Annotated in this window: 50 protein-coding genes (1 of these 50 cut by a window edge); 24 read left to right on the top strand and 26 right to left on the bottom strand. The window is 42.7% G+C overall.

Annotated features, from left to right (window positions below; genetic code table 11):
• Nucleotides 1-216: 216 nt before the first annotated feature.
• Nucleotides 217-450 (top strand): hypothetical protein, encoded by a 234-nt coding sequence (locus E2R65_RS15805; protein ID WP_134337445.1) that lies wholly within the window; start codon nucleotides 217-219, stop codon nucleotides 448-450.
• A 148-nt stretch (nucleotides 451-598) separates the two neighbouring features.
• Here the strand turns inward: E2R65_RS15805 and E2R65_RS15800 are convergent, their stop codons facing one another.
• From E2R65_RS15800 to E2R65_RS15785, 4 genes are read right to left on the bottom strand one after another with little or no spacing between them, the layout of a single operon-like run.
• Nucleotides 599-2,179: a hypothetical protein gene (locus E2R65_RS15800; protein WP_134337444.1), complete on the bottom strand. Its 1,581-nt coding sequence runs from the start codon at nucleotides 2,177-2,179 to the stop codon at nucleotides 599-601.
• Nucleotides 2,180-4,027 (bottom strand): glycosyltransferase family 2 protein, encoded by a 1,848-nt coding sequence (locus tag E2R65_RS15795; RefSeq protein WP_134337443.1) that lies wholly within the window; start codon nucleotides 4,025-4,027, stop codon nucleotides 2,180-2,182.
• Between the two features lie 51 nt (nucleotides 4,028-4,078).
• The gene (locus E2R65_RS15790) at nucleotides 4,079-6,172 is read right to left on the bottom strand and encodes a cellulose biosynthesis cyclic di-GMP-binding regulatory protein BcsB (RefSeq protein WP_134337442.1); all 2,094 of its coding nucleotides are present in this window, start codon (nucleotides 6,170-6,172) and stop codon (nucleotides 4,079-4,081) included.
• Between the two features lie 33 nt (nucleotides 6,173-6,205).
• Nucleotides 6,206-7,558 (bottom strand): sensor histidine kinase, encoded by a 1,353-nt coding sequence (locus tag E2R65_RS15785; protein WP_134337441.1) that lies wholly within the window; start codon nucleotides 7,556-7,558, stop codon nucleotides 6,206-6,208.
• Between the two features lie 102 nt (nucleotides 7,559-7,660).
• Here E2R65_RS15785 and E2R65_RS15780 point away from each other — a divergent pair, with 102 nt between their 5' ends.
• Together E2R65_RS15780 and E2R65_RS15775 are read left to right on the top strand one after the other, a co-directional pair.
• On the top strand, nucleotides 7,661-8,758 hold the full coding sequence (locus tag E2R65_RS15780; protein WP_134337440.1) for a glycoside hydrolase family 5 protein: 1,098 nt from the start codon (nucleotides 7,661-7,663) through the stop codon (nucleotides 8,756-8,758).
• Nucleotides 8,759-8,802: 44 nt separating this feature from the next.
• Nucleotides 8,803-9,783 carry an acyl-ACP desaturase gene (locus E2R65_RS15775; RefSeq protein WP_134337439.1) on the top strand — a complete coding sequence of 327 codons (981 nt, stop codon included), beginning with the start codon at nucleotides 8,803-8,805 and terminating at the stop codon, nucleotides 9,781-9,783.
• Between the two features lie 166 nt (nucleotides 9,784-9,949).
• Here E2R65_RS15775 and E2R65_RS15770 read toward each other — a convergent pair whose 3' ends face one another.
• Nucleotides 9,950-11,554, bottom strand: a complete 1,605-nt coding sequence (locus E2R65_RS15770) for a mechanosensitive ion channel family protein (protein WP_134337438.1) — start codon at nucleotides 11,552-11,554, stop codon at nucleotides 9,950-9,952.
• A 47-nt stretch (nucleotides 11,555-11,601) separates the two neighbouring features.
• Nucleotides 11,602-11,928: a hypothetical protein gene (locus E2R65_RS15765; protein ID WP_134337437.1), complete on the bottom strand. Its 327-nt coding sequence runs from the start codon at nucleotides 11,926-11,928 to the stop codon at nucleotides 11,602-11,604.
• A gap of 114 nt (nucleotides 11,929-12,042) precedes the next feature.
• On the opposite strand from E2R65_RS15765, the gene E2R65_RS15760 reads away from it, so the two are divergent.
• The 9 genes from E2R65_RS15760 (at nucleotide 12,043) to pyrH (ending at nucleotide 19,181) form a co-directional block, all read left to right on the top strand.
• A complete protein-coding gene (locus tag E2R65_RS15760; protein WP_134337436.1) occupies nucleotides 12,043-13,062 on the top strand; it encodes an aldo/keto reductase in 1,020 nt (339 codons plus the stop codon).
• A 346-nt stretch (nucleotides 13,063-13,408) separates the two neighbouring features.
• Complete coding sequence (locus E2R65_RS15755; protein WP_134337435.1) at nucleotides 13,409-13,618, top strand: hypothetical protein; 210 nt, start codon at nucleotides 13,409-13,411, stop codon at nucleotides 13,616-13,618.
• Between the two features lie 14 nt (nucleotides 13,619-13,632).
• On the top strand, nucleotides 13,633-13,923 hold the full coding sequence (locus E2R65_RS15750; RefSeq protein WP_183500377.1) for a type II toxin-antitoxin system RelE/ParE family toxin: 291 nt from the start codon (nucleotides 13,633-13,635) through the stop codon (nucleotides 13,921-13,923).
• A gap of 438 nt (nucleotides 13,924-14,361) precedes the next feature.
• A complete protein-coding gene (rplM, locus tag E2R65_RS15745; RefSeq protein WP_067062091.1) occupies nucleotides 14,362-14,799 on the top strand; it encodes a 50S ribosomal protein L13 in 438 nt (145 codons plus the stop codon).
• A gap of 25 nt (nucleotides 14,800-14,824) precedes the next feature.
• The gene (gene rpsI, locus E2R65_RS15740) at nucleotides 14,825-15,211 is read left to right on the top strand and encodes a 30S ribosomal protein S9 (RefSeq protein WP_134337433.1); all 387 of its coding nucleotides are present in this window, start codon (nucleotides 14,825-14,827) and stop codon (nucleotides 15,209-15,211) included.
• A 20-nt stretch (nucleotides 15,212-15,231) separates the two neighbouring features.
• On the top strand, nucleotides 15,232-16,086 hold the full coding sequence (rpsB, locus tag E2R65_RS15735; RefSeq protein WP_134337432.1) for a 30S ribosomal protein S2: 855 nt from the start codon (nucleotides 15,232-15,234) through the stop codon (nucleotides 16,084-16,086).
• 150 nt (nucleotides 16,087-16,236) lie between these two features.
• Nucleotides 16,237-17,088, top strand: coding sequence for a translation elongation factor Ts (gene tsf / locus E2R65_RS15730; RefSeq protein WP_134337431.1), 852 nt, complete (start codon nucleotides 16,237-16,239; stop codon nucleotides 17,086-17,088).
• A 216-nt stretch (nucleotides 17,089-17,304) separates the two neighbouring features.
• Entirely contained in the window at nucleotides 17,305-18,426 is a 1,122-nt protein-coding gene (gene nagA, locus E2R65_RS15725; protein ID WP_134337430.1) for an N-acetylglucosamine-6-phosphate deacetylase, read from the top strand.
• A gap of 50 nt (nucleotides 18,427-18,476) precedes the next feature.
• The gene (gene pyrH / locus E2R65_RS15720; protein ID WP_134337429.1) at nucleotides 18,477-19,181 is read left to right on the top strand and encodes a UMP kinase; all 705 of its coding nucleotides are present in this window, start codon (nucleotides 18,477-18,479) and stop codon (nucleotides 19,179-19,181) included.
• 186 nt (nucleotides 19,182-19,367) lie between these two features.
• On the opposite strand, the gene E2R65_RS15715 is transcribed toward pyrH, so the two are convergent.
• The 4 genes from E2R65_RS15715 to E2R65_RS15700 all read right to left on the bottom strand — a co-directional run bounded on the left by E2R65_RS15715 (nucleotide 19,368) and on the right by E2R65_RS15700 (nucleotide 23,185).
• Nucleotides 19,368-21,122: an ABC transporter ATP-binding protein gene (locus E2R65_RS15715; RefSeq protein ID WP_134337428.1), complete on the bottom strand. Its 1,755-nt coding sequence runs from the start codon at nucleotides 21,120-21,122 to the stop codon at nucleotides 19,368-19,370.
• A 217-nt stretch (nucleotides 21,123-21,339) separates the two neighbouring features.
• Nucleotides 21,340-21,903, bottom strand: coding sequence for a ribosome recycling factor (frr, locus tag E2R65_RS15710; protein ID WP_134337427.1), 564 nt, complete (start codon nucleotides 21,901-21,903; stop codon nucleotides 21,340-21,342).
• Between the two features lie 286 nt (nucleotides 21,904-22,189).
• Nucleotides 22,190-22,585 carry an RNA recognition motif domain-containing protein gene (locus E2R65_RS15705; RefSeq protein WP_134337426.1) on the bottom strand — a complete coding sequence of 132 codons (396 nt, stop codon included), beginning with the start codon at nucleotides 22,583-22,585 and terminating at the stop codon, nucleotides 22,190-22,192.
• Nucleotides 22,586-22,732: 147 nt separating this feature from the next.
• The gene (locus E2R65_RS15700) at nucleotides 22,733-23,185 is read right to left on the bottom strand and encodes a 3-oxoacyl-ACP synthase (RefSeq protein WP_134337425.1); all 453 of its coding nucleotides are present in this window, start codon (nucleotides 23,183-23,185) and stop codon (nucleotides 22,733-22,735) included.
• 297 nt (nucleotides 23,186-23,482) lie between these two features.
• Here E2R65_RS15700 and E2R65_RS15695 point away from each other — a divergent pair, with 297 nt between their 5' ends.
• Nucleotides 23,483-23,668, top strand: coding sequence for a hypothetical protein (locus E2R65_RS15695; protein ID WP_134337424.1), 186 nt, complete (start codon nucleotides 23,483-23,485; stop codon nucleotides 23,666-23,668).
• Here E2R65_RS15695 and E2R65_RS15690 read toward each other — a convergent pair.
• Together E2R65_RS15690 and E2R65_RS15685 are read right to left on the bottom strand one after the other, a co-directional pair.
• Nucleotides 23,665-24,789, bottom strand: a complete 1,125-nt coding sequence (locus tag E2R65_RS15690) for a CapA family protein (RefSeq protein ID WP_134337423.1) — start codon at nucleotides 24,787-24,789, stop codon at nucleotides 23,665-23,667. The two genes, E2R65_RS15695 and E2R65_RS15690, sit on opposite strands and share 4 nt — an antisense overlap.
• 64 nt (nucleotides 24,790-24,853) lie before the next feature.
• Nucleotides 24,854-25,435, bottom strand: a complete 582-nt coding sequence (locus E2R65_RS15685) for a C40 family peptidase (RefSeq protein ID WP_134337422.1) — start codon at nucleotides 25,433-25,435, stop codon at nucleotides 24,854-24,856.
• Nucleotides 25,436-25,968: 533 nt separating this feature from the next.
• Here E2R65_RS15685 and pdhA point away from each other — a divergent pair.
• The 3 genes from pdhA (at nucleotide 25,969) to E2R65_RS15670 (ending at nucleotide 29,692) form a co-directional block, all read left to right on the top strand.
• Nucleotides 25,969-26,964, top strand: a complete 996-nt coding sequence (gene pdhA / locus E2R65_RS15680; protein ID WP_134337421.1) for a pyruvate dehydrogenase (acetyl-transferring) E1 component subunit alpha — start codon at nucleotides 25,969-25,971, stop codon at nucleotides 26,962-26,964.
• Between the two features lie 34 nt (nucleotides 26,965-26,998).
• A complete protein-coding gene (locus tag E2R65_RS15675) occupies nucleotides 26,999-28,714 on the top strand; it encodes a pyruvate dehydrogenase complex dihydrolipoamide acetyltransferase (RefSeq protein WP_134337420.1) in 1,716 nt (571 codons plus the stop codon).
• Nucleotides 28,715-28,912: 198 nt separating this feature from the next.
• On the top strand, nucleotides 28,913-29,692 hold the full coding sequence (locus E2R65_RS15670) for a M90 family metallopeptidase (RefSeq protein WP_134337419.1): 780 nt from the start codon (nucleotides 28,913-28,915) through the stop codon (nucleotides 29,690-29,692).
• A gap of 87 nt (nucleotides 29,693-29,779) precedes the next feature.
• Here E2R65_RS15670 and E2R65_RS15665 read toward each other — a convergent pair whose 3' ends face one another.
• Nucleotides 29,780-31,702 (bottom strand): vWA domain-containing protein, encoded by a 1,923-nt coding sequence (locus E2R65_RS15665; RefSeq protein WP_134337418.1) that lies wholly within the window; start codon nucleotides 31,700-31,702, stop codon nucleotides 29,780-29,782.
• An 84-nt stretch (nucleotides 31,703-31,786) separates the two neighbouring features.
• On the opposite strand from E2R65_RS15665, the gene E2R65_RS15660 reads away from it, so the two are divergent.
• Together E2R65_RS15660 and E2R65_RS15655 are read left to right on the top strand one after the other, a co-directional pair.
• Nucleotides 31,787-32,359, top strand: coding sequence for an RNA polymerase sigma factor (locus E2R65_RS15660; protein WP_134337417.1), 573 nt, complete (start codon nucleotides 31,787-31,789; stop codon nucleotides 32,357-32,359).
• The gene (locus tag E2R65_RS15655; RefSeq protein ID WP_134337416.1) at nucleotides 32,349-33,671 is read left to right on the top strand and encodes an energy transducer TonB; all 1,323 of its coding nucleotides are present in this window, start codon (nucleotides 32,349-32,351) and stop codon (nucleotides 33,669-33,671) included. Before E2R65_RS15660 ends, E2R65_RS15655 begins: the two co-directional genes overlap by 11 nt.
• A gap of 55 nt (nucleotides 33,672-33,726) precedes the next feature.
• Here E2R65_RS15655 and E2R65_RS15650 read toward each other — a convergent pair whose 3' ends face one another.
• The 10 genes from E2R65_RS15650 to E2R65_RS15605 all read right to left on the bottom strand — a co-directional run bounded on the left by E2R65_RS15650 (nucleotide 33,727) and on the right by E2R65_RS15605 (nucleotide 42,084).
• A complete protein-coding gene (locus E2R65_RS15650; RefSeq protein WP_134337415.1) occupies nucleotides 33,727-34,449 on the bottom strand; it encodes a DUF4197 domain-containing protein in 723 nt (240 codons plus the stop codon).
• Nucleotides 34,450-34,517: 68 nt separating this feature from the next.
• Complete coding sequence (locus E2R65_RS15645) at nucleotides 34,518-35,525, bottom strand: inorganic phosphate transporter (protein ID WP_134337414.1); 1,008 nt, start codon at nucleotides 35,523-35,525, stop codon at nucleotides 34,518-34,520.
• A gap of 21 nt (nucleotides 35,526-35,546) precedes the next feature.
• Nucleotides 35,547-36,197: a DUF47 domain-containing protein gene (locus tag E2R65_RS15640; RefSeq protein ID WP_121248252.1), complete on the bottom strand. Its 651-nt coding sequence runs from the start codon at nucleotides 36,195-36,197 to the stop codon at nucleotides 35,547-35,549.
• A gap of 48 nt (nucleotides 36,198-36,245) precedes the next feature.
• Nucleotides 36,246-37,310 (bottom strand): sensor histidine kinase, encoded by a 1,065-nt coding sequence (locus E2R65_RS15635; RefSeq protein WP_134337413.1) that lies wholly within the window; start codon nucleotides 37,308-37,310, stop codon nucleotides 36,246-36,248.
• A 49-nt stretch (nucleotides 37,311-37,359) separates the two neighbouring features.
• The gene (locus E2R65_RS15630; protein WP_134337412.1) at nucleotides 37,360-37,890 is read right to left on the bottom strand and encodes a YceI family protein; all 531 of its coding nucleotides are present in this window, start codon (nucleotides 37,888-37,890) and stop codon (nucleotides 37,360-37,362) included.
• Between the two features lie 66 nt (nucleotides 37,891-37,956).
• Nucleotides 37,957-39,267 (bottom strand): carbohydrate porin, encoded by a 1,311-nt coding sequence (locus E2R65_RS15625; protein ID WP_134337411.1) that lies wholly within the window; start codon nucleotides 39,265-39,267, stop codon nucleotides 37,957-37,959.
• Nucleotides 39,268-39,292: 25 nt separating this feature from the next.
• Nucleotides 39,293-39,937, bottom strand: a complete 645-nt coding sequence (locus tag E2R65_RS15620) for an HD domain-containing protein (protein WP_134337410.1) — start codon at nucleotides 39,935-39,937, stop codon at nucleotides 39,293-39,295.
• A 63-nt stretch (nucleotides 39,938-40,000) separates the two neighbouring features.
• On the bottom strand, nucleotides 40,001-40,231 hold the full coding sequence (locus E2R65_RS15615; protein WP_134337409.1) for a helix-turn-helix domain-containing protein: 231 nt from the start codon (nucleotides 40,229-40,231) through the stop codon (nucleotides 40,001-40,003).
• Between the two features lie 189 nt (nucleotides 40,232-40,420).
• Nucleotides 40,421-40,816, bottom strand: a complete 396-nt coding sequence (locus E2R65_RS15610) for a hypothetical protein (RefSeq protein WP_134337408.1) — start codon at nucleotides 40,814-40,816, stop codon at nucleotides 40,421-40,423.
• A gap of 92 nt (nucleotides 40,817-40,908) precedes the next feature.
• Nucleotides 40,909-42,084 carry a THUMP domain-containing class I SAM-dependent RNA methyltransferase gene (locus E2R65_RS15605; protein WP_134337407.1) on the bottom strand — a complete coding sequence of 392 codons (1,176 nt, stop codon included), beginning with the start codon at nucleotides 42,082-42,084 and terminating at the stop codon, nucleotides 40,909-40,911.
• Nucleotides 42,085-42,168: 84 nt separating this feature from the next.
• Between E2R65_RS15605 and E2R65_RS15600 the strand changes: the two genes are divergently transcribed.
• On the top strand, nucleotides 42,169-42,531 hold the full coding sequence (locus E2R65_RS15600; protein WP_134337406.1) for a DUF3127 domain-containing protein: 363 nt from the start codon (nucleotides 42,169-42,171) through the stop codon (nucleotides 42,529-42,531).
• Between the two features lie 98 nt (nucleotides 42,532-42,629).
• On the opposite strand, the gene E2R65_RS15595 is transcribed toward E2R65_RS15600, so the two are convergent.
• Together E2R65_RS15595 and E2R65_RS15590 are read right to left on the bottom strand one after the other, a co-directional pair.
• Complete coding sequence (locus E2R65_RS15595; protein ID WP_134337405.1) at nucleotides 42,630-42,938, bottom strand: hypothetical protein; 309 nt, start codon at nucleotides 42,936-42,938, stop codon at nucleotides 42,630-42,632.
• Nucleotides 42,939-43,003: 65 nt separating this feature from the next.
• A complete protein-coding gene (locus E2R65_RS15590) occupies nucleotides 43,004-43,888 on the bottom strand; it encodes a T9SS type A sorting domain-containing protein (RefSeq protein ID WP_134337404.1) in 885 nt (294 codons plus the stop codon).
• Nucleotides 43,889-44,020: 132 nt separating this feature from the next.
• On the opposite strand from E2R65_RS15590, the gene E2R65_RS15585 reads away from it, so the two are divergent.
• The 4 genes from E2R65_RS15585 (at nucleotide 44,021) to E2R65_RS15570 (ending at nucleotide 49,248) form a co-directional block, all read left to right on the top strand.
• Nucleotides 44,021-45,850 (top strand): sensor histidine kinase, encoded by a 1,830-nt coding sequence (locus E2R65_RS15585; RefSeq protein ID WP_134337403.1) that lies wholly within the window; start codon nucleotides 44,021-44,023, stop codon nucleotides 45,848-45,850.
• Nucleotides 45,851-45,951: 101 nt separating this feature from the next.
• Complete coding sequence (locus tag E2R65_RS15580; protein WP_134337402.1) at nucleotides 45,952-46,644, top strand: response regulator transcription factor; 693 nt, start codon at nucleotides 45,952-45,954, stop codon at nucleotides 46,642-46,644.
• A 313-nt stretch (nucleotides 46,645-46,957) separates the two neighbouring features.
• Nucleotides 46,958-47,536: a hypothetical protein gene (locus E2R65_RS15575; RefSeq protein ID WP_134337401.1), complete on the top strand. Its 579-nt coding sequence runs from the start codon at nucleotides 46,958-46,960 to the stop codon at nucleotides 47,534-47,536.
• A gap of 140 nt (nucleotides 47,537-47,676) precedes the next feature.
• Entirely contained in the window at nucleotides 47,677-49,248 is a 1,572-nt protein-coding gene (locus E2R65_RS15570) for a M28 family metallopeptidase (protein WP_134337400.1), read from the top strand.
• Between the two features lie 297 nt (nucleotides 49,249-49,545).
• On the opposite strand, the gene dxs is transcribed toward E2R65_RS15570, so the two are convergent.
• A complete protein-coding gene (gene dxs, locus E2R65_RS15565; RefSeq protein WP_134337399.1) occupies nucleotides 49,546-51,477 on the bottom strand; it encodes a 1-deoxy-D-xylulose-5-phosphate synthase in 1,932 nt (643 codons plus the stop codon).
• Nucleotides 51,478-51,611: 134 nt separating this feature from the next.
• Here dxs and E2R65_RS15560 point away from each other — a divergent pair, with 134 nt between their 5' ends.
• Nucleotides 51,612-52,230, top strand: partial view of a segregation and condensation protein A gene (locus E2R65_RS15560; RefSeq protein ID WP_134337398.1) — the 5' portion only. It continues 128 nt past the right edge of the window; the window shows 619 of its 747 coding nt (coding positions 1-619); it begins with the start codon at nucleotides 51,612-51,614; the stop codon falls past the right edge of the window.

The following is a 52,230-nucleotide window of genomic DNA, read 5'->3' as shown; positions in this document are numbered from 1 at the left end:
CTGCACATCTACCCCGCCGTTCACGTTCACGCGGCGTGAACACCGTGAACAGAACGTAAATACCTGCGGATCAGACCGTTCGTAAATCCGCCCCCTCCACTACGCTAAACGCCTTACAAACGCCCCGAAACGCCCTGGAAACGACCCAAGGGTTATTATCATTAAATTTATTAGAACTAAACTGCGATCAGCTTGTTGCCTTTAAAAAACACAGATATGAAAAATCCATTTAAAAAACACGATAACAGTAACAAGTTGGTAGCAGGTTTAACCTTAGGGGCCATATTTGCGGGGGCAATAGTGTACCTATATACCAAACGCAAAGCAGATATTGATGCTGCCGCAGCAGAACTTAAAGAACATGCACAGGATTACCTGAAGGAAAAAGGTAAACAAGCCAAAAAAATTAAAAGTACGGTTAGCGATCTGGCAGATATCGTGCAGAACTAAAAGGAAGAATTTACGGATTGCTTACCGGCATCATCAGCGCAGGATCATACGTCGGGCCTGCCCGGATGATAATTTGGCGGATAAAGGGTTAGGATAGGCAGGAAGTACAGCATATACTTAATGATTAATGCACCGGGAATAACAGGCTTTAAAATCTGCTGTTCCCGGTTTCGTTAGTGATCACACGGTAAACTGTCCAGTCGTCGGTTTCAAATACCTTGCGGAAGTTTACATCGGGGATGGTTTTACGTATCGTAAGGATGTACTTATTATTCAGCTGGGTATAGCCGGACACTACATTCTTAGCCGTTGCCACCACAATATAATCCACATATTTATCGGGCGATTCCAGGGCGCTTAAAAAACTACCCTGATACGGCATGATAACGGGCTTTATATCTTGTGTAAAGGCTATTACACCGTAGCCAATAGCATCATCTATCAGCACGTGCGCGTCGCCGGGCAGGCTGTTGAGATAGCTGGCCACATCTATATTATCTTTATATACATCATCCACATGGCGGTTAACCAGCACCGACGCAAAATTTTTCTCTTCGGCAATAGAGGATGTTTTTAAATAATACCAGCCTACATACAGTTGAAACAGCACGGTTACCAGTAATAGTAACTTAAAGCCTTTTTGTTTTTTTACCGTATGTGCTTTAAATATCACGCCCAAAAAAGCCAGTATTAAAAATATAAGATAATACTGGTAGGCTAAAAATACCTTGCTGTACTTGATATGCAAAAACTCGATAAATGCAAAAGGGATCAATAGCGTAAGTACCTGGTAGGTGCTTTCTCTGAACAGGTATATCGCTATTAGTATCATGGGTGCAAACAACAGCACCTGGGCAGATAGCAGGATAGATGTTTCGGGGATGCGGTAGGCCGTGTCGGTGGTCAGCTGGTCAAAACTAAGCTTATCTACCAGTACATTCCAGGTAGCATAAGGGCTTTCATTAAAATAATTCAGATCGTTGGCGTGGGTAAGGTTAAGCAGTTTGTAACACAGTACAGCGGCCAGCGGCAGGCTAAATAAAATAATGTATAGCGCAAATGTTTTGTTGGCCAGCTTACGCCTTAGGGATGGGCTGTTAAAGCTTAAAAACAGCCTGAAGATAGATTCCTGCTCGCCCAGGTTTAAACTGTGTATGGTAATAGATAGCACCAGGGGCAAAAAAAACAGGGTTAGCCAAATAAACTTATAATCGCAAAATATAAGCCCAACCAGGCATATACTGGCTATAGATACGTGGAAGGTGGTGTTGGATTTGTAAAATTTAAACAGGTTAAGAAAAAACAGGAAAAAAAAGATAAGGATCAGATAAATGCTTTTACCTGATGATGCCGTATAAATAATGCCCGGATGAAACAGGAAGATGATGAGCAGCAGCCAGATGTAGCCGTCATCATTAAGGCGCTTGGCCACAGTTGATGCTATAACGTAAAATAACGCAGCTGTACCCAGTGCCGATGCCAGCACAGGCGCCAGGGTTTTAAAAGGGCTGAAGATAAAGGATACGTAGAAAGGCAGTATGGGCGAAGTAAGGCCCATTACTTTTAAGCGGTTGCCTAAACCCTCAAATACGATCTTGGTCTTTTCGATATAAAAAAGCGACTCGTGGTTGTAATACCCGATCCTGTTAAGGTATATGCCGCATACCAGGTAGTAAATAACCAGTATAAACGTAAGGATGAACAAATATAGGGTACCTGTAAGCTTCATTTATTTTACAACGTTTGTAGGGTTGTTTACTTTACTTAAACCATGGTTTGTTTTTTCCCAGTAAAAGGGCTTAACAATTAGCTGGTATAAGCCTTTATAAGCCGATATGGAGTGCATTAACCAGTAAATAGGGTTTGCTACAGCAAACAATATCAGCTCGTAATAGCGGCGTTTAAATACCGCTATCATGTTTACATAGATCATGAGGATGTTACCAACCATCAGGTTAAAAATAGACATGAACAGCACCCAATCCGGGAAGAGCGAACGGATGGTTGAAAGATCAAACACCACGTAACAAATAAATATGGCCAGCAATAACGGGTAAACCAAAAAGGTGATAGGGGTGGCGCCTATAAAAAAGTTAAAGCCCAAAAAGCCTTTCCAGCCTATTTCGCGCCACAGTGCAGCCGGGTTACGCATGTGTACCAGGTAGGTTTGCATGTAACCTTTTATCCAGCGGCTGCGCTGGCGGATCCAGTTAAAGGGCTCGTTATTGGCCTCTTCGTAGGTGGTGGAGTTGATGATCGCAATTTTATACCCCTTGGCATAGGCCCGCACACCCAGGTCGGCATCTTCGGTAACGTTAAAAGGGTCCCACGCGCCAAGCTCAACCAGCTGCTCCAGCTTAAAATGGTTACTTGTACCACCCAGGGGGATGGGGATATCCAGCGTATCTAAACCGGGCAGCATATAATCAAACCAATACGAATACTCCAGGGTAAACATCCTGGTCAAAAAGTTCTCGTTACGGTTAAAGTAGTTTAATGCGCTTTGTATGCAAATGTATTCTTCGGGCAGTTTTCTGAAAAGCGACACCACTTTTTTAAGCTGATCGGTATCGGGGATATCCTCGGCATCGTAAATGGTTAAATATTTACCACGCGCAAAGTGCAGGCCGTAATTACAGGCTTTGGGCTTTGTTTTTGGCATGTGGAAAGGCACCACAATAACTTCAAACACGGCCGGGAAATCCAGGTTTTTAACGGCGTTAAAGGTTTTATCGTCATCCTCTTCAATCAGCAGCTTAATATCCAGCTTGTGGCGCGGGTAATCTATGGATTGCAGGTTCCATATCAGTTTTTTGATCAGCTTATCTTCTTTATACACCGGTAATAAAATGGTGTATATCGGCAGTTCGTTATCTATAACGGCCTTAACTTCTTCTTTGGTTACGGCCTGGTGCAATTCAAACCTGGAGCCTACAAGGGCCAAAAACAGCTTGAATATAATGGCCACCAAAAAAAACGAACTGATGATAACGTTGATAACAATGGATGTGTTTTTAAAGCTGATAACCAGCCCTATGGCCACAATAGCGATAAGCACAAATATAAACACGAGCTGCGCGGTTGAAAAGGTTACAACGGCCGAGCTGTCCGGGTCGCGCTTCATCAACTCAAACACGGCAGATTTGGTGTACTTTTCGCCCAGCAGCTTATTACTCAGCCAGGTAATATCCAAATCTGATGCGATCATTATTTCGGGTTCCAGGTCATAGGTAAACCGGATGAAATCTTTAAAAAGCTCGTCATCCGGCGATGCCATTAAGCACACTACCTTGTTGTTTTGGATGCGCAGGGGCATCGCTAACCGGTCGTTGGCAAAGCTCAGGTCTGTTTGCTTCAGCACCTCCTCGTCATAAGCCTCCTTGCGGGGCTGTTCGTTGATCTGGTAACCCGCGTTGAGTATAGATCTGTCGTAATTTTTACGCGAGATGTATCCCGAAGTAAGCGCTATCTTAATGAAGGATAAGCCGGATTCAACCGAATGCTGTTCAATCGCCTCGCGGTCGCCCGCGGTGATAAACCCATCATTAGTCAACAATTCAGGAATTGAGATACTCATCAAAAAAATACTCTATAATTAAAACCTTGCGCCCAATAATACACCGGAACGTTAATCGTTAAACAGCTCCTGCGATTTTTGCACCTTTGAACGTATATAAAGGAATGACAATAATATCAGCACCAATATACCCAACAGGATGTACAGGTTGTAGGTATCCCAAAAACGGGTCAACGCGCTCTTGGTATCAATATACTCCAGGTTTTCGCTTGATTTATTTATATTAAACAAGTACTTGTTGTTATTAACATCCGAGATACAAACGTTACTGCTTAGGGTAGACAGCTGCTCGGTAATAGATTTTGAAGCAGCCAGGAACGCCTCAGACAGGTGCTTGCCCGTAGCGGTTAATACCAGCGTAGCGTTGTTGCTGCGCCCGTAAAATATCTGTGCCAGCCCGTTAGAGGTGGTATCTGCCAGCGAGTACACTACCGTGTTGTTATCGGTATTGTATAATCTAAAGTTACGATCGAACTGGATGGGAGCATCCGGAAACTCCTTCATCAGCGGGTCGTCTTTACTTAAAAGTGCAATAATATTGTTCTTTTTAAGCTCAGACGGGGTACTGGCGATATCTGATGAGTAAATAAACTCAGGGAAATTGTTAGCGTTGATGTTGTTATTCAGTTCGTAAATAATTTCGCCCATGGCGCCGGCGGCATACTTGGCGTAAGGTTTTGATACCACGATGCGGGTGGTGCCGCTGTTAAAGGCCTCGGGGTACTGGTAAAAGCTCAGATCGCTGGTGATGAACGGGTTTTTAGATTCCAGGTATGATTTGTCTACATCAATTTCGGCAAAGAAATTGGTGAAGCTGTTTTTACAGTTACCGTTATTTGGGTAAAACCTAAATTCGGCCTCCAGCGTGTTATACTTATGGTGCTGGTACCTGTTAATGGTAACAGATGTATTGAGCTTGCCGGATGCATCCAGCTTTTCGCTGCTTAACAATAAACCATTCAGGTAAATGTTAAAAAAACCGCGGTCGCCGGGGTTAAGGTTGCTGTAGTTAGCCACAATGCGAATCTCTACCTCTTTAGGCGTAAAGCTAAAATCAGAGTTTTTAAAGTTGAACGCGCTTTTTAACGAACCGATGCCCGATAAGAAATCGCTAACGCCGCCAATTTGCTTCAGCGATAGTTTAGAGCGGTTCTCGTCAATGGTTTTAAAGAAAGTGTTTTGTGCCTTGTTCACCAGCAGGTAATCGCCAAAGGTTGAATTCAGCACGTTCATATTACCTATTGCCGTAATGCTTTTTTCGTAACCGGCATCATCGCCGCCGGTAACAAACAAAATCTCTGTAGGTACGGCTTCCTGTACCACCGTTTTTACTTCGGCCATTTTGCCTTTCACATCTACCATGCGGCTAATGGTATCGGTTACGGTTGATACGGATTTGTGCAGGTACAGCAAGCCCTGGTTAGCTTGTGGTGTAACCTTTACCAATTCGCGCTTATCATCGCGTAAAGTAGGCATAGCGCCAACCATAATGTAATTGCGTACGCTATCCGGCAGGTTAGCTAATTCAAATACGCTTATATTTTTGGTTTGGGTTTTTTTAAGCCTTGCGTAAGCCCAGGCAACGGCCTTCAGATCGTGCAGGCTGGGGTTGCTGTTGTAAACAATAGCTGTTTTAGAATCGAAACAGTTACTGATGTTGATATTGTTAAAAAAGTTTTTGTTGCTTTTAATTAACGACAGGTACGAATAATTTTTGATTTTTAACCACATGGCCGGGTTATCCAGGTCGCGGCACTGGTCGTCTGTAATGGTTAACAGGGTTTTGATGGTTATTTTAAGATAGTTATCTGAAGAGATATCGGCCTTGGTAAGCGGGAAGATGATCTTCTGGATAGAATCTTTGGTTAAACGGCCGCTGTAAACCGGTTTGGTGCCCACAAAAAGGTTGATGTATGATTTTTCTCGTATCAGCGCTTGCGACGGCTCAAAATAAATTACCAGTTTGCTGCCGTTTATTTCATACTGCGGTGTAACCTTAAAATAAAACGAGCTGGCGCCGCTCATGCCAAATATCGGCTCATCATCATTATGGCCCATTGCCTTAAATGATATGATGCGTTGGTTTTGGGCAAAAGCAATTGTGCTAAGTAGTATGAAAGCCAGTAGGGTGAAAAATCTTTTCATCAGATATTGCGTTAGTTTCAGTTAAAAGCGTTATTAGTTTATTACGTAGAATTCTACCCGGAAATAGTTTCCGTTATCGTTACTGCGGTAAGTAAGCTCGCCGCCAAGTTCCTGTGTCATTAATTTGGCTATAGAAAGGCCTAAACCCAGGCGGCTTTCGATGGTGCCCGAAGCATCATTCAATGTTTTTAATTTGTTAAACATCATATCCAGCTCATCCTGGCCAATGGCAACCCCTTCGTCTATGATCTCGAAAACAAATCTCTGGCGCTGCAGGCTGGTAACCACTTTAATGTTGTTATTGGTTTGCGAAAACTTAATGGCGTTAGAGAGCAGGTTTTGAAACACCTGGCCTACAAATACCTTATCAAGCTTAACATTCAGCGGCAGTTTTAATACGTTATCAACCAGGTGGATGTTCTTCATCTGTGCTGTTTCTACCAGTCCCTTAAACACATGTGCCACTTCGCTGTTAATATCAAATATCTCCATATTGAATTTCATCTCAGGCGATTCGATCTCTTTAACATCCATCAGCTTATTCAGCATATACTGCATTTTGTCGGCGCTTTGGGCTATAAAGCTGCTATATTCTTTTTGGTCGGTACTCAGCCGGTAATCCTCTTCTATCAGCATATTGTTACTCATCACAATTTGCCCTATCAGGTTTTTAAGATCGTGGCCTGCAATATTTATAAAGCTGTTTTTCTGTTCGTCCAGTTTACGCAGCTGCTCGTATTGCCTGTCAATAATATTGTTTTTTTCGTTAATGTTCTGGTTTTGTTCTTTCAGCTGCTCGTTAGATTTTTCGATCAGGATCTGCGATCGTACGTCACGGGCAATTACCTTAAAGCGCGAGTTGGGGATGAGGCAGGATATAAAAGCGATAATGAAAAACATTTGCCCCCCGTTATCAATTACAAGGTCTAAAGAGTAGTCGTTTAAGTTTAAAACGTTATAAAACACCGCAAGCAGCAAAAAGGCTACCAGCACCTGCACTATAGAGTTAATAGGCTCCCAAAAAACCTGCAGGTTAAAAAACAAGATAATTATGGCGTAAATTAAAAAATAGGTAGGCTGTTGTTGTAAGTTTACAATATTACATAAAAGCGCTGCGGTAACAGAGAGCAGGAAAAAACAAATGTGCAGCAGTAAACGGTAATTGTACTTACGCAGCTGAAAAAAGCTGTTAAGGCCGTAAATAATAAGTACGGTTATAATACGTACAATTAAAAACTGCAGCCAGATATTATTGGCATAAATAAAATCTACGATACTAAAAATGGGATATAAAAATATAATTGTCCAGATTATATTATTTGTTTGATACCATGCTTTTTTTGATATCTCCTTTTTATATTCTTCTTTTGAAATTTGAACAAACATTTTGTATCCTTAAATTATAATATAAACAGATCAGCGTTAATAAGCATTAAAATATTGAAACATACAGATTTTAAAAAACTAACCCCCAAGCCGCTAATAAATATGCTTATTATAATATTAATTATAATTACGCACGGCAGTATTGCAAAAAACAATCCAACACGGTTAAACGAGCGGCAAGTTGCGTTTAAGCGTGCAAAAAGCCTGGATAACGGCGTAAGCCTATCCTGGCTGGAGCAAACGTGGAATAAAGATGTTTTAGGTATAAAGCCCATTAAAAAAAGCGATTTTGAGTTAATTAAAAAGCTGGGATTTAAAAGTGTGCGGCTCCCGGTGGCTTTTGCTTACTTCCGGGCCAATAATGTTCCGGTTGAGAAAGTATTTACTCATATTGATGAAGTTTTGAAACAATGTACTGTTTATGGGTTAAAACTAATAATTGATTATCACTACGGCAACCTTAACGATACGAATTACTTAACCGAAACGCCAAAGATCATTAACCAATGGATGATATTAACAAAGCGGTATATACGAGAAAATCCGGAAAAGGTTTTCTTTGAAATATATAACGAGCCGGGCCGTATCAACCCCAAGGTGTGGAAAGACGCCGCCTATAATATTGTAACCGCCATACGCAAGGTTGATAAAAAACGCACCCTGATAGTTGGTGCCTCAAACTTTAACAGCATTTATGAGTTAAGCAGAATGGAAAGGCTGGCAGATGAAAATATTATTTATACGTTCCATTTTTATGAGCCCTTTATGTTTACACACCAGGGCGCCGATTGGGTTGGCAACCAGGTGGCAACTACAGGTGTACCGTTTCCGTATAACGCGCAAACCTATCCTGCCATTAACCCCAAGGTAATTGGCACCTGGGGCGAAACAAATTATTACCAGTATAAAAACGATGGCAACGAGCAGTCGGTACATGATAAGTTACTGATCGTTAAAAACTGGGGGGCCAGGTACGGTGTACCGATACTGTGCGGCGAATACGGTGTGTACAACAAATATACCGATGACGATAACCGTTGCCGGTATATCAAGGCGGTAAGAAAAAATTTAAAAGAAATGGGTATCCCGGGCATCATGTGGGATTATAATTCCGGGTTTTCGATATTTAACGGCCCGCCTGCTGTAGGCAACCTCAGCAATTGCATGAAACAGGCCATTGATTATACCGGTGCCAAATAATATTATAGTTTTAAATGATTAACTTTGCAACCTAAGATAGTGCTATGAAATTTTTTGAGGAAAAACGTAAGGAAGTAATGGGGCATATAGAAAAATTCATGCTCGAAAAGATGGATGAGTATCTGAAGCCTATTGACACCATCTGGCAGCCATCAGATTTTTTGCCTGATGCGTCAAGGGATACGTTTTTTAGCGAGATCAAAGAAATGCAGGAAAGCGCCCGCGGGTTATCTTACGACCTGGTGGCCGTATTAATTGGCGATACCATTACAGAAGAAGCACTGCCTACTTACGAATCGTGGTTAACCATGGTTGAGGGAGTATCTGATAACGAAGAAGGCGGCTGGATGAAATGGACCCGCCACTGGACAGCCGAAGAGAACCGCCACGGCGATCTGCTCAACAAATATCTGTACCTGAGCGGCCGCGTAAATATGCGCGCTATGGAGGTATCTACCCAATACTTAATTGCCGATGGCTTTGATATCGGCACCGGACACGACCCGTACCGTAACTTTATTTACACATCATTCCAGGAGCTGGCAACCAATGTATCGCACCGCCGTGTAGCCTCACAGGCTAAAAAGGATGGGGATACGCTGCTATCTAAAATGTGCGGTGTAATTGCCGGCGATGAGGCGCGCCACGCCAAAGCCTACAAATACTTTATCGAAAAAATATTTGAGGTTGACCCTAACGAAGCCATGCTGGCATTTGAAGATATGATGCGCAAAAAGATTGTGATGCCGGCACACTTCCTGCGCGAGATAGGTTTAAAGATAGGCCAGACATTCGGCCACTTTACCGATGCGGCAGAGCGCCTGGGCATTTACACGGCTATCGACTATGTAGACATCCTGAAAGAACTGATAGAAGACTGGCACATAGAGAGCGTGATAGACCTGAAGGAAGACGGTGAAAAAGCCCGCGATTACATCATGAACCTGCCCAACCGCCTGATCCGCGTGGCCGAACGTATGAAAAACCCCATGCTGGAATACAAATTCAGCTGGATCTACGGATAAGCGATAACCATATATAATCGCTTGTTTAATACAGGCAGATGCAGCACACAGCCCTTTTATTTACCAATAAAAGGGCTGTGTGCTTATTTTATAAATTCCTCAACGCTTTCCTCAACAAATTTACACCAGTTAAACTTGTTTAGTATTTAGTTAATGGGTTTTTGGCTTACTTATTAATGTTAAATCCCGGTACGGTGTATCCGGCGGGTTTGTAGGCATCCGGTATCTGTATGCTGTTTCCGTCGCGCAGTGCAGTGTATCCCGGCGACATGATCTCAACACCTGCTTCATTAAATTTATCCTGTATGTTTTGATAAAGGCCGGAGTAAATTACCGCCATTTTATTAGGTTGATTGGTGTAGGCGTTTACCTGGTAGCCGACATTGAAATCGTTAAGCGCTGTTTGCAACACAAACGGCTTAGGGTCTTGCTGTATCCCATCCGTAGCCAGTGCGGCATCTATAAGCAGTTGTTGTACCTTTTGCCAGGGCGCATCATAGCCAATGGTAACAGTTGTGTTTAAAATAAGGCCCAGTGTGTTTGCCGACGATGAGTAATTTACGCTATGCCCGTTAAGTATTGCTGCATTCGGGATAACCACATCTTCGTTTTTTATTGTGCGTAACCGTGTAGCCAATACATTTTTTTCTATCACATCACCGGTTATATCACCAAGTTTAACACGGTCGCCAATTTTAAAGGGGCGCATATAGGTAAGTACAACTCCCGATATCATATTAGATACAGCCGAGGATGAACCAAAAGAAAACAAAACACCTAAAAACACGGTAACTCCCTGAAATACCTTGGAGTCGGATCCGGGCAGATAAGGAAAAATGGCAACAAACATAAAGGCATATAATAAAATGCGTATAATATTGTAAGTAGGCATGGCCCATTCAGGGTAAAACCCTTTAATGGTAAATGCCCCCTGCCCAATTTCTTTAGATATAAATTTTACCAGCTTTAATATATAGTAGGTAATTGCAAATATTACAGCAACGGTAAGTAGGTTAGGTATATAGCGTATAAAGGCAAAAGCAATACCTTTTAAAGGGTCAACCACGTAACTTAACAGCTGTGTTGCTATTGGCTTTGATGAAGGGAATATAAAAAACAGTATAGGCAGCGCAAGGTAAACCAGTAACAGTATGATCAATATCCTTATAACCTTAATGATGTTGCTTACAAACGGGAAGATACGATGCGCATAACTTACCGGGGCGCCTTGTGCCGCAAGTTTATCCAGCCGGCTTTCCCATGCCTTTATAAAGCGTAAGGTGAGCCATCTAAAAGATTTATTAATGCCCCATATTAAAATCACCACTAAAATAATAACAGCTACTGCCTCTAAAATATTTATCGTAAATTGTTTTAAACTGTTATTTTCAAAAACAAGGCCTAATTTTTTTTTGATCACGGCCTGATATTGCGCGGCAAGCTGCGGGCGGTTAAGCTCTGTAAAGGTTGCATCTTTATTATTAACCACCATTATCATCTGCGATTTGTAAGATATAACAGATATGGCTGTGTCGTTTTTAACAGTAACAGAGTCTGCAATAAAATCTAAGCGGTCTAAAATTGTGTTTAGGCGTTTGGTAATAATGTCTGCACGCTCGCGTACAGCAAACATGCCCTGGCCGGCATATATTTTAAACAAAGTATCGTTGCGTAAAACTATAGGGACACCTGCGGGCTTTAAAACCTGCTGGGCTTGGGTAAATACCTGGCTGAAAATAAAGAATAGGAATAAGTAGTACGTTTTATGCATTTGCGTTATGGTTAAGGCTATAAATATATCAAGAGTGATTCATTATCTTACCCCTCCTGCACCAGATCCGTGCCTTGTCCGCCGGAGATATCATCAAACAGACTATTTAAAATAGATTCTACCGTGATGGAATTTACATCATCCACGTAATGTTCGTTACGGGTTATCCATAACTCATCAGCCTGCACGGCTATATTAAAAAGTACGCCTTCATACAAGTCGGGCTGGGTGATCTGGATACCCGAAGGGGTATTGGTTATAATGAATGTAATATCGCTTTGTTTTTGCTCATGGAAGATGGGGTTCAGCCTTTTGTTTATATGATGGTAAAGGTCATCTATACTAACCGGTTTATGCAGGGTGATAATTTTCATGATGTTGTATTTGGTATATTTACAATTGGGTTAAACGGATTGTTTACCATCCACTTTTATTTAAGCATTTAAAACAGGAGTTTTGTTTAAACCGTTTATACAAAAACTACTACTATGAAATATAAATTATTAGGCCGGTCGGGATTAAAGGTGTCCGAACTTTGTTTAGGTACCATGGGCTTCGGCACCGAAGGCGGCTGGGGTGCAGATGCCGCAACCAGTTTCGAGATTATGGATGCCTACGCCAATGCCGGCGGCAACTTTCTGGATACGGCCAACATCTATAAACTGGGTACCAGCGAAAAGATCATCGGCGATTACCTGTCTACGCAGGACCGCGACTATTTTGTACTGGCCACCAAATACACTTTAAAGGATAATACCACCAACCCCAACGCCAGCGGCAACAGCCGTAAAAATATGATGCGCAGCGTAGAGGATAGCCTTAAACGTTTAAAAACAGATTTTATTGATGTGCTGTACCTGCACATTTGGGATGATATTACCCCGATAGATGAAGTATTGCGCGGACTGGACGACCTGATTAAACAGGGCAAGGTAACCTACGCTGCTATAAGCGATACGCCTGCCTGGGTGGTAGCTAAAGGCAACACCCTGGCCGAGCTGATGGGCTGGAGCCAGTTCATCGCACTGCAGGTAGAGTACAGCCTGCTTGCCCGCACGGCCGAGCGCGAACTGATCCCGATGGCTAAACATTTCGGGATGACGGTTACCCCCTGGGCGCCATTGGCCGGCGGCGCACTCACCGGGAAGTATTTAAAAGGCGATAGAGGGCGAATAAAGGCCGATAGTAAGCGCCTGGATGCCCGTGCAGAAAGCATTACCAAAGTAGTGATGGATATAGCGCAGCAATTGGGCGTATCCGAAAGCCACGTAGCCCTGCAATGGACCATGAGCAAAAGTTTTAGCTGTATCCCGATTGTGGGCGCCACCAAAATAGACCAGTTAAAGGATAACCTGAAAACGGTTGATGTGGTATTAAGCCCCGGGCATATTGCCATGCTGGATGATGCCAGCAAGATAGAATTAGGCTTCCCCGGCGATTTTTTTAACGAGGAAGCAGTGAAGGTGAACTCGTTCGGTGGGTTTTATGATATGGTAGAGAAGCGGTAAGAGAAATTCAGCATTGAATCGGCGTTGCGTTAGGTAAAGAATAGGTAAGCTAATTTTAGAGCGATTTTAGCATTGACAACTTTTAAAAAGTTGTCAATGCTGTGTTGCATTAGGTAGAAAAGAAGTAAGCTGAGTTTAAAGCGATTTTAGCATTGACAACTTTTAAAAAATTGTCAATGCTACTTTTCATTATAAATAAAATCCTTGCAGCGAACAACAGCCCGGCGGGTAACCTACAGTATGAGCAAAAAGCGGGATTATTTGAGGCTGAGAAATCCGGCCTTTTCTTTAATATAAAGAGGGCACCATATGATTTTTTCGTATTTTTGTTACACAAGGATTAATTATGGTAACTATAAATTCAACACTTGAAGATATAATGCAGCTGGATTTTACATCCAGGGAGATGTTGCTTGAAATTTTACAAAAGCGACAAATAGAAGCCAAGAGAGATGAAGTAGCTAAAAAAGCCAAACAGTCTTTAAAAATTTATACTTCAGGTAAACTTCCGTCTTTATCAGCTGGCGAGGTTATTGATAAATTAAATTCTTTATAATATCAATAATGCCTATGCAGCGCAAACTGGTATTGTCTAAAACTTTTGAAAAGTCATACAAGAAATTCACAAGCAGCAATCAGTTTTTAAAGGCGGCAATTGCAAAAGCCATCCAGAAATTAGAATCAGATGCATTCGACCCATCTCTCAGAACACATAAATTAAGCGGAAAACTTGCAGCATATCTCGCCTGCTCTTGTGGCTACGATTGCAGAATAATATTCACAATTGAGAAAGATTTAACAGATTTTGAAAGGGAGATTGTGCTATTATTGGATATTGGAACACATAACGACGTTTATTAGCGATTTTAGCATTGACAACTTTTAAAAAGTTGTCAATGCGGCGTTGCGTTAGGTAGAGAAGAGGTAAGCTGAGTTTAGAGCGATTTTAGTATTGACAACTTTTTAAAAGTTGTCAATACTGTGTTGCATTAGGATGGATAGAGAAAGATAGTAAGGTGATGATAAAAATTCTTTTTTAAAAACATCCTTATATAACAATACATAAAGGATTTTGTAGAGGCGCGATACTTCGCGCCTTTTGCATTAGAGCGCTTTAATAAGATAGAATCTTAATCAAAATTACCCTGGTTTTCTATCTATCTGCCAGCTGATTTCACCACTCACTACCTCATCTCAATAAAACCTGCAAACCATTTGTAAATTAAATAAATAGGCGTATCTTTGCAGTCCCGTAATTACGGGGTAAAGAATACGTTTAATAAATTTAATTAAAAGCAAGTGAATACGTTAAGTTACAAAACTGTCTCAGCCAACAAAAAAACCGTTAATAAAGAATGGGTTGTTGTTGATGCAAACAATGAGATTTTGGGGCGCTTGTGTACTAAGATCGCGATGATGATCAGAGGTAAGCACAAGCCAGGGTTCACCCCACACGTAGACTGCGGCGATAATGTAATCGTTATCAATGCAGACAAGGTTAAACTGACCGGAAACAAATTCAGCGAAAAGCAGTATGTTTCTTACACCGGTTACCCGGGTGGTCAGCGTTTCATTTCTCCAAAAGAGTTAATGGCCAAGCATCCTGAGCGTGTGATTGAAAAAGCCGTACGTGGTATGTTACCTAAAAACCGTTTAGGCCGTGCTATTTATGGTAACCTGCATGTTTACGCAGGTGCAGAGCATCCTCATGCCGCTCAAAATCCAACAACCATTTAATTTTTAATCACAAGGAGAAAAGAAAATGCCAACAACTAACACTTCAGGCAGAAGAAAAACCGCTGTGGCCCGCATCTATTTAAGCGAAGGCGCTGGCGCTATTACCGTTAACGGTAAAGATTACAAAGAGTACTTCCCTACCTTACCATTACAATACATCGTTATGCAATCAACAGAAGTTTCTGGCTCTGCCGGTAAATTTGATGTTAAAGTAAACGTTGCAGGTGGTGGTGTTAAAGGCCAGGCAGAAGCCGTTCGTTTAGCTATCGCGAAAGCTATTGTTGAACTGGATCCGGAGAAAAAACCAGCATTACGCGCTAAAGGTTTAATGACACGTGATGACCGTATGGTTGAGCGTAAAAAACCAGGACGTAAGAAAGCACGTAAGAAATTCCAATTCAGTAAACGATAATTTTAAGGAGGACACAAACAATGGCAAGAACAACATATCAGGACTTACTGGATGCAGGTGTACACTTTGGTCACCTTACCCGCAAATGGGACCCGAAAATGTCACAGTACATTTTCATGGAGCGCAATGGTATCCACATTATAGATTTAAATAAAACCTTATCAAAGGTTGAAGAGGCTGCTGCAGCAATTAAACAAATTGTAAAATCAGGCCGTAAAGTATTATTCGTAGCAACAAAGAAACAAGCGAAAGATATCGTAGCCGAATATGCAAAAGGCGTAAACATGCCTTATATCACCGAGCGTTGGTTAGGTGGTATGTTAACCAACTTTGCTACTGTACGCAAGTCGATCAAAAAGATGTCGAACATCGATAAATTGACTAAAGACGGTACTTACAGCAACTTATCTAAAAAAGAGCGTTTGATGATACAGCGTGAGCGTATCAAATTAGAAACATTGTTAGGTGGTATTGCGGATCTTAACCGTTTACCTGCTGCATTGTTCCTGATCGACGTGAAGAAAGAGCACATCGCGGTATCTGAAGCTTTAAAATTAAACATCCCGACTTTCGCGATGGTTGATACCAACTCTGATCCGTCTAACATCGATTTCCCTATCCCGGCGAATGACGATGCTACCAAATCAATTTCATTGATCACCGGTATTATCATCAAAGCTATCGAAGAAGGTTTAGACGAGCGCAAACGCGAGAAAGAAGACGAAACTGAAAAAGAAGCAGCAGCTGCCAAAGCAAAAGCTGATGCGCCCGAAGTAGCAGATCGCTCTGAAGGTGGCAAACGTAAAAGGACTGCAGAAGTAACAGCTGAAACTGCTGAAACCGAAGCCCCTGCTGCTGATTCAACAGAAGAATAATAATTTAAGTGAGTGGTGATTGGTGAGCAGTGAGTGGTAAAACTCGCCGGTTACTGTTCACCACTTATTCATTAATAAAATTTGGTGTTTGGGGATGATAAGTAAAATAACTACTCACCACTCACTATTCACTATTTAACTTTACAAAACATGTCTACAGTACAAATATCTGCATCAGATGTAAACAAACTGCGCCAGCAAACAGGTGCGGGCATGATGGATTGCAAAAAAGCTTTAACAGAAACTAACGGTGACTTTGAAGCTGCTATTGATTTTTTAAGAAAAAAAGGTGCTAAGGTTGCTGCAAGCCGCCAGGATCGCGAATCTAACGAAGGTGCTGTTATTGCACGTACTTCAGAAGATTTTAAAACAGGTGTGATCATCGAGCTTAACTGCGAAACAGATTTCGTAGCTAAAAACGCTGAGTTTATTGCTTTTGCTAACGAAATTGCAAATGCAGCTGTTCAAAGCAAACCTGCTTCTATCGAAGCGCTTTACGATCTTTCTATCGACGTTGAGAACGCAAGCGTTAAAATTGGTGATGCAATTATTGATAAAACCGGTAAAATTGGCGAAAAGATCGGCATATCTAAATACGAAGTGATTGAAGGCGATAAAGTTGTTGCATATATACACGGTAACTACCGTTTAGCGGTATTGGTTGGCTTAAACAAAAATGCTGCAGGTGCAGACGAAGCCGGTAAAGACGTTGCGATGCAAATTGCTGCCATGAGCCCTGTTGCTGTTGATAAAGATGGTGTTGATTCAACGATCATCGAGCGCGAATTAGCTATCGCTAAAGATCAGATCCGTGCAGAAGGCAAACCAGAAGAAATGGTTGAGAAAATTGCTGCAGGTAAGCTGAACAAATTCTACAAAGATTCTACCTTATTAAACCAGGAGTTTGTTAAAGACTCATCTAAAACTGTTGCCCAGTTCTTAGATTCGGTTGATAAAGGCCTAACCGTTACCGCATTTAAGCGGGTTGCTTTAGGAGCTTAATTATATTATCCCCCTCGTTATTAACGAGGGGGATTTTTTTTGCGATATTGTTTTGTAGAGACGCGATACTTCGCGTCTCTGTTTGCGAAAGATGCGGAGTATCGCGTCTCTGTTTGTGAAAAGACGCGAAGTATCGCGTCTCTGCAATTGTAAAGAAGATTTCAAAATCGAAAAAGTAAAGTCTCCCCTATCGGGGGAGATTTAGAGGGGGCTTCTATGATAACAGCACTTCATAACCTTAAACTCATCTCTGGCGGTACCATCGCCCAAGGCAAAGCCGTTTTAATTGCGGGCAGCCACATCAAAGCCGTTATTGATGAAACTGCCATCCCTGCAGGTGCCGGCAAGAAAGATCTGAACGGGGCATACCTTGCCCCCGGTTTTATCGACTTACAGATCTACGGCAGCGGCGGTAAACTATTTGCCGGCAAACCCGAAGAGGCCGCCTTAAGGCAGATGGAGGATGACCTGCTAAACCAAGGTACCACAGGCTTTTTTGCTACCATTGGTACCAATACCAACGATATTGTAGAAAAGGGGATAGCCGTTGCTAAAGCCTACCGTGCTACCGCAAAAGGTAACTTTTGGGGCCTGCACTTAGAAGGGCCATATCTTAACCCCATTAAAAAAGGTGCGCATCCTGCAGAATTTATTAAAAAAGCCACACTCGCCGAAGTTAAAAGCTGGGTAGAACAGGCCGATGGCGTGATAACCATGATAACCATTGCACCCGAGTTGCAGGATCAGGAAGTGATAGATTATCTGCATGCGCAGGGTATCATCATTTCATCGGGCCATAGCAATGCTACTTATGAGCAGGGTAAAAACTTTTTAAATAAGCCCATCCCGGCGGTAACGCACCTGTTTAATGCGATGCCCCAAATGCATCACCGCGAACCGGGATACATCCCTGCTATTTTTGAAGAAAAACCTTATACCGGCATAGTTGCTGATGGGAACCATGTAGATTGGCCGATGATCCGTTTGGCCAAGCGCGAACTTGGCGATAGACTGTTCCTGATTACTGATGCGGTTACGGCCGCAACAGAGGGAGCCTACCAGCATAGGTTAGAGGGCAACAAATATGTAATGCCGGATGGTACGCTATCCGGATCGAGCCTTACCATGCTTAAGGCAGTGCAAAATTGCGTGGAAAAGGTTGGGATAGATCTGGCAGAGGCGGTAAATATGGCTTCGCTTTACCCGGCAAAACTTGCAGGCAAAAAAACTAAGGGTAATGTAGAAGCCGGTTTTGATGCCGATCTGATCATCTTTAATGAGCAATACCAAACCCTGGCAACCATATTGCAGGGAAATTATTTAACACCGGCAACATAAAATTTTAACAATACCATTTATTATCTATTTTTGATAAATCTTCCTTATAAATGAAATATAAAAGAGTCCTGCTGAAATTAAGCGGCGAATCCCTGATGGGCGAACGCCAGTACGGTATCGATAACAACCAGGTTTTACAGTACGCGCATGATATAAAGGCCGTTAAAGACCAGGGTATAGAAATAGCCATTGTTGTGGGTGGCGGTAATATTTTTAGAGGGCTTAGTGCCGAAAAAAGTGGTATGGAACGTGCCCAGGCAGATTATATGGGGATGCTGGCAACCGTAATTAACTGTATGGCCCTGCAAAATGCGCTGGAAAGTATTGGTGTGGAAACCCGTTTACAATCGGCCATTAAAATGGAGCAGATCTGCGAGCCTTACATCCGCCGCCGTGCCATGCACCATTTAGAGGTGGGTAAAATTGTGATCTTTGGTGCCGGTACCGGTAACCCATACTTCACTACAGATACAGCGGCATCTTTACGCGCCATAGAGATCAAAGCAGACGTGGTGCTGAAAGGTACCCGCGTGGATGGGATTTATACGGCCGACCCGGAGAAGGACCCATCTGCAACCCGTTATGACGAGATCAGCTTTCAGGAAGTGTACGATAAGGGCCTGAATGTAATGGACATGACCGCCATTACTCTTTGCCAGGAAAACAAACTCCCTATCATTGTATTTGATATGAACAAAGAAGGCAATTTTATGAAAATTGCCAACGGCGAACCAATTGGCACGCTGGTGAAATAAAATAAGCTTATACCAAGAAAGCCCTGCTGATCAGCGGGGCTTTGTTTGTTTTCACCTGCGCGTCATTGCGAGGAACGTAGTGACGTGGCAATCTTCGATAGGTAGGTCGCCGATTTTTCTATCAAAGATTGCCACGCTATCGCTCGCAATGACGGTAGGCGGGTAGGGAATACTGTCACAAGCTACCTACGCATCTACCGCATGTTTCTCACCAATTTGCTGGCGCCACATGGCGTAATATAAACCTTTCTGGTCTATCAGGTCATGGTGCTTGCCCGATTCGATAATTTGGCCTTTCTCTAATACGTAAATGCAATCGGCATGCATAATAGTTGATAGCCGGTGTGCTATCAGTATAGTGATATGATCGTTCAGTTCAGATACATCGCGGATGGTATCGGTTATCTCTTCCTCGGTGATAGAATCAAGGGAAGAAGTAGCTTCATCAAACACCAGCAGGTCGGGCTTACGCAGCAAGGCACGGGCGATAGAAAGGCGTTGCTTTTCGCCGCCCGATACTTTAACGCCGCCTTCGCCAATTACTGTATCTAAACCTTTATCGGCACGTGCAAGCAGGGTTTGGCAGGCCGCGCGCTGTAGTACACTCATACATTCTTCATCGGTAGCTGTAGGGTTAACAAACAGCAGGTTTTCGCGAATGGTGCCAGAGAATAGCTGCGTATCCTGGGTAACAAAGCCAATTTTCTCGCGCAGCTGATCCAGGTCTATCTCGTTACTTGATATACTGTTATACAACACATCGCCCTGTAAAGGCTGATATAAACCCACCAGTAACTTAACCAGCGTGGTTTTACCAGATCCGGATGGCCCTACAAAGGCAATGGTTTCGCCGCTGTTTGCTTTAAAACTGATATGGTTAAGGGCATTACGGTTAGCAGTTAAATGTTTAAAGCTAACATCGGCGAAGGTAAGTGTGCCTATTTTTTCCAGCAATACCGGTTTTTCGGGTTTTTTATCGATGGGCGTGTTTAGGATATTTTTAAAATTGCCTAAAGAAACCTCCGCCTCGCGCCAGCTTAAAATTACGTTACCTAATTCCTGCAAAGGGTTAAACAGAAAAAAAGAATAAAACAGGAAGGTAAAGTACTGCCCTGCCGAAATATGCCCTTTAAATATCAGCATCAGCAATACCACTACCATGGCGCTGCGCACCAGGTTAACGGTGGTGCCTTGTACAAAGCTCATACTGCGTACATATTTTACTTTTTTTAATTCAAGGTCTAATATTTTATAGGTTGTGGTATTTAAGCGTTTTATTTCCTGCTTGGCTAAACCCAGGCTTTTTATCAGTTCGATATTTCGTAAAGACTCGGTAGTAGAACCGGCCAGGGCCGTAGTTTCGGTAACAATATTTTTTTGAATGCGTTTGATGCGGCGGCTCATGGCCATACTTACAAACGTGATAATAGGGATAGCGGTAAAATATACCAGTAGTACCTGATAACTAATGGATACCGAATACACCATAACAAATACCATCCCTATTAAGCTTACAAATAATATGCTGATGAACGATGTGATGAACTTTTCGCAATCTAAGCGTACCTTTTGCAAAATGCCCAGGGTTTCGCCGCTACGCTGATCTTCGAATACCTGGTAGGGCAGCTCAAGCGAGTGTTTAAGCCCGTCGGCATACATTTCTGCGCCAACTTTTTGGGTGATGATATTGGTAAAATAGTCCTGAAAGTTTTTGGCTATGCGCGATATCATGGCTACACCAATAGCCAGGCCAACGTACATCAATACGCGGTGCAGGTACTCGCTTTCTTGCAGCGCGCCCCGTTTTTCTATAACGCTGTCAACAATACGGCCGGTTATGTAGGGATCCAGCAGAGAGAAGCCGATGTTCATGGCTGCAAGAAACAGCGCCAGCACAACAATCCAGCGGTGTTTTTTTAGATAACTGATAAGTATATTCATTTTTCGAGAGCAAAAATAAATAAAGGCATCGGGCTATATGGCTCATTCCCTTTAATTTGACAATGACGTTAATAAACAGGTCCGCCCATCCCACTTTTAAACTCAGCATATGCCATAGCAGCAGAGGGGCAAACCTCTGATAAGATTATGAATAATCCATCCAATAAAAAAGGGATGAACCTTTCGGCCATCCCTTTTAATTAAATTCAACAGTATGTTAAACTGTCATGATATCTTTTTCTTTTGCTTCTGATAGCTGATCTACTTTTACAATGTAGGCATCGGTTAATTTTTGCACTTCTGCTTCGCCAACTTTTATCTCATCTTCAGAAACACCTTCGGTTTTTAATTTTTTGATCTTTTCGTTGGCATCCTTCCGGATGTTACGGATAGCAATTTTGCCGGTTTCGGCCTCGCCTTTAGCTTTTTTAGCCAGGTCGCGGCGGCGCTCTTCGGTTAGCGGTGGTACGTTAATACGGATAATAACGCCATCGTTTTGCGGGTTAATACCCAGGTTAGCTTCTTTAATGGCTTTTTCTATAGCGGGTAACAAGTTTTTTTCCCAGGGTTGTACAATGATGGTACGCGCATCAGGCGTATTTACACTGCCTATCTGGCTTAACGGGGTAGGTGTGCCATAGTAATCTACAGTAACATCATCCAGCATAGATGGGTTTGCTTTACCAGCACGTATCTTGTTTAATTCGTTATCTGCATGGGCAATGGCTTTATCCATTAAAGCTTTTGCATCATTTACTTGTTTTTTAATGAGTTCGCTCATTGGTTATGATTTTTGACAAAAATAATAAAAAGTATCAAAGCCACTTAAGTTCCCGGCTGTAGAAACAAAGAATTTATTGGCCTGATAACAAAATTTGATGCAAGTGGTTTTAACTACCCCGTATGCTATACAGGATATTATACCAGAATTGATGATATAAACAATGCTAAACCTTAAAAAAAGGCAACAAAAAGCACGCTAACAAAATTTTGAGAGCGTGTTTCAATAATTAAAGGTAAAAGCCTGGTAATACAGCGCTTTTACCTTTAAAGGTGATCTTTACAGATTACCAACGGCTACCGCCGCCGCCGCCTCTGCTATCTTTAGAGTAGCCGCCACCGCCGCCACCTCTGTTATTGTCTCTTGAGTAGCCACCGCCACCGCCGCCACGGTTGCCGCCACCAAAACCACCGCCGCCACCGCTTCTGCGGTCGCCTGGTTTTTTATCTTCTGCCTGGCTAACAGCAATTGAACGGCCGCTAACTTCAGAACCGTTAAGGCCTGAAATCGCTTTTTGTGCAGCTTCGTCATCAGACATTTCAACAAAACCAAAGCCTTTGCTTCTGCCAGATTCTCTGTCAATAATAATTTTAACGGTGGTTACTTCACCATAAGCTTCGAAAAGCTCTTGTAAATCTGCTTCCTGTAATGAGTAAGGAAGGCTTCCTACGAATATGTTCATCAAAAAATTAGTTTAGTAATGATCAGTTTGTTACCTGTCATTTTATTTGTTTACATCAAATATAGAATAGAAATCAATCAGTTGTACAATTATTTATTAAACTAAATTTTTTATTTTCTATTTCGGGCTAATTTGCCGCCCCAAAAATTAAATAATTGACGTTATCTGATAAGTTTTTTCATTTAAAACAAATGCATCCCCAACAGTTTTATCCTTTAGTTTATAGCCAATTGGCGATGCCGGCGACACGGCAAAGTAGCTTTTGCCATCTGCACTTAAGGTACCGGCACTAATGGCTAAATAAAAATTGCCGTTAGTGGTAATAATAATGCTTCCGGCTTCGGCTTTTTGCGCTATGCTGTTAAAAGAGATATGATTTAAGGCTACCAGCAGCTTGTTAGCTTCGTTTAACTGGGCCAGGTTGCGGTTGGTTTCCTGCTGGGCCATTTCGCGGCCGGTTTCGTACTTATCACCTGCGCTGCTTTTGGTATCGTCATTTTGCGCCTGCTGTGCTTCGGCAATGGCTTGTTCTGCTGCGTTCATACGGCTTTGCACATAAGCAACACATAAAGCATGCAGTTTTGCTTTTAATTCGATCATTATAGGGAGTTAAAAAAATGAAGATGAAATTTTTGTTGCGGAATATCGACAGGCTTATAAAATAAAAGCCCCAAGCACTCGCTGCCCGGGGACTTTCAACCTAAACCTTATCACAATGTAAATGCGAGGCACTTACAGGCATATTAACGTAATTGGTGATCAAATGATATGAACGATATTAAGAAATTGACAATTTAATGATAATTCCCGGTGCCATATAACAACTGTGTTAAACAAAACAAACTACAGGTAAAGTGGTTTATGAGTAGATTGTTTAAAACTAACTAATTATCTATCATGAATTTAAAACGTACTTTCGGCGCTATACTAACTGTTTTAGGCATTGTTGGCCTGATATACACTGGCGTACAGATCATTCAGCATGCAGGTGAAACCACTACTTTAATTGTAGTAGGTTTAATTGCCATTATTTTCTTTTTTACAGGCATAAGCCTTGTGCGCAATACTAAAGACGAAGCCTAATTTACGGCTTGGGGCGTTATAATACCTGTTGTAGAAATAGTTAAGCCGGGCCGTGTAAAATCGGCCTCGGTTAAAGCTTTTATGCGTAAAGCCGCGCGGTTAAGGCTATCGGGCTTTAAACCGGCCTGGTGATTTTGCGTGTATGAAAGTATCTTACCGTTTAAAAATTCCCCGTTTTTATTGATTTGTAATTGCAGCAAGGGTGCCAGGCCGCAAACCCCGGCCACGCTTACGCCTTTGTAAGTAGCAAAATTACCCAAGCTGTAGGCTATCAGCCTGTTTTTGTATAATTCTATTGCGCGTGCTACGTGCGGGCCGTGCCCTATTACCACATCGGCGCCGGCATCAATGGCGGCATGGGTAAATAAGCGCAGGTTACCCCGGTTTTCCCCTTTAAATATTTCTGCCGAATCGGCCACATGCTCGTATCCGGTGCCTTCGCCGCCGCCATGGAAGGATGCGATCACCACATTGCTTTTAGCCTTTAAGTTTTTTATAATGTTTTTCGCTGCTGCAATTTGCAGCAGCGAAACCGTTTGGCCGTTCGGCGAAAAAGCGCAGAAACCATACGTTACCCCATTTTTGGTAAATATTTTTGAGGGATGGCTTTTAAAGCCGGCAGTGTAAATGGCCAGGCTATCTAATATTTTAATGGTGCTTTTGCGCCCGGCAAGATCAAAATCATTAGAGTGGTTATTGCCTACACTTAATAAGTTAAAGCCGGCATCTTTTAAAATACCGGCATATTTTGCGGGCATTCTAAATAAATAACCCTGATGCCTGAATTTTAATTTGTAATTCACCGGTGCGCCGGTATCAAGCAATACCCCCTCCAGGTTACCAAACGTAATATCGGCTTTTTGCAAATATTGTGCAGTAGTGTTAAAGGTGTTTTTAGCGCCATCGGCTGGTAAAAAAGTACTGTCGGGATAGGATGAACCAAGCATAATATCGCCCACGGCAGCAATATTTATTACGGTGTCTACAACTGTGGGCTCAGTTGCAGCAGCCGGTATTTGCGTATGCTTTAGCCGGTAAACTGCCTGTTTTTTTGATTTTGAATGATGGCAGGCAGTAATTAAAGCCAAACATCCTAAAAGTAACATCAACCGTAATTTCATGCAGGGAGCAAAAAAAATCCTTTCATGCTGATGAAAGGATCTGGGATATTTAATTTAGGTTTACTTAGTTAGCTTGGTCTTCGGCAGCCGTAGTTGATGCGGTTGACAGTTCGTTTTTGAACGACTCCAGCAAGCGGCCACCTTTATAAAAGTAGCGGCTATAGTAGGCATCGTCTAAACTGCTTATGGCAACACCTTTTGATGACGCGTGTGCAAACCTGTTATTACCCAGGTAAATGCCAACGTGTGAAATGCTGCGGCTGTGAATTTTAAAGAAAACAAGATCACCTTCTTTCAGGTCGTCTTTACCAACAGGGTTAACCATGCTGAAAATATCGCGTGAACTGCGGCGAATGGTAAGGTTAAACACGTCTCCGTATAATTGCTTGGTGAATGCAGAACAATCAATGCCTTTTCTTGAGCTGCCGCCAAAACGGTAAGGAGTACCTATCCAATCATAAACAAAATGAAAAAGTTTCATGTTTGAGGTTGCTGAAACGGCAACACCCATTATCTGTGAAAGGTAATCTTTTGCTAAACTCTCTTGCTCGGCAGATTCCGCGGCTTGAGTTGGAACATTTTTTGTTTGAGCCTGTGCGGCTAAAACGCTCAGAAATAGTGCAATAGCAATTGTAATTTTCTTCATTTAATGTCTTTAATTGCTGAATCAGGGCAGCAAATGTATATTAAATTGGACGCTGTGTCTATTGTTGGATACAAAACTATCCAATATTTTTAAATTACCAAATTAATCTAAAGATTTTTTTCTGTTACGAAAGAGATAATATTTTTAACTATTGTTAATAATGTATCGAATTTGAATAAGCCGGCCCGTTTGAATTTCACGAATAGAAATTTATTTGCCGGATTGTGAATTTTGACAGATATGTTAATGTTTTTGTAAACGTACTATTCATTACAACGCCTGCCCTTGCTTAAATGAGTTATCTGGATTTTTTTTACTGGAAGATTATTGTGTGGGCCTTTCATTTACCCTTATATAACCACTATAAAGGGTCGCTATTCCAAATGAAATTTTGTGATTTAAGCGTTTAGCTTAACTGCCGAAAATATAAGCTGCAGTTTTCCAAATAAAACTTTACAACAAATTCATTGCAGTTTCGGTTATTTGCAGGATATAATTAGATTTGCACATTCTCTAAGAATTGTTTTAAATAAATGAGTTCAATCGAAATAACTAAAGACACCTACCTGATGTGGTATGAGTCTATGCTTTTAATGCGGAAATTCGAAGAAAAAACAGGTCAGTTATACGGCCAGCAAAAGATCCGCGGGTTTTGTCACCTCTACATTGGCCAGGAAGCTGTTTTAGCTGGTGCTATGTCGGTAATACGGCATGAGGATAGCTTGATAACCGCTTATCGCGACCATGCCCATGCTTTGGCAAAAGGTACTTCGCCCAACGCTGTTATGGCCGAGATGTATGGTAAAGTAACCGGATGCTCTAAAGGTAAAGGTGGCTCGATGCACATGTTTGATAAAGAAAACCATTTTTATGGCGGGCATGGTATTGTAGGCGGCCAGGTGCCAATGGGTGCAGGTATTGCCTTTGCCGAAAAATATAAAGGTACCGATAACGTTAATATTGCCTATATGGGTGATGGTGCCGTTCGCCAGGGTGCATTAACCGAAACATTTAACATGGCTGCGCTGTGGAAATTGCCGGTAATTTTTGTTTGCGAAAACAATGGTTACGCCATGGGTACATCGGTAGAACGTACTACGATACAAACAGATATTTATAAATTGGGTTTACCTTACGGCATTCCTTCATCACCGGTTGATGGTATGGACCCTGTTGCAGTACATAATGCAATGGACGAGGCTGTATCACGCGCACGCCGCGGCGAAGGCCCAACCTTTTTAGAAATGCGTACCTATCGTTTTAAAGGTCACTCGATGAGCGATCCGCAAAAATACCGCACTAAAGAAGAGTTGGAAAGCTATAAAACCAAAGACCCTATTGAAACGGTAAAGCTTACCATCCAAAAAGAAGGTTACGCTGATGATAAGTGGTTTGAGGAGATCGAAGCAAAAATTAAAGCACAGGTAGAAGAATCGGTAAAATTTGCTGAAGAATCACCATGGCCGGATGCATCAGAACTTTATACTGATGTATATGTGCAAACTGATTATCCTTACATCCGCGACTAATTATTACACCTAAAATATTAGCAACAAACAGTATATGGCTGAAGTAGTTAAAATGCCCAAAATGAGCGATACCATGACCGAAGGGGTATTGGCAAAATGGCATAAAAAAGTTGGCGATGCAGTAAAATCCGGCGATGTTTTAGCCGAGATAGAAACTGATAAAGCCACGATGGATTTTGAATCGTACCAGGACGGCACCGTGCTTTATATTGGTGTTGAAGAAGGCAACGCAGTACCTGTTGATGCTGTAATAGCAATTTTGGGTAAAGAAGGTGAAGATTATAAAGCTCTTTTAGATGGCGAAGGTACTGCACCTGCAAAAGCTGAAGAGAAACCGGCCGCTGAAGAAAAACCTGCGGAAACTAAACCGGCAGTTGTCGAAGATAAAAAACCGGCCGCAACTGCAGAGAGATCTGCATCTGCAAAACCAAAGGTTGATACATCAAGCATACCGGCTACCGTAATACGCATGCCGTTGTTAAGCGATACCATGACAGAAGGTACCATCGAAAAATGGAACTTTAAAGTTGGGGATAAAGTAAAGGCAGACGACTCATTAGCTGATGTGGCAACCGATAAGGCTACCATGGAGGTTGTGGGTTATGAAGCAGGCACACTATTATACATTGGTGTTAAAGAAGGCGAAGCTGCACAGGTAAACGGTATTATTGCCATTGTGGGCAAAGAAGGTACAGATATACAGCCCTTGCTGGATAACGCTGACGGTGCCGACGGTACTGCAGAACAATCACAAGAAAGCGAAAGTACTACCGAAGAAAAAGCTGAAACTACAGCTGCACCTGCCGAAGCTGCATCAACAGGCGCTAACGCTGATGACAGCCGCGTTAAGGCATCCCCTTTAGCCCGTAAAATTGCTAAAGACAAAGGCATTAACTTAAATGATGTTAAAGGCAGCGCAGAAGGCGGCCGCATCATTAAAAAAGATATAGAGAGCTATACACCATCTGCAAAACCTGCAGAAACCGCTAAACCGGCAGAACAAGGCGCCCCAGCGGCGGCTACACCTGCCGAAAAAGCACCGGTTGTATTGCCAACCTACACAGGCGAAGAAAAATTCAGCGAAAGGCCGGTTACGCAAATGCGTAAGGCTATCAGCCGCAGGTTATCAGAAAGCTTGTTTACTGCGCCGCACTTTTATGTTACCATGGCCATTGATATGGACCAGGCAATTGTCGCCCGTGGTAAAATGAATGATATTGCGCCTGTTAAGATCTCGTTTAACGATTTTGTAGTAAAAGCTGTGGCGGTTGCCTTAAAACAACATCCGGCCATTAACTCATCGTTCCTGGGCGATAAGATCCGTACCAATGAGCATGTGCATATTGGCGTGGCCGTAGCGGTAGACGAAGGTTTGCTGGTACCGGTTATTAAATTTGCTGATGGTAAAACGTTAAGCCATATCTCGCAAGAGGTAAAAGAGTTTGCCGGTAAAGCCAAAGGCAAAAAATTACAACCCGCCGAAATGGAAGGCTCAACATTCACCATATCCAACCTGGGTATGTTTGGTGTAGACGAGTTTACAGCGATCATTAACACACCAAATGCTTGTATATTGGCCGTTAGCGGCATTGCACAAGTACCGGTTGTTAAAAATGGTGCGGTTGTACCGGGCAACGTAATGAAAGTTACCCTAAGTGCAGATCACCGTGTGGTAGATGGCGCATCAGCAGCGGCATTCCTGCAAACACTAAAAGCACTGTTAGAAGAGCCTGTAAGGCTACTGATATAAGCCGGAAGTCCATAGTTGGAAAGTCCGAAAGATTAAAGAAAGCGATGGGGATACTCATCGCTTTTTTCGTATAGGTATTTGCTAACACAGTTATACCGCCCAAAATTGTGATAGCTATAATACGGCTTGCAACGAACATTACTACCTGTTGTTGGTTATGTGGTCTTATTGAATATCATTCCTTTTAATAAAGCCGCTATGTTATATCTCCTAATTGCTATTGTTGTTATTATCAGTTTTACCCTGTTTCAACGCAAAAAGAAAAGGGCGCTTACCCAAAACATCCTTACCGATACGCAGAAGCAATTGCTTATACAGCATATCGAATACTATAATAAGCTATCTGATACCGATAAGCTTTATTTTGAAGACAGGGTTGAACAATTTCTGGATGCCGTAAACATAGAAGGTGTGGGCTTAGAGCTAAACGACACCGACCGTATGATGGTGGCATCCAGTGCGGTGATCCCCATTTTTGCGTTTAAAGACTGGACCTACCGCAACGTAACCAATGTGCTTTTATACCCGAATACCTTTGATAAAGAATTTCAGTTTGAGGGCAACGAAGGCGAAGGGCGCAACATTATGGGTATGGTTGGCAGCGGTTATATGAACGGGCAAATGATCCTTTCGCGCAATGCGCTTGTTAAAGGATTCTCCAAAAATAACGGAAAAGAAAATACCGGCATCCACGAGTTTGTGCACTTGCTGGATAAGGCAGATGGCGCCACAGATGGCATCCCCGAAGGATTTTTGCCGACTGAATATATTAAACCATGGATAAGCATGATGCACCAGGAAATTCATAAGATAGAGGCGGGGCGTTCAGACATTGATGTGTATGCCACCACAAATGAAGCGGAATTTTTTGCCGTGGTATCTGAATACTTTTTTGAAAAACCCGAACAATTCCAAACCAAGCACCCGGAATTGTATAATATGCTGAGTAAAACATTTGGGCAGGACCCCGCTAAATAACAGGCGGGTAAATGACGAAAATGCTTGTCATCCTGAGCCCGTCGAAGGACTAATGATTCGACAGGCTCATCATGACATGGCGAATAACTATTCTCCTTCCCCAACTTTTGCTAAAGCTGACGACTTACTTAATAGTCTGGCGCTTTCTGCCAGGCGGATAAATTCTGCACGGTAGCCTTCGGCATCATCGCCTTTGCCTGCACGGGCGGTGGCAATGGCATGGGCAAAGCTGGCTTTCTGTTTAAACTTGGAATCGCGCAGCAGCATACCTACTTCGGCTACAGCCGATGAAAATTTGAAATCGACAGAAGCGGCTTTAAAATCAACCGGTTTATCGTACACCACGGCTTGGCTCAGTTTGCTTTTAGAGGATACCGGCTCTTTATACCTGAATTTGATGGTCATCATTTCTGCAGATGGATTCAGATCGGCCTTATTTGCTTTAACTTTTTGATATTTTAACGGGTCTACACTCACCATATAATCATCTTTTATCCCGGCAGGTACAATCTCATAAAAGGCGGTTACGGTATGGCCGCTGCCCATGTCGCCGGCATCTTTTTTATCGTCGTTAAAATCTTCTTTGTTCAGGATGCGGTTCTCATAACCCAATAAGCGGTAGGCCTGCACTTTGGCCGGGTTAAACTCTATTTGTAACTTAACATCTTTGGCAACGGTAAATAAGGTGCCGCCAAATTCGCTCACTAAGGTTTTGCGGGCTTCGGTAATGTTATCAATGTAGGCATAGTTGCCATTACCTTTATCGGCCAGGGTTTCCATCTTGCTATCTTTATAATTACCCATGCCATAACCCAATACGGATAGAAAGATCCCGCTTTCGCGTTTCTTTTCTATCAGCTTTTCCATGTCATCGTCGCCGGATGCACCCACATTAAAGTCGCCGTCTGTAGCCAAAATAATGCGGTTATTACCTTTGGACATCAGGTTTTCTGCGGCAATTTTATACGCCAGTTTAATACCTTCGCCGCCCGCGGTTGAGCCGCCTGCGCTTAGGTTATCAATGGCGTTTTTAATGGTTTCTTTTTTATCACCACCGGTAGCCGGCAGTACTACGCCTGCGGCACCTGCATAAACAACCAGGGCAACTTTATCTTGCGGGCGCAACTGATCTACCAGCATTTTTAAGGATGATTGTACCAGCGGCAGTTTGTTCGGGGCGCTCATCGAGCCCGATACATCTATCAGGAAAACGAGGTTTGACGCCGGCAGGTTTTTAACAGGGGTGGTTTTTGCCTTTAAGCCGATGCGCAACAGGCGGTGACTGGTATTCCATGGGGCAGATGAAAGTTCGGTATGGATGGCTACCGGGCCGCCATCTGTTGGGCCGGCAAGGTTGTAGTTGAAATAATTGATCATCTCTTCTACCCGTACGGCATCCGCCGGGGGGAGTTGTCCGTTATTAATAAAGCGCCTTATGTTACTGTACGATGCCGCATCAACATCAACAGAAAAAGTGGAGAGTGGTGTAGCTGCTGCGTTGGTAAAAGTGTTTTCGGTAATGCCTTTGTAACTTTCGTTATCACTAACAGGTGCGGGCATATAAGCAAAGCTGTTGGCTCCCCTTATCATAACATTAGCAGCAGCGCCAGGTTGGCCGTTGATAGCCAAGCCTGCTACCTTGCCGGATAGCTGCTTGCTTTTATCCCGTGTTTGATAGCCGGCTACCGCCACCACCTCGCTAAGTGTAGCCGCACTGGCGGTTAATTTAACATCTATTTTATTTTTACTACCTACCATAACCAATTGCGATTGGTAACCGATAAAGTTAAATACCAGCGTAGCGCCACTATCTGGCACTGTAATAGCGTAACCGCCTTTGGTATTGGTTACGGTGCCGGTGTTGGTTCCTTTTAAGATAATACTTACCCCGGGGATGGGCTGGCCATCATCTGCTGCAGTAACTGTTCCGGTAATGATACGGTTGGCCGCGGCGCCTTTAAACCCGGTAAAGGCGGCAAGCAGCATCATAATTAATAATAGCTTTTTCATATTCCGTTATGTTTTATGGGTAGGATGCAGTGCAGATAGGATTTCCATAAGCCATTAAAAAAAATTATTTTGCACCTCTCTTGAATGAAATTTTTTAACCGGCCAGTTAAACCAGAAGATACCGACGACGAGCAGCTACTGAACAGCTACCGTGCTACCCGCGACTTAAAGTTGCTGGGCAAGCTGTATGAGCGCTACATGCCGCTGGTTTACGGTGTGGCTTTAAAATATTTAAAGGAGGAAGAGCCGGCGCAGGATGCCGTAATGGCCATATTTGAAGAGCTGGCACAAAAGGTGCATCAGCATGATGTAAAACAATTCAGGAGCTGGTTATATGTTTTTAGCCGTAACCACTGCCTGATGCAGTTGCGGGCCGGTAAAAAAATGGAGACGGTGGGTTTAGATGAATTTATGGAATTTACACCGGTTTTGCATCCTGATACCGAAAGCCGGGAAGAAGCCATGCAAGCCCTGGAGCGGTGCCTGGATAAATTAACGGTGCCCCAAAAACAGAGTGTACGGTTATTTTACCTGGACGAGAAATGTTATAAGGATGTGGCCGATGAAACCGGCTATACCCTAAACGAGGTAAAAAGTTATATACAAAACGGAAAGCGCAACCTTAAAATTTGCCTGGAGAAGAACAGTGGACAATAAAAGGGCCGACATATCGCAAATACAGAAGTACCTGAATGGGGAACTTGATGCCAAAGCTATGCACCAACTGGAGCGCGAGGCACAGCACGATCCGTTTTTGATGGATGCGCTGGAAGGCTATGATTTGGCCAAAGCCGGGCAGCAGGATAATATTGCGGCCCTGCAGGCCCGTTTAAATGAGCGTACTGCCACTAAAACCCGCCGCATGATACCGTGGGCGGTAACTGCTGTTGCCGCTGTTGTAACAGGCTTTGCTGTAATTTTAGGTGTATTGTATCATAACAATCAAAACGTGTCGACAAACACCCAGGTAGCGATGAACCAGCCGGCTAAAAACAAACAGCCGGATACAGCACTTGCCCTTAGTGATAAAAGCAAAGCTTTTAATGCGCCGGGAGCGATGAGATATGCACCAAGCCTATCACAAGAGGGGGGCGTAAAACAACCGGTTTTTGCCGGGCATGTAAAACGCCAAAGAACTACGCAGCCTTTATCTGAAATTGCAATAGCCGATGCTGCACCCGTTGCTGCACCTGCTGCCGATAGCCCAAGCCTTGATGAAACGGTGGTGATGAGCTACATGGCCGCCAATAAAAAAACGGATACTGTTTTACTGGGTGGCGATAAAATAGCTACTACCAACAATTATTCATCTTTAAATATATTAAAAAGCAAAGCCGACGGGGCCATGATGAAACCGGCAGAACGGTCACAAAACAGTGCTTATGCACTGGCAAAGGCAAATTTGCCGCCAAACCTGGTAAAAGGCGTAGTGATAGACCGGCGAGATGGAATGCCTTTGCCGGGCGTATCTGTTAACGTTGTAGGTAAGCCTATAGGTACACAAACAGATGTTAACGGTAAGTTTACCTTGCCTAATGTTAAAAAAGATGAAAACCTCGCTTTTGGTTACGTTGGCTATGGTACAAAAACGCTTGCACTGCGGGGAAGCGATAGCTTGAAGATTGAGCTGGAAGGTAGTACAAACTCGTTAAGTGAGGTAGTGGTGGTTAATACCAAACCGGTAGCCAGGCAGCCTAAAGCGCACCCGCGCACCGGCTGGGATAACTTTAAAAGTTACCTTACAAATAACGCCGTTGCACCAAATGATAAAGAGGGTGCCGTTACGCTGCAGTTTACCGTAAGCCCGGATGGCAGCCTTAAAAATATTAAAGTAATTAAAAAGCTTAACCCGGGGGCAGACCAGGAAGCTATCCGGCTGTTGCAGCAGGGGCCGCCCTGGGTTGGCAACACCAGCGGCAAGCCCGAAGCAGTAGAAATAAAAATCAGCTTTAAAAAGGCTGTGAATTAATGATGGGCCTGTATATAGCGATGGGTATAAAACCCATCGTTATACGGTTATATAATTACCTCTTATTCTTATCGTAATAACTAAATACCTTTTGTAATAAAGGCGTGGTGCGTGCACCCAGGTTTTGGCGGATGTTAAGCTCTTCCTGGGCTATCTCTACAAACAGGCCGTCAATCGCTTTTTGGGTAACATAGTCGGTAATATCGGGGTTTACCTTGCTTACAAACGGCACTTTATTGTAGGCGTTAGCAGCATCGGTATAATACTTGGTAGCGCCCACTTTGTTTAAGCTGTTTTGTATAACAGGTTTAAAGCTGGCCGCTAATTGTGCGGTAGTAGTGCGTTTAAAGTATTGTGTCGCTGCATCCTGGTTGCCTAATAAAATGTTGGTTACATCAGTTAAGGTCATTTGTTTAATAGCATTTACAAAAATGGGTTTGGCTTTTCCTGCTGCATCTTCTGCGGCGCGGTTAAGAGAAAGTATCACATTATCGGCCAATTTGCTTAAGCCAATGCTGCGCAGTGTTTTTTCAACTTTTTGGGCTTCGGGCGGGAACAGGATCTTTACAGCTGCATTGCCAAAAAAACCGTTAATAGATGATAACTGGTCCGAGCTTTTATTAGTGCCCAGTTCAAGCGCCTGTTTAAGGCCGTTGTTTATTTCCAGGTTGGTAGGTTTACCGTATTGCTGGATAGTAGTTTGTGCTACCTGGTTCAGTGTATCGCAGCTGCAAAATAAAATAAACAGGAGGGGAATAAGGATAAGTGCTTTTTTCATGGTGGTGTTAAAGCAAAATTGCTGCCAGTGTATGGCAGCAATTTTATAGTTTAGTTATGTTTTATGAGTTACCAGTGCCTTACCAGCATAAATACAAGCCCGGCAATAAGGGCCGAAATGGGGATGGTAATTACCCACGCCCATAACAGGTTTACGGTAACACCCCAGCGCACAGCCGATACACGTTTTGTTAAACCCACACCGATAATAGAACCGGTGATGGTATGCGTGGTAGATACAGGTATGGCAAAGTGCTCGGTAATAAACAGGGTTACAGCACCTGCTGTTTCTGCAGCAACACCCTCAAGCGGTGTTATTTTTGTTATTTTAGACCCCATGGTTTTAACGATCTTCCAACCGCCAGACATAGTACCCAATGCAATTGCAGTATAGCACGCCAGCGGGATCCACTCGGGCATGGCAGAACCGCTGCTGATAACTTTTGCAGCCACTAAGCTTACATATAAAATACCCATTACTTTTTGCGCATCATTAGTACCATGCGCAAAACTTAATGCAGCGGCAGATACCAGTTGCAGCCTTTTAAACCAACGCTCGGCGGTAACAGGCTTGGCCCGTTTACAGATATGCAAAATAATGATGGTTATAAAATAGGCAATAAATAAACCGATGAACGGCGCCAGCACAATGTAGGCTATAATTTTAAAGATGTAGGCTGAGTTAATGGCAGCAAAGGCATGCTGGCCCATAAACAGGGCGTTGGTAATACCCGCCCCTGCAAAGCCACCGATAAGGGTATGCGATGAGCTGGACGGGATGCCAAACCACCAGGTGGTAAGGTTCCAGGTAATGGCGGCTATCAGGCCGGCCAGTACCACATGCAGGGTAATAAACTCTTCGTGAACGGTTTTGGCAACCGTATTGGCTACTTTATGGTCTTTAATAAAAAAGTAAGCGGCAAAGTTAAATACCGCTGCAAGTAATACCGCCTGAAAAGGCGTTAATACTTTGGTAGATACAATGGTGGCTATAGAGTTGGCCGCATCATGAAAACCATTGGTATAATCAAAAATAAGCGCCAGGGCAACTACAGCAACAAGTAGGGTGGTAACCATTTAAACGGATTTAAATTATGCTTAGGCGTTTTTAATTAATATCGATTCCATTACATTGGCAGCATCTTCGCACATATCTGTAGCAGTTTCCAGCGCAGCTAATATCTCTTTGTATTTAATAAGTCGTATAGCATCTGTCTCATACAAAAACAGGTCGGCAACAGCGCGGTCAAATACATAGTCGGCCTGGTTTTCAACACTGTTAATGCGGATGCACGAATCTGCAATGGCGCGTACATTCCTCAGATCTTTAAGCTCGCGTACGGCTTTTTCCAGATCGGTACCGGCCTGCAAAATCAATTCTGATAATTTGCGGATATGCTCATTAAAATCGTCGATTTTGTAAAGCAGCATCCGGTTGGCTGCGCCATGTATATAATCGGCAATGTCATCAATCGCGGTAGCTAAGGCATGTATATCCTCACGATCAAAAGGGGTGATAAAGTTTTTGCCCAGCTCCAGGTATATCTGGTGGGTAAGTTCGTCACCTTTATTCTCCAGCTTATCTATCTGCCTGAAAAGCTCTTCGCGCGTGGCAGGGTTAACCGAGTTAACGGCTTCAACCAAAATGGTTGACATGCTTACTACGTTACTTGCAGCCTGTTCAAAAAGCGGGAAGAATGTTTTTTTATCCTTAGGAACAAAATATTGGAAAATACTGTTAAGTGACATCTTGCTAATAAATTTTTGTAAAGGTAAGGTTGCTATGTTAAGTTAATGTTAACTTTTTAGTACCGGTATGTTTGGAAAAGGTAAACTTTGCCGGGCTATTTGCAAGGTAAACCCGAAGGTAGAACCCATGCCTTCGGTACTGCGCACGTTAATAGTTTGCTGGTGTGCTTCTACAATATGCTTAACAATGGCAAGCCCCAGGCCCGAGCCGCCAATTTGCCTTGACCGGCTGGTATCTGTACGGTAAAACCTTTCAAATAAGCGGGGTAAAAACTTTTCTTCAATGCCTATGCCATCATCGGTAACTTCTACCAATACCTGTTCGTGCAGTGTAAATATACTTACAGATGTGTTACCGCCCTCTTTGCCATACTTAAACGAGTTATCGATAAGGTTTACCAGCACCTGTCGTATTTTCTCGCGGTCGGCGTTCACAAATATGCCGTCGTCGTATTTCTGTTTAAATGTTAACTTAATATTGTGCTGTTTAGATTTTAGCTCCAGCGATTCAAAAACTTCTTTAACCAGGTCATTGATCTTGAATTTACTGTAGTTGATCGGAATTTCTCCTGATTCCAGTTTAGAGATCTCGTCCAGATCATGGATCAGGTAACTCAGCCGGTCAACATTTTTGGATGCTTTTTCTAAAAACTGTACAGCAAGCTCCTTATCCTCTAAACCATCATCCTGCAAAGCTTCTATATAACCCTGTATGGCAAAAAGCGGGGTTTTAAATTCGTGCGATATATTCGATAAAAAGTCCCTCCGGAATTTCTCTTGCTTTTTCAGGTCATCTATCTCTGTTTTTTTTAACCTGGCCCATTCCTTTACCTCCTGCTCTACATCGTTAATAGGGTCTGCGCTAACATGTTCGCCCAATGCATCGCGCAGGTCGCGGCCAAGCTTAAGGTTATGAATAAGTTTATAGATCAGCTTTATTTTTGAGTAGATGTACTTTTCTATCAGATAATAAAAAACAATGTAGCTGGTAATAAATGTAACCAGGAAGGTGATCATCACATCGTACCACTTGTGCTGAAAGTAGTAGTTTACTGCCGATAAAGTAATAGCGACCGCGGCAGCGTTTATTAAAATGAGAACGCGCAATTTCATAGCATAAAGTTACTACAAAACTGCGCGTTACAGTATTAATATATCGTTATTATTTTGTGGCTTCGGCTTCAAAATTAATGGTAACATCATCGCTCATGGTCATGCTGTTGCCGCCAATGGCAAAATCTTTACGGTTAATTTTAAAGCTGCCCTTAAACAGGTTGCCTGCGGTGGTTTCTACGTAAGAAAAAGGTATTTCAACGGCCTTGGTCCGGCCTTTAATCGACAAATTAAACTGCCCGATATAACTTTTACCGCTTTTTTTGAATGACACGGAAGACAGGCTCATTTTAGGGTATTTTTCCACGTCGAAGTAGTCATCCTTTTTCAGGTGCGCATCGCGCATGTCGTTATCGGTGTTAATGGTATTCACATCAGCAGTGGCTTCTATTTTACCTGCTGCCAGATTTGTTGGATCGAAATTAATATCACCCTGTATGCCCCCAATGGTACCACCCGTTTTAATCCCCAGGTTTTTTAACTCGAAGGATATTTTGGATTTGGTGATATTGGATCTGGTTTGTGCAAATGCACCGGTGCTTGCAATAATTAATGCTATGGCTGCTATGACGTTTTTCATGTTGCGTGTATGACGGCTTTTAACCCGGCTGGTTTAATGCGTGATGATCTTTAATTGATGCTGATCTTAAAATTCAACATGTGCCCTTAGCGAAAACACGTTTACCGGCCCGCGATCGTGATTGTAAGCAGGGTTGGCTATAAACTGGTAATCGGGCGATAGCCAAAGCTTATGCTGATAGGCATTAAGTTTATAATATACTTCGGCGATCAATTCCGGCGAGTAGTTCAATTGCCCATCACCGATAATAAAGCCGTAGCCGCCTGCTGCCAGGTAGTCCTGGTGGTCTTTAGAGATACCGTTGCCTACAAATGCCAAACCAATTTCATCATCCTTGCGGCTCCAGGAGTTGCCTCTCAGCGTAGCACCCAGGCTTAATGAACGGTCTATCTCGGTAAATGCCCAGGTTTCGGTTTTGCCATCATTATAACTTGCTTTTGCAAATACGCCAAAATCGTTGCTCAGGTATTGATCGGCACTGATGCCAAAACCGTATTTGTGTTTGCCGTAGGTAAGGTTTGCGTCAACATCCGGTGCAGATGGGTTGGCAGCTATGGCATCCCGGTAAACGCCCATTTTGCCATTATTGCGGAAGGCCAGTAACCTTACTGTTCCTTTTTGCCCGTTTAGGGTGTAGCGTTTTTCATACTCCAGAGTTTGGGTATTGGCGTGTTTTAGCTGCTGGTCCCAAATGGCGCCATTGGCAGATGTGGTGGTCATGGTGAATGCAAAACGCAGGTTCCAGCTTGGTTGGGCAAGATCGGCCACTGCACCAAAAACGTAGCCCCTGGTATTAGCCGGGTAATCCCATGCGGCATTGTCCATTAAGCTCCAGTTCATAAATTGCGAACGGGCATCGTGGCTAAACTCGTTGCCGTCAAAAAAATCGGCCATACCAAATTTACCAACAGTAACCTTTAGGTAACGTTTGCTGCGCAGGCCTGCTAATTGGTTTACATCATCGTCTATAGCTTCTTTCTCGTTACCCCATTCAAAGTATTGCGATAAGTATAACCGGGCTATGTAAATTTTAGGTTCGGCACCGCCCACACGAAAAGTTTCGCCATTAGGGAAACCTGCAATGCCCAGCGTTTTGCTTAAGCCCGATCCGCCGCTCATTTCGGGGTTAAAGTAGGCCTCGGCGCCTTTCCATAAACGCGCGCCGCCAAACAGCGTGGTTGTTAAGGATGATTGTGTTTCTTCGCCGGTTAGTAAACTGTTGGCGCCGGTGTAAGGCGCACTAAAGGATGGCTTGTATTGTGTAATTACAGTTTGCTGAAAGTGTACGTTAAAACGTTGATTTTTAACGGTATCCTGCGCGGCTGCAAAATTAGTTATTGCCAGTGATGCAAATAGTAATAGTAACGTTTTTTTCATGTTAAAGAAATGTAGGGTGGGGTATTTATTGCACTTCCAGATAAAATTGCTTTAAAAAGCTTTCCATAAAATCATGGCGCTGCAAGGCAAGCTGCTTGCCCGTATCCGTGTTCATTTTATCTTTTAGCAGCAGTAGTTTTTCGTAAAAGTGATTAATGGTGGGGGCGGTAGTGTTTTTGTATTCTTCTTTGCTCATGCTTAGGTTGGGCTGAATGGCAGGGTTATAAATCTCCCTGTTTTTAAAGCCTCCGTAGGTAAACGCACGGGCAATGCCAATGGCGCCAATAGCATCAAGCCGGTCGGCATCCTGTACTATGGCTAATTCTTTAGAATGAAAGGTTACCTTGTTAAAGCCGGCCTTGAAAGACATATGCCTGATGATCTGCTGAACATGTTCAACAACATCGCCATCAACATCAATACCTGTTAAAAAATTGCCGGCAGTTGCCGGGCCAATTTCCTCATCCCCGTTATGGAATTTGCTGTCGGCAATATCATGCAGCAGCGCCGCAAGTTCCACAACAAACAGGTCGCATTCCTCGGTTCGGGCTATTTGTTTAGCGTTGGTCCAAACACGGTGAATATGCCACCAATCATGCCCGCCTTCGGCATCCTTTAGGGTATCCTGTACAAATTTTATGGTTTGTTCAACTATTGCGGGTTTGATCATATCTGCAAATTGGGTTTGCAAATATAACAGCTACGGGCTATGTTAACTTCTTTTTTTCGCCATTCAGGCAGCTTCCGTCTCTTCTGTGCTAATAAGCCCCATTAAATCGGTATCTAAAACATCTGCTATCTGAAAAAGGCGCTCAACCGTAATTTTTGTATAGCCTAATTCAATTTTGCTGTAAGCATTTTGCGATATACTTAATTTAGCAGCCAGATACTCCTGAGTGTAGTTTAATTCTTCGCGCTTGTTGCGGATGTTGGTTGCAACAGCCTTTATCTTATTATTCAGCATCTTACTTATATTTAATAATTGGGTATTCAATATTATAATACGAGATTGATGTGGCAACGGATTTTTTTTTGCAGTCCTTTTTGAAAGTTTTTTTCGTTCCGCTATATTTTATTCCGGATGAAGGGTTTTGCGCAAAACAGGTGTGTAAATTATAAAAGCGACCAACTGCCGCTTTTATAATTCATTTTTTTATTCTGCATCGTACTTAACCACTACGGTGGGCAGCAAAGTGGCTGCATTTAGCGGGATCTGGTCATTGGCAATAATGGGGCGCCGGCGTTTATAAAACTCATATGCCTCGCTTTGCACATAGGCCACCCCGGTAGCCGGGTTATTAAAACTGATGGAAAAAGGGATGATAAAATCATGGAATTTCTCCTTGTTAGGGATGATCCATTTTTTTGTAGATTTTTTTAAAGCCTCAATTGCCGGGATGGTCAGCAGGTAATCATCGGCATAATAAATAACCAGTTTAGACAGGTTGCCATCAACATCAGCAGTAAATTTTATAACCGCAACGCCTGCTGCCTTATTATTTATAATATCCGGGCTAACCACCAGGTTGTTCTTAAAAAAACTTTTCATTACGGGTGCCCCTCCTTGAAAAGGAAAGGCAAGATCCTCTTGCGCTTGCGCGTAAAAAGAGATGAGTAAGAGTGCTGATACGATCAGTTTTTTCATTCTGTTTCTTTTGGTTGGCGTTTGGTGCCTTCATACAACTCATATTCAAATAAGCGGCAATCCAGTTTACCATTGTAAAATTCTATCCGTCGGGCGGCTTTCAACCCTATCTTTTTAGCCAGATCCGGGTTGCCGGTAAAAACGTATCCGCGATAGCCCAGGCATTTCTTTTTCAAAAAATCGCCCATACGTTTATAGGTAATTTCCAGCTTGGTATGTACGCCAAGGCGTTCGCCATACTCCGGGTTAAACATAATTACGCCGCCGCCTTCGGGCACCTCGGTTTCTTCAAAATCACAAACGTAAAACTCAATTAAATGTTCTACCCCTGCAGTGTTTGCGTTTTTACGGGCTATATCAATGGCATCGTCAGAAATATCTGTAGCGATGATCTTAAAATCAACCGCTTTTTTAGCCTTATCCTTCAATTTACGGCGTTCTGTAAAAAATTCCTGCTCATCATAACCCATTAGGTGCATAAAGCCGTAATTCATCCTAAACAGGCCCGGGTGCTTATCGGTAGCCAGCAATGCAGCTTCAATAGCCAGCGTGCCAGATCCGCACATGGGGTTAATAAAGGTACTGTTCCTATCCCAATTGGTAGCCATAATGGTTGATGTAGCCAGTGCCTCCAGCATGGGGGCCTTACCGGGTATTTTACGATAGCTGTGCTTGGCAAGTGTTTCGCCCGAGGTATCCAGGTAAATATCGGCCTTATCGTCCTGCCAGTACAGGCTCACCACCGTTTTATTGGCATCAGCGCCTGAATTTGGGCGGATGCCTTTTTTATCTTTTATCCGGTCTACAATGGCATCTTTAACCTTAACATTGGCAAAAAGCGGCGTAAGTATATGTTCGTTATTTACGTTTGATGTTACCGAAAAATAGCCCGAAAAATCGATGTATTCTTCCCATTCTATCTGCACAAGTTCGTCATACAGTTGTTTAGGGTCGGCTGCGGTAAAGCTTTTAAGCAGGTATAACACCTGGCTTGCACAGCGCAGGTTAAGGTTTAACGCAATCGTATCTGTTACGGTACCCATCAGCTCTACGCCGGTTTGGAAAACGCGTGTGGGTTTAAAGCCTAATGCTTCAACCTCTTGCTGCAGGTAAGGCGACAGCCTTTTGTTGCAGGTGATAATGATCTTACTCTCGGTGTGGAAAACTTGCATAATTATTTTGCGAATTTATGAATTAAATACGCCGCTATTTAATTTCATACTATTAACTTTACATTTTAAATATTTTCTGCAATTATGGAAGTTAAAGGTAAGGTACACGAGGTATCGGCAACACAACAGGTTACCGAGTCGTTAAAAAAGAGAGAATTGATACTTGAATACATCGAGAACCCGCAATATCCCGAGTATTTAAAGTTTGAAGCTATACAAGACCGCTGCAATTTATTAGATAACGTTAAGGTTGGTGATGATATTGAGGTGTTTTTTAATTTAAGAGGGCGCCCCTGGACAGATAAAACAGGTAAAAAGTCGTACTTCAATTCACTACAGTTGTGGAAGATCAACGCATTAAGCGCGGCCGGTTCAACATCAGTACCTGAGTATGCTGCTCCTGCAGATATCAGTTCGGCACCTGATGATGATGATTTGCCATTCTAAAGCCGATAGGCTGTTTAGTTTGCTTATCGCAAATTCACAAAAAAAGTCTTTCTGAATATGAATATTCGGGAGGACTTTTTTTGTGAAAGTACTTACAATCAAATATGTCTTTCGCTTATTTTTTTTAGATTTTTATCATAGGTGCCCACATAGTTACTTTTTATAAATGTAATTGTAACTCCTGCCGCATTTTTAAAAACCCCTACACTCGATGAATGAACCTCTTTAATTTTTTTAAAGTTTTCATCGTAAGTTGAATAATAATTACTTTTTAAAAAAACTATAAAATCAAGACCAAAACCACACAATTCTCCAACTGAAGAAGCGTGTGATTCTTTTGTTTTTTTACCGTAACTATCAAATATCTGATAATAATTGCTTTTTAATTGAACGTCTGAAATTGCCATGTGAAAGGTTAGGTTTAATGTGAGAATTATACTTTAAAGTTGTTAATATAATCAATTATAAGATGCTATTCCTTAACTATTTTTTTTACAGATGTGGCTGCACCCTGTTTTATCAACAGATAGTAAACGCCATTTATTGGTAATATTGTTTTTTTGCTAAAACTACCCGCTACTACTTTATCAGCCCATAAAATAGTGCCTTTAGTATCGTAAAATTTAGCTTCTGCCGGGGTTTTTGCCGGCAGATTGAATGATAATACTGTTTTACCGGTAGAAAACTCCGGCAGCAGGTTAAGGTTGTTAATGGCTAATTCGGCCTTATCAGTACCGGCAATACGCATGGCTTTTTCTTTAGATGCATCAGATACATTAAAGCTGATGTTGGTGCTGATACCATCGTTATCTGTATTGGTGTAATTAAAATTTTGTGTATTGCGGCCGGCAGGTGCAATTATTTGTTTGTGTTTAGGCATATCAAAACTAAACGTTTTCAGGTCCATCGGCGGCAGGTCGTTATCAAAACGGTACGTAAATGCCTGTACGCTATCTGCTCCTTTTAGTTTTCTTAAATGAATTTTAACCTCTTTTTTGCTGCTATCCAAACCGGCAATTTGGGGCAGATCGTTGCGGGTGGTGCTTCGCTCAATAATAACATCATGGTTATTGCCGCTGTTAATTCTTTTTTTAATGGTTATTGTAGCATTAACAGGGCCGGATGCAGCCGGGGGAATGGGGGTTTGCGGCAGATTATTTATTTCGGCCAAGGCATTGCTGCGTTCTGCGGGCGATAGTTTTTTAATATCCTTGCCGTTAACGGTGGTATCGCCATTAACAATCTGTATCTCTATACTTTTTTGAGTTTGGGCCAATACCAGCGGTGGCAGGCCCAGTATGGCTATCAGCGCAACCGAAAATATCAACTCAAAGCCCGGTTTAAATATTTTATTCATTGTTGTGTTATTAAGGTTAAAAGCAAATTTATAAAACGGTTAGCAATCACTAGGTTAAAAGCGATAAAGTAATTTGTTAAAATTTGTTAAAAGCAATTGTTCTCATATAATTTAAAATATTTTTGTGATTGCATGAAAAAGAAGAGCATTGCACTTATAATTGGTTTAATGGGGTTTGGACTGCTGGGTGTGGTGGTGATGCAATTATATTTTTTGCGCCAGTCTTACCAAATGCAGTCCGAACTTTTTAACCGTTCTGTTAACGAAGCGCTGGGTAATGTAGTATCAAAGGTGGCCAAGCAGGACGCGCTTAATTTCTTAAATGCCAAAAGCGAAGAGAAGAATAAGCTACCGGTTAAGCAGACAAAAATAGTTGACCGGCAAACCGAAATAAGCATCAACGGCAGTAAAAGCCGTATGGGCGATAACCTGGTCATCAAAAAGAAGCAAAGTAAGCGCGAACGTAAGCTGGCTATGCTGCGCGATAGCTTAAAGCGGATGATACTGCACAAAAAGATGGATGATGATGTGGCCGCCCTGATGCAGCAGGGATCTGTGAATTTGCGTATCCGCATTGAGCAGTATATTGATGAATTTGGTGAACTGCACGGGCGTTTTATACCCGAGCTTGTAAAAGCGGCACCCGTATCATTAAAAAAGCAAAAACTGCATAAGTTTGATACCCTGCGATATACTTACATCGACCCCCAGTTTGGCCCTCAGGTAATATCGGTACCACACCTTAACCCCGAGTGGTTAAGGCAACAGGAGCGCAATCAAAAAGAACGGCAGTTTAAGCAGGTAAAAAAAATGCTGGAAACTGATTCATTGGAGAACGCAACGCCTGATAATAAAAAGCCCAGTGTGATCGAAAATCTTGCCGAAGAATACCGCAAAAGCGATGAGCCGCTGGATAAGCGTTTAAATAATTTCTGGATAGATTCGTTACTGAGGTTTGAGTTGCATAACCGCGGGATTTTCCTGCCGTTTAGCTACGAAGTAAGCACCGCTAACAGCGACTCACTTATTTTTTCGAGCGCAATGGATCTTAAAGGTATAAAACCGCAATTCATCCCGGCTTATACCTATCAAAAAGCGATTTTTAGTAACGAACTGATCAATGACCCGGGTAAAATAAAAATATTTTTTCCGCAAAAAAGTTCATTTATTTTAGGGAACATGACGGCCTCTATCGGTACAACCGGCGGTTTGTTGTTTGTGCTGGTATTTTGCTTTGGTTACACCATATTTTCTATTCTGCGGCAAAAAAAGATCTCGGAAATGAAGATAGACTTTATCAACAACATGACCCACGAGTTTAAAACGCCGGTATCAACTATTATGATTGCCAGCGAGGCTTTAAAAGACGATGAGATTGCCGAAGATAAAACCCGTGTTGCCCGCCTGGCCAATGTTATTTATGAAGAAAACTTGCGCCTTGGCAGCCATATAGAACGTGTACTGAATATTGCCCGTATTGAAAAGAACGACTTTAAGCTTGAAAAAAAGAGGCTTGATGTGAACGATATGATTACCATTGTGCTGGATAGCATGGCACTTAAAATGCAAAAGCACGATGCCGCATTTACCTTAAACCTGGATGCCGAGCAGCCGGTTATTATGGCCGATGAACTGCATTTTACCAATGTAATGTATAACCTGATAGATAACGCCATAAAGTATAGTAAAGAGGCGCCGGAAATTGCCATTAGTACTGTAAACAGAAACGGTCACCTTGTTATTAAAGTGGCCGATAAGGGTATTGGCATGAGCCGCGACCAGCAGACTAAGATATTTGAACAGTTTTACCGCATACCAACAGGTAACCTGCACGATGTTAAAGGCTTTGGGCTGGGGCTAAGTTATGTTAATACGATAGTTAAGCGCCTGGATGGCACTATCAGCGTAAGGTCTGAAAAGGAAAAGGGGGCAGAGTTTGAACTTAAATTTCCTGTTGCTTAACAAAACCGGCCTTTTGCGGGCCGGATAGCCGGAAATAAATACATACAAATTATTATTATCTTAAGGGACTTACGGTTTTGGCCGGCATCCAAACTAAAAGCATGAAAAAAATATTACTCGTTGAGGATGACCCGAACCTGGGCCTGCTGCTGCAGGATTACCTGGCGCTAAAAGGCAAGTTTGATGTTGTGCTTTGTAAAGATGGCGATGAAGGCCTGCGCGCCTTTACCAAACAAAATTACGACCTGTTGATACTGGATGTAATGATGCCTAAAAAGGACGGCTTTACATTAGGGAGAGAGATTCGTAAAATAAACCCGAAAGTACCTATCATATTTGCTACTGCGAAAGCGATGATAGAGGATAAAACCGAGGCCTTTAACCTGGGGGGCGACGATTACATTACTAAACCTTTTCGTATAGAGGAGCTTTTACTGCGCATAAACGCCTTGCTAAAACGCTCGGAATCTGTTGATAAAAAAGGTAATGAGAGCCCGTCGCATTTTAAGCTGGGCATTTATAGTTTTGATTATACCTCGCAGTTGATAACCCGCGGCGATGCCATCCAAAAATTATCTACCAAAGAAGCCGAGTTGCTGCGCCTGCTTTGCATCAAAAAAAATGAAGTGCTAACCCGCGAAGAAGCCCTGCTCAACATCTGGCATGACGACAATTACTTTAACGGCCGCAGTATGGATGTTTTTTTAAGTAAGATCCGTAAGTATTTAAAAGATGACCCAACAGTAGAGATCATTAACGTGCATGGCAGGGGCTATAAGCTGCTTATCAATTAAGTTACCCCTTAGCCTGGCTATTTCATTTAAACGGCTATTCAGTGTCGTAAAAGATTTAAAAATGCCTTAAATTGATATATTGAAGCCTTAATTGGCCTAAATATGATGCTAAATAACTATACAGAATTATCAAATTGTATCACTTTAGCAACTAAGCCATTTTTTAATAGATTTTTTATACAACTCTTATCTTATTGTAAATAAGCGATATATAAATTCATTAACTGTAGATGTATTTAAATTAATAAAAAGTTAATGCTTGGTTTCATGCTGATGGCATAGCCCTTGTTAAATGTGTGGAAACACATACATCATGAAAAAGATTACTTTACTATTCGTATTACTTGCAGGACTAAAATTCTCAGCTTCTGCGCAAATCCAAAAAGGGAACGTATTAATGGGTGGCAACCTGGCTAACCTTAACTTAGGCCTTGATGACCCCAAGGTATTTAGTTTTGATTTAACCCCAAAAGCTGCCTGGTTTATTCAGGATAACGTTGCTTTAGGTGCTTATGCTAATTTAGGCATCCAAACGGCTAAAGGTACACCAACAACTACAAATTATGGTGTTGGCGCCTTAGGCCGTTATTATACAGGCAAAGATGTTGAGGTATTACGCCATGGCCGTTTCTTTGCAGAAGCAACAGCAGGTTTAGGTGGCCGTAACGTTAGCGATGGCGGTGGCAGCACCAACGGTTTAGACATTAGCGTAGGCCCGGGTTTTGCTTACTTTATTACCCCAAGCATCGGTTTAGAAACTTTGCTGAAGTATAATGGTTTAGCTGGTTTTGGTAACCAATCTTACCAAAGCAATCTTAATTTATCTTTTGGTTTCCAAATTTATTTGCCGGGCAGAAGCACCGCCAGAAAAGTTGAAGGCGACGTTAGATAATTACTTAATCATTCTTAAACACAAAAAAGGCGGCTACAACCGCCTTTTTTGTGTTTAAAGATTATCTATATGTAACAGCTTTGTTAAAACTCGTTTTAATTTTGTTAGATAAGTTTGTTGTATAAACTAACTGACTTATTATGAAATTAAAATTACTTTACACTTATTTGGCCTTTACGGGTTTAGCAGCAACTGCCTTTGCGCAGGAAAATGTTGACCAGGCCGCTGTTGACAAAATACGCGAGGAGGGGTTAAATCACTCTAAGGTAATGGAAACTGCATTTTACCTTACCGATGTTGCGGGCCCGCGCCTGGCAAATTCACCTGGCTTAAAAAAAGCGCAGGCCTGGGCGGTTAATCAGTTAAAAACCTGGGGGATGGTTAATTCTAAATTAGAGCCTTGGGGGAAGTTTGGTAAAGGCTGGGAAGTTCAAAAAAACTATGCAGCTATCACTGTTCCTTATTATCATGCTATCATCGCTATCCCTAAAGCATGGACACCAAGCACAAACGGCGCCATCAAAAGCGAGGTTGTGCTGATAAAGGCCGATACCGTTACCGATCTGAATAAGTACAAAGGCAAACTGGCCGGTAAAATTGTAATATTTGATACCCAGGCAAAATTAGCCAGTGGCATTAAAGCCGATCTGTCGCGTTATACAGACGAAGATCTGGATAAAATGGCTGCCGCAACCATGGCCCCCGCCGGCCCCCGCCGGGCTTTTGATGCAAATAGCCCGCAGTTTGCCGCCCGCAGAAAAATGATGGCGATGCGCGCTACCATCAGTAAATTTTTATTGGATGAAAAAGTTAGCCTGATACTTAGCCAGGGGCGTGGTAACTATGGTACCACCTTTACTACAAACGGAGCCTCTTATGCAGATACTGCCAAAGCTGTTGCCCCCGAGTTAGAAACCAGTGGCGAAGATTACCTGCGCATTTTACGTTTGGTAAAAGCCGGACAAAGGGTTGAAATGGAAGCCGATATTAAAACACAGTTTATTACGGATGACCTGCAGGGTTACAATGTGGTTGCCGAAATACCGGGTACCGATAAAAAATTAAAGCAGCAGGTGATTATGATAGGCGGCCACCTCGACTCGTGGCACGGTGCAACCGGGGCTACTGATAATGCAGCAGGCAGCGCAGTGATGATGGAGGCCATGCGGATCTTAAAAGCGATCAACTTTAAACCTAAACGCACCATCCGGATTGCTTTATGGAGCAGCGAGGAGCAGGGCTTATTTGGTTCGCGCGGGTACGTAGCCGCACATTTTGGCGATCCTAAAACGATGGAATTAAAGCCGGAGCAAAAAAATTTAGATGCTTATTACAATCTGGATAACGGTACCGGTAAAATCCGTGGGATTTATTTACAGGGGGATAGCGCAGCAGGGCCGATATTTAAGGCATGGTTAGCGCCGTTTAAAGATCTTGGCGCTACCACCGTAACCATCAGCAATACCGGCGGTACAGATCACCAGTCGTTTGATGCGGTTGGCTTGCCGGGCTTCCAGTTTATACAAGATGGTATGGATTATAATACCCGTACCCACCACAGCAACCAGGATACCTATGACCGCCTGAGCGAAGACGACCTGAAACAAGCCGCTACTATCATCGCATCGTTTGTTTATAATACCTCAGAGCGTAAGGACATGATCCCACGCAAAGCATTACCAACCCCTCCGCCGGCTGCGCCAGCAAGGTAATACAAGGATTTTAGATTTGACAACTTTTAAAAAGTTGTCAAATCTTTAAATAGCAAGAAAGCCGCTTGGTCACTCAAACGGCTTTCTTGCTATTTATAACTCTTTGTGAAACAGAGGTGTGATCGGGCGACGTAATGAAAGCTTTTAGATTTGACAACTTTTTAAAAGTTGTCAAATCTAAAAGTAAAAGGATGTCGAAAATAAAAAATGCTATTGAATACAGATTTTCAAAGGGTTAAAGATTTGACAACTTTTAAAAGTTGTCAAATCTTTAACAAGTAATGAAATGTTAGTTACTTACGACGCTATGATATGCGTATTATCCCTTTTGATAGCATACTTTTTAACACTGGTGGCAATACCTGCGGCATCAAAACCGCATTCGGCCCAAAGTTCGGGCTGGTCGCCGTGTTCAATCACTTTATCGGGGATACCTAAGCGGGTTACCTGTGCTTTATAGTTGTTATCGGCCATAAATTCTAATACGGCGCTGCCCATGCCACCTTCCAGGCAGCCGTCTTCAACAGTAACAATGTGATTGAATTTAGTGAAAACCTCGTGTAGCAGGGCTTCGTCCAGTGGTTTCACAAAACGCAGGTCGTAATGCGCAGGGAAATAGCCTTCCGTGTGTAATTGTTCTGTAGCTTTTACCACCTCGTTACCTATAGCGCCTATAGATAATATGGCAACTTCTTCACCATCGCTTACCTTACGGCCCTTGCCAATGGGTATGGCTTTCATCGGCCGTTGCCAGTCAACCATCACACCGTTACCGCGTGGGTAACGTATTACAAACGGGCCCATATTATCCAGTTGGGCGGTGTACATCAGGTTACGCAGTTCTTCCTCGTTCATGGGTGCAGAAACCGTCATGTTAGGAATGCAGCGCATATAAGCCAGATCATAAGCGCCATGGTGGGTAGCACCGTCGGCTCCGGCAAAACCGGCTCGATCCAGGCAAAGTACTACATTTAGTTTTTGCAGGGCTACATCATGTATTACCTGGTCATAAGCCCGCTGCATAAAGCTGGAATATATATTACAGAACGGCACCAAGCCTTGTGTAGCCAATCCTGCCGAAAAAGTAACGGCATGCTGCTCGGCAATACCCACGTCAAAGGCGCGGTTAGGCATGGCCTTCATCATCAGGTTTAAAGAACAACCCGATGGCATGGCCGGCGTAATCCCCATTATTTTAGGGTTTGCCTCGGCCAGTTCTATTATCGTATGGCCAAACACATCCTGGTATTTGGGCGGTTGCGGCTTATCGTATTTTGTTTTTTTGATCTCGCCGGTTATCTTGTCAAACAAACCGGGGGCATGCCACTTGGTCTGGTCTTTTTCTGCCAGGGCATAGCCTTTACCTTTTACGGTAATGCAATGCAAAAGCTTGGGGCCGGGGATATCGCGCAGATCGCGCAGTAATTTTACCAGATGTTTTACATCATGGCCATCAACAGGGCCAAAATAGCGGAATTTAAGCGCCTCAAAAAAGTTGCTGCGTTTAAGCAGGGTGCCTTTAATGCTCTTCTCAATCTTCTTGGCTATTTTAAAGGCATCCGGGCCCATTGATGATATTTTTGACAGCACGGTGGCTATATCATCACGGAAACGATTGTATGGTTTTGAGGTGGTAATATCTGTCAGATACTCTTTCAACGCCCCTACATTAGGGTCTATAGACATGTTATTGTCGTTCAATATCACCAGCAGGTTAGAGTTCTCTATTCCGGCGTGGTTAAGTGCCTCAAAGGCCATACCCGCTGTCATGGCGCCGTCGCCAATTACGGCAACGTGCTGCCTGTCGGTTTCGCCTTTATATTGCGATGCAACGGCCATGCCCAGTGCGGCAGATATAGAGGTAGATGAGTGCCCTACGCCAAAGGTATCAAACACACTTTCGCTGCGTTTTGGGAAACCACTTATACCCTGGTAAATGCGGTTGGTATGAAAATTTTCGCGGCGGCCCGTAAGTATCTTGTGGCCATAAGCCTGGTGGCCTACATCCCAAACCAACTGGTCGTAAGGGGTGTTCAATACATATTGTAGGGCAACAGATAACTCTACCGTGCCCAGGCTGGCGGCAAAATGGCCGCCGTTTACCGATACTACGTCAATAATATACTGGCGCAGCTCGTTACAAACCTGTTCAAGTTCATCTTCCTTAAATTCCTTTAAATCAGATGGATTGTTAATGCGTTTTAAAAAATCACCGGCGGGTACCTGCATGTAAAAATATTCACTCTAATTAACCTACAAAGTAAGTTATTTAATTACTAATAATTGGATATATTAAAGGTAATTATTGTTTTGAAATTAACAATTTATAATTTTTTAAATGTAAATAGCTGTATTTTTGGCACATGACCGAAGATGGGTTCTCCATAAAGTTATCGCAGTTTGAAGGGCCCTTTGATCTTTTACTGTTTTTTATAGAGCGCGACGAGCTTAATATTCATGATATCCCCATCGCCGGTATCACCAACGATTTTCTGCAATATATTCACCAGATGACGGTGCTGAATATGGAACTGGCCAGCGAATTTATTTTTGTGGCTGCCACGCTGATGCGCATCAAGGCCAAAATGCTGCTGCCGCGTTATAATGCCAACGAGGATGAGAACGAAATAGATACCAAAGAAGGGCTGATCCGTAAACTCATCGAGTATAAAAAATTTAAGGTGCTTTGTGATGAACTGCGCCCGTTTGAGGACGAGCGCTTTAAACAGGAGAAGCGCGGCAATATCAAAGCCGACCTGGAGCAGATAGAAAAGGTGACCGTACCCGGCGAAGAGCTATCAGAACTAAACCTGTATAAGCTGATGACGGTTTATAACCGGATGATGCGCCAGTACCTTAGCCGTACAGAAGAAGTGCACCATACCGTAATACAATATCCCTACACCATAGAAAAGCAAAAGGAAGCCATCAATAATCTGCTTGCCATCAACAAAAAAATGGACTTTAAGAACATTGCCGGCA

This window comes from Mucilaginibacter phyllosphaerae (assembly GCF_004378255.1).
GTDB classification, from domain to species: domain Bacteria; phylum Bacteroidota; class Bacteroidia; order Sphingobacteriales; family Sphingobacteriaceae; genus Mucilaginibacter; species Mucilaginibacter phyllosphaerae.
The sequence above is the reverse complement of the archived record's forward strand: the minus strand, read 5'-3'. Positions and strand labels throughout refer to the sequence as shown.

Excerpts from the sequence above, each read along its gene's own strand:
- E2R65_RS15770 (WP_134337438.1), bottom strand. The coding sequence starts at position 11,554 with ATGCATAAAACGTACTACTTATTCCTATTCTTTATTTTCAGCCAGGTA.
- dxs (WP_134337399.1), bottom strand. The coding sequence starts at position 51,477 with ATGCAGGTACCCGCCGGTGATTTTTTAAAACGCATTAACAATCCATCT.
- E2R65_RS15615 (WP_134337409.1), bottom strand. The coding sequence starts at position 40,231 with ATGCTGAATAATAAGATAAAGGCTGTTGCAACCAACATCCGCAACAAG.
- E2R65_RS15780 (WP_134337440.1), top strand. The coding sequence starts at position 7,661 with ATGCTTATTATAATATTAATTATAATTACGCACGGCAGTATTGCAAAA.
- E2R65_RS15580 (WP_134337402.1), top strand. The coding sequence starts at position 45,952 with ATGAAAAAAATATTACTCGTTGAGGATGACCCGAACCTGGGCCTGCTG.
- E2R65_RS15760 (WP_134337436.1), top strand. The coding sequence starts at position 12,043 with ATGAAATATAAATTATTAGGCCGGTCGGGATTAAAGGTGTCCGAACTT.
- E2R65_RS15650 (WP_134337415.1), bottom strand. The coding sequence starts at position 34,449 with ATGAAAAAAGCACTTATCCTTATTCCCCTCCTGTTTATTTTATTTTGC.
- E2R65_RS15765 (WP_134337437.1), bottom strand. The coding sequence starts at position 11,928 with ATGAAAATTATCACCCTGCATAAACCGGTTAGTATAGATGACCTTTAC.
- E2R65_RS15645 (WP_134337414.1), bottom strand. The coding sequence starts at position 35,525 with ATGGTTACCACCCTACTTGTTGCTGTAGTTGCCCTGGCGCTTATTTTT.
- E2R65_RS15705 (WP_134337426.1), bottom strand. The coding sequence starts at position 22,585 with ATGAACATATTCGTAGGAAGCCTTCCTTACTCATTACAGGAAGCAGAT.
- E2R65_RS15620 (WP_134337410.1), bottom strand. The coding sequence starts at position 39,937 with ATGATCAAACCCGCAATAGTTGAACAAACCATAAAATTTGTACAGGAT.
- E2R65_RS15640 (WP_121248252.1), bottom strand. The coding sequence starts at position 36,197 with ATGTCACTTAACAGTATTTTCCAATATTTTGTTCCTAAGGATAAAAAA.
- nagA (WP_134337430.1), top strand. The coding sequence starts at position 17,305 with ATGATAACAGCACTTCATAACCTTAAACTCATCTCTGGCGGTACCATC.
- E2R65_RS15685 (WP_134337422.1), bottom strand. The coding sequence starts at position 25,435 with ATGAAGAAAATTACAATTGCTATTGCACTATTTCTGAGCGTTTTAGCC.
- E2R65_RS15585 (WP_134337403.1), top strand. The coding sequence starts at position 44,021 with ATGAAAAAGAAGAGCATTGCACTTATAATTGGTTTAATGGGGTTTGGA.
- E2R65_RS15690 (WP_134337423.1), bottom strand. The coding sequence starts at position 24,789 with ATGAAATTACGGTTGATGTTACTTTTAGGATGTTTGGCTTTAATTACT.
- E2R65_RS15595 (WP_134337405.1), bottom strand. The coding sequence starts at position 42,938 with ATGGCAATTTCAGACGTTCAATTAAAAAGCAATTATTATCAGATATTT.
- E2R65_RS15605 (WP_134337407.1), bottom strand. The coding sequence starts at position 42,084 with ATGCAAGTTTTCCACACCGAGAGTAAGATCATTATCACCTGCAACAAA.
- E2R65_RS15800 (WP_134337444.1), bottom strand. The coding sequence starts at position 2,179 with ATGAAGCTTACAGGTACCCTATATTTGTTCATCCTTACGTTTATACTG.
- E2R65_RS15790 (WP_134337442.1), bottom strand. The coding sequence starts at position 6,172 with ATGAAAAGATTTTTCACCCTACTGGCTTTCATACTACTTAGCACAATT.
- E2R65_RS15700 (WP_134337425.1), bottom strand. The coding sequence starts at position 23,185 with ATGATCGAATTAAAAGCAAAACTGCATGCTTTATGTGTTGCTTATGTG.
- frr (WP_134337427.1), bottom strand. The coding sequence starts at position 21,903 with ATGAGCGAACTCATTAAAAAACAAGTAAATGATGCAAAAGCTTTAATG.
- E2R65_RS15665 (WP_134337418.1), bottom strand. The coding sequence starts at position 31,702 with ATGAAAAAGCTATTATTAATTATGATGCTGCTTGCCGCCTTTACCGGG.
- E2R65_RS15785 (WP_134337441.1), bottom strand. The coding sequence starts at position 7,558 with ATGTTTGTTCAAATTTCAAAAGAAGAATATAAAAAGGAGATATCAAAA.
- E2R65_RS15635 (WP_134337413.1), bottom strand. The coding sequence starts at position 37,310 with ATGAAATTGCGCGTTCTCATTTTAATAAACGCTGCCGCGGTCGCTATT.
- E2R65_RS15570 (WP_134337400.1), top strand. The coding sequence starts at position 47,677 with ATGAAATTAAAATTACTTTACACTTATTTGGCCTTTACGGGTTTAGCA.
- tsf (WP_134337431.1), top strand. The coding sequence starts at position 16,237 with ATGTCTACAGTACAAATATCTGCATCAGATGTAAACAAACTGCGCCAG.
- pdhA (WP_134337421.1), top strand. The coding sequence starts at position 25,969 with ATGAGTTCAATCGAAATAACTAAAGACACCTACCTGATGTGGTATGAG.
- E2R65_RS15755 (WP_134337435.1), top strand. The coding sequence starts at position 13,409 with ATGGTAACTATAAATTCAACACTTGAAGATATAATGCAGCTGGATTTT.
- E2R65_RS15630 (WP_134337412.1), bottom strand. The coding sequence starts at position 37,890 with ATGAAAAACGTCATAGCAGCCATAGCATTAATTATTGCAAGCACCGGT.
- E2R65_RS15795 (WP_134337443.1), bottom strand. The coding sequence starts at position 4,027 with ATGAGTATCTCAATTCCTGAATTGTTGACTAATGATGGGTTTATCACC.
- E2R65_RS15660 (WP_134337417.1), top strand. The coding sequence starts at position 31,787 with ATGAAATTTTTTAACCGGCCAGTTAAACCAGAAGATACCGACGACGAG.
- E2R65_RS15775 (WP_134337439.1), top strand. The coding sequence starts at position 8,803 with ATGAAATTTTTTGAGGAAAAACGTAAGGAAGTAATGGGGCATATAGAA.
- E2R65_RS15805 (WP_134337445.1), top strand. The coding sequence starts at position 217 with ATGAAAAATCCATTTAAAAAACACGATAACAGTAACAAGTTGGTAGCA.
- rpsI (WP_134337433.1), top strand. The coding sequence starts at position 14,825 with ATGCCAACAACTAACACTTCAGGCAGAAGAAAAACCGCTGTGGCCCGC.
- E2R65_RS15670 (WP_134337419.1), top strand. The coding sequence starts at position 28,913 with ATGTTATATCTCCTAATTGCTATTGTTGTTATTATCAGTTTTACCCTG.
- pyrH (WP_134337429.1), top strand. The coding sequence starts at position 18,477 with ATGAAATATAAAAGAGTCCTGCTGAAATTAAGCGGCGAATCCCTGATG.
- rpsB (WP_134337432.1), top strand. The coding sequence starts at position 15,232 with ATGGCAAGAACAACATATCAGGACTTACTGGATGCAGGTGTACACTTT.
- E2R65_RS15750 (WP_183500377.1), top strand. The coding sequence starts at position 13,633 with ATGCAGCGCAAACTGGTATTGTCTAAAACTTTTGAAAAGTCATACAAG.
- E2R65_RS15715 (WP_134337428.1), bottom strand. The coding sequence starts at position 21,122 with ATGAATATACTTATCAGTTATCTAAAAAAACACCGCTGGATTGTTGTG.
- E2R65_RS15575 (WP_134337401.1), top strand. The coding sequence starts at position 46,958 with ATGAAAAAGATTACTTTACTATTCGTATTACTTGCAGGACTAAAATTC.
- E2R65_RS15625 (WP_134337411.1), bottom strand. The coding sequence starts at position 39,267 with ATGAAAAAAACGTTACTATTACTATTTGCATCACTGGCAATAACTAAT.
- E2R65_RS15590 (WP_134337404.1), bottom strand. The coding sequence starts at position 43,888 with ATGAATAAAATATTTAAACCGGGCTTTGAGTTGATATTTTCGGTTGCG.
- E2R65_RS15695 (WP_134337424.1), top strand. The coding sequence starts at position 23,483 with ATGAATTTAAAACGTACTTTCGGCGCTATACTAACTGTTTTAGGCATT.
- E2R65_RS15675 (WP_134337420.1), top strand. The coding sequence starts at position 26,999 with ATGGCTGAAGTAGTTAAAATGCCCAAAATGAGCGATACCATGACCGAA.
- E2R65_RS15600 (WP_134337406.1), top strand. The coding sequence starts at position 42,169 with ATGGAAGTTAAAGGTAAGGTACACGAGGTATCGGCAACACAACAGGTT.
- E2R65_RS15610 (WP_134337408.1), bottom strand. The coding sequence starts at position 40,816 with ATGAAAAGTTTTTTTAAGAACAACCTGGTGGTTAGCCCGGATATTATA.